Source organism: Pseudoalteromonas sp. Ps84H-4, from assembly GCF_024124645.1.
Classification (GTDB): Bacteria; Pseudomonadota; Gammaproteobacteria; order Enterobacterales; family Alteromonadaceae; genus Pseudoalteromonas; species Pseudoalteromonas lipolytica_C.
Genome location: NZ_JAMXSK010000001.1, coordinates 403,700 through 461,370, shown reverse-complemented (window position 1 = coordinate 461,370; position 57,671 = coordinate 403,700). Strand labels below are relative to the sequence as shown.

The following is a 57,671-nucleotide window of genomic DNA, read 5'->3' as shown; positions in this document are numbered from 1 at the left end:
ACCGATGCCTCTGGTCGTACTTTATCAGGACAAACCACCGAAGCATTTTATAACTCTATTCGCCATATTAAACCGCTCTCAATTGGCCTCAACTGCGCCCTTGGCCCAGACTTACTGCGCCAGTATGTTGAAGAGTTATCGCGTGTTTGTGAAACCTTTACCTCGGTGCATCCAAATGCAGGTTTACCGAACGAATTTGGTGAATATGATTTAGAAGCCCCTGAAATGGCTAAAGAAATTATCGATTGGGGCAAATCTGGCTTTATTAACATTGTAGGTGGTTGTTGTGGCACCACACCGGCTCATATTAAGGCGTTTGCGAAAGGCCTGAGTGGTGTTAAGCCTCGCCAACTGCCTAAGCTTGAAGTGCGTATGCGCTTATCGGGCCTTGAAGCGTGCAACTTAAACTAGGAAACCGACATGACTGACCAAATTGCTGTATTTACTAACGTCGGTGAGCGTACCAATGTAACTGGCTCGGCTAAGTTTAAGCGCTTGATCATGGAAGAAGATTACGAGACCGCTCTCGATGTTGCCCGTGAACAAGTAGAAAATGGCGCGCAAGTGATTGATATCAATATGGATGAAGCCATGTTGGACTCAAAAGCGGCGATGGTAAAGTTTTTAAACTTAATTGCCTCAGAGCCTGATATCTCAAAAGTACCTATCATGGTCGACTCATCGAAATGGGATGTGATTGAAGCTGGCTTAAAGTGTATTCAAGGCAAAGCCATTGTTAACTCAATTTCACTAAAAGAAGGTGAAGAGCCATTCATCCGCCAAGCTAAACTAATTAAGCGCTTTGGCGCTGCTGCGGTTGTAATGGCGTTTGATGAAAAAGGGCAAGCTGAAACTGCTGATCGTAAGTTCGAGATTTGTCAGCGAAGCTACAAAATACTCGTTGATGATATTGGCTTTCCACCAGAAGACATTATTTTTGACCCGAACATTTTTGCTGTTGCAACGGGCATTGAAGAGCACGATAACTACGCTGTTGAGTTTATCGAAGGTACACGTCGAATCAAGCAAGGCTTACCGCATTGTAAAGTGTCGGGTGGTGTATCGAATGTGTCGTTTTCGTTCCGCGGCAACAACCCAGTGCGTGAAGCTATTCACTCAGTGTTTTTATACCACGCGATTAAAGCGGGTATGGATATGGGCATTGTAAATGCTGGTCAATTAGCGGTTTACGACGATATCCCCGAAGAGCTGCGAAAAGCTGTAGAAGATGTGATCCTCAATACCGACCCAGGTGCTGGTGAGCGACTTGTTGAACTTGCACCAAAATACTCAGGTATGGCGCAAGCAGAGAAAGTAGAAGATTTAGAGTGGCGTACTTGGCCTGTTGAAAAGCGCCTTGAACATGCGTTAGTAAAAGGCATTACCGAGTATATAGACGAAGATACTGAAGAGTGCCGTAAGAGCAAAGCTAAGCCTATCGAAGTGATTGAAGGCCCGCTGATGGACGGCATGAACGTAGTAGGCGACTTATTCGGTGCAGGTAAAATGTTCTTACCTCAGGTTGTTAAATCTGCTCGTGTAATGAAACGCGCCGTTGCCTATCTTGATCCTTTCATTGAAGCAGAAAAAGAAGAGGGCGCAACCAACGGTAAAGTGGTTATGGCAACCGTTAAGGGCGACGTACACGACATTGGTAAGAATATCGTAGGCGTTGTACTGCAGTGTAATAACTACGAGGTTATCGACCTTGGTGTAATGGTGCCGGCAGAGAAAATCTTGCAAACAGCCATTGACGAAAAAGCCGACATTATTGGATTATCAGGGCTGATTACCCCATCGCTTGATGAAATGGTGCATGTTGCCAAAGAAATGACCCGTCGTGGTTTTGAATTACCGCTTTTGATTGGTGGTGCAACAACGTCAAAAGCGCATACCGCGGTTAAAATTGAACCTCAGTATGATAAAGGTGTGGTTTACGTAAATAACGCCAGCCGTGCTGTGGGTGTGGTTTCTAATTTACTGTCGAAAGAGTTAAAGCCAGCATTTTTAGAGAAAACCAAGACTGAGTATGAAAAAGTACGTGAACAACAAGCACGTAAAAAGCCGCGCTCAAAACCAGTTACTTTACAGCGTGCTCGTGACAACGCAGTAAAACTTGATTGGGACAACTACACACCACCTGTGCCGAAAAAGCTAGGTGTGACTGAATTTAAAGATGTTTCGATTGCGACGTTAAGACAGTACATCGACTGGACACCTTATTTCATGACGTGGTCAATCGCTGGTAAGTATCCACGTATTCTTGAAGATGAAATTGTGGGTGAACAGGCTAAAAGCTTATTCGCAGATGCTAATGCAATGCTTGATGAGCTTGAGCAATCAGGTGCGCTACAACCTCTTGGTGTAATTGGTTTATTCCCAGCAAACCGAGTAGGGGATGACATTGAGATTTACACCGATGAGTCGCGTACAACGCTTTTAACTACATCGTGTCATTTACGTCAGCAAACTGAAAAAACCGACTTTGCTAACTACTGCTTAGCCGATTATATCGCGCCAAAAGGCATCCCTGATTACTTTGGTGCTTTTGCGGTAACTGGTGGTCTTGAAGAGGATGACCTTGCCGATGCCTTCGATGCCAAGCAAGATGATTACAATAAGATCATGGTTAAAGCCGTTGCTGACCGTTTAGCAGAAGCGTTTGCTGAATATTTGCATGAACAAGTGCGTAAAGAATATTGGGGCTATGCGGTAGATGAAAATCTATCGAATGATGAACTTATTCGTGAAAACTACCAAGGTATTCGCCCAGCGCCAGGTTATCCTGCCTGTCCTGAGCATACCGAGAAGAAGAAAATCTGGCAGTTACTTGATACCGAACAGCGTATTGGCATGAAACTAACCAGTTCATACGCAATGTGGCCGGGTGCTGCAGTTTCTGGTTGGTATTTCTCTCACCCTGAAGCGAAATACTACGCAGTGGCGCAAATTCAAAAAGATCAGGTTGAAGATTACGCTAAGCGTACCAACATGACACTTGCTGAAGCTGAGCGTTGGTTGTCGCCTAATTTGGGCTATGAGCCAGAATAATAACCTTTAGTTTAAATTAAAAACGAGCCTCAAATGGCTCGTTTTTTTATGCCCATTTTGTTCATACTTTTTTCTTTTTAATTGCTTTAGTACTGGCAAATTCCTTCTAATTTAAATATTTGTGTTAAAGTTATTGAGGTTGAGCAAGGAATCTAAGGTGAAATTGTGATTGATACTGTGAATGCAAGCGAGAGAGATAAAGCGCGATTCTTACGCGTATTTGCATTTATTGGTGCAGTGACCTCTTTGTTGATGTCGGTCACAAGTTATCAAGATGGCTACATCGCATTAAGTTATTTATTAATTGTTGGCGTTGTTATTTTTGCTTTGCCTTTTTTAATAAAGGGGCGTGATCAATTTATTTCAGTACTCATGCTGTACGCACTTTATGCAATGATGTGCTTCTTAACTGTCTCGGGTGGCAGTAATGGCACAGGGCCGTTATGGCTATTTATTGTATCTCCCGTGACCTTTTTTATTCGTGGCTTAAAGCGCGGAGCGTTCGATCTTATCCTGCTTGCCATTATTATTTCAGTGCTTTTCTATTTTACCGATCAATTTGGTTATTACAGTTATTCGAGTCATTACTTTCCAACACGGGTCATGCTGTGCTTCTCTATTTTATGTATTTTGGGTGGCTTCTACGAATATTACCGCAACAAATACAGTTTAGAGTTAATGAAGCAACTTAAAATTAATCAAAAGCTTGCACGCTATGATGCAATGACTGAACTTGTAAATCGTCGTTTTGCAACTGAGTGCTTACAAGATAAACGCTTTGGCGAAGGGGCTGTGTTCTTGCTGATGGATGTTGATAACTTTAAACAAATCAACGACACCTATGGTCATCAAGTAGGCGATGAGGTGCTAATATTTTTCGCTGATGTATTTAATAAAGTGTGCACAGAAGAAGATGTCATTTCCCGTTGGGGCGGCGAAGAGTTTTTAATTGTTATTCCTGCGGGGAATGAACAACGGGCCTACCAAGTTGCAGACAACATTCATAAAAAGCTCGCTGAAAAGCCATTCACTAGTGGTCAGCATCGTTTTCATGTCACCTTAAGTATTGGCTTATACCAACGCGTGCCAGATGAGAGTGTTGATCACTGCTTAAACATTGCTGATAAGCGACTTTACCGTGCTAAATCGCAAGGTAAAAATCAAACGGTTGCTGAAGTTGATTTAGCAAAGCACGAGCCTGCTTGATAAATAAAGCCGCAATTAGCGGCTTTATTTATTGCTCAAATTAATGGCTTTTTTCAAAGTCGCTGACTTCACGCTCAGCTTCTTCTTTCGATTTACCGTATTTTTGCTGGATTTTACCAATAAGCTCTTTACGGCTACCCTCAATCACATCTAAATCACCATCAGTAAGTTCGCCCCATTTACGTTGCGCTTTACCTTTAAGTTCTTTCCAATTACCTTCTAAACGATCGCTGTTCATCATAATCTCCTTACTTTGTTAAACATTCGTGTTAGTAAGAGCAATCGTTATGCCACTCTAACAGTGTAAATAACTAATTGATATTATTGGTTTTTAATTTTTTGTGTTAGGTGGTGGAGTTATCTAATTGCAATTTGTACCTGTTTAAAGGTTGAAGCGTGTAATTATTTCATGCAATTTAAGGCTACTCATCCCTGCCTGTAATTTTTTGATACAATGCGCGAAAAGAAAGTAAGAGATACCTAACGTGCTGCCAGTTGAAGATATTTATCAATCCCTGTTAACAACATTACAGAGTAACCCTATGGCCTTATTGCAAGCGCCACCGGGAGCGGGTAAATCAACATGGCTACCTCTTACCTTAATGCGCGAAGGGCACTTTAAACGCATTGTTATGTTAGAGCCAAGACGACTCGCCGCACGCAATATTGCTCAGTACTTGGCAAGTCAGCAAAATGAAAAAGTTGGCGACAGTGTCGGCTTACGTATTCGTGGCGAATCAAAAGTTAGTTCTGCAACTAAGCTTGAAATTGTCACCGAAGGCATGCTGACGCGTATGTTGCAAAATGATCCAGAGCTTAGTGATGTTGATTTACTTATATTTGATGAATTTCATGAGCGCTCAATTGCTGCTGATACGGCTTTGGCATTTGCCCTTGAAACACAAGCAGCACTTCGCGATGATTTAAAAATCTTACTGATGTCGGCAACCTTAGACGGCGAGCGTTACAGTGAGTTTTTTAGCTGTCCTATCATCTCATCACAAGGGCGAAGCTACCCCATTGATGAAGTTTACATTCCACTTAAAGACGAAAGCCGCTGGCTCGATGACATACCTGCAGTTATAAAACAGGCGCTTAGTGAGCAAACGGGCAGTGCTTTAGTATTCTTACCAGGGCAGCGTGAAATCATACGGGTTCAGCAGTCTCTAAACGATTTAGGTGATAATGTTGAGATATTTAGCTTGTATGGTGAGCAAAATAAAAATGAGCAACAAGCTGCTATTGCGCCTGCTAAAAATGGCAAACGTAAAGTGGTATTAACCACCAATGTGGCTGAAACCAGTTTGACCATTGAAGGAATACGCATTGTGGTTGATAGCGGTAAACGTCGTGCTGCCAGTTTTAATTTAAAAACGGGTGTGACAGAGCTTGTTACGCAAAGTATCTCTCGTTCTTCAGCCATACAGCGCGCTGGTCGTGCTGGGCGCATTGAGCCGGGGGTTGTGTATCGGTTAGGCTCTAAGCAAACTTTTGAGCGCCGTAACAGCCATGATGCGCCAGAAATTTTGACCAGTGATATTAGTCAGTTGTTATTAGAGGCAAAGCAGTGGGGGGCATCACTTGCTGAGCTTAGCTTACTCGACCCACCTAGTAGCCAGCAGATTAAACAAGCAACGGCACTTTTAAAAATGCTCGAAGCCATTGATGAAAATGAAAAGCTTACTTCGCTTGGCAGCCAAATGCTGAGCTATGGAGCCGATATTCGCCTCTCGCATATGCTCATTAAGGCAAAGCAACTAGAGCAGCGCATGCCTGGTATTTATGTATTAGCGGGGTATTTAACGGCACTGCTTGAAAGCCGAATTAGTATGCCAGCTGATCTTAATTTGGCATTGCATAGCCAGCACAGCAAACCTCACCCAGTATTTAAGCAGCAATTAAATTATTGGCTATCACGCTTGCAACTCAAACCGGTTAATGAGCTTAAAACAGAGTACTTGTCGCTGCTGGTGGCGCTTGCTTTTCCTGACCGCCTAGCCAAAAAGCGCGGGAATGGTTATTTACTTGCCAACGGTGCGGGCGCCGACTTAAGCGAGGAGTTTTGGCATAACGATGATTATATTGCCATTGCGCATATGGGCGGCCACAAGGGAAACCGTGTTTTTGCTGCTGTTGCCTTTATGCCAAGTGAGCTTGAAGATGAGCTTTCGCATTTATTTACTGAGCAAACTCGCTGCGAATACGATGAAAAAGCAGGGCGATTTGTCCATCAAGATGAGCTTAAGCTCGGTGCTATCACCATAGCGAGTCAGCCAAGTAAACAGCCACTAGATAAGAGCGAGCGCACTAAAGCGTGGTTAAATTTATTTAGTAAGCAGGGCTTTTCGCTATTTAATGATCAGCCTGACAGTGAGCAGTTACTTATTCGAATGATCTTGGCAAGTAAGCTGTTACCAGAATCATTCCCACTTTTAAATCATGATGAATTAATTGCCGATAACCAATGGCTTGCACCTTATTTGGATGATATTAAAAACCTTGAGCAATTAAAAAAGTTCAATTACAACGAAGCAATTAAAAGCTGTTTTGATTGGCAGCAGCAAAGCCTATTGAATGAACACCTGCCCTTACGATTAACTGTGCCAAGTGGTTCAAATGTAAAAGTGACCTATCAGCTCGATGGCCCAGCAAAGCTCAGTGTGCGCATGCAAGAAGTGTATGGCATGACCAGCACGCCTTTGCTGGCTCAAGGTAAACTGCCATTATTAATGGAGCTATTATCACCAGCGCGGCGACCGCTGCAGCTAACCCAAGACTTAGCTAACTTTTGGCAAACGAGTTACCGCGATGTGCAAAAAGAAATGAAAGGGCGTTATCCAAAACATTTTTGGCCAGACGACCCCGCAACTAGTCAAGCGACTAATAAAGTAAAAAGTAAGATGTGATTTTAATGAAGTAAGTGATTAAGTTTGCAGTACTTTGGGTTGGTCTTAAGCGATTGCTTCCAACCCTTTTTGCTCTGCCAGAGTGAGCATTTTCAATGCTGCTCCTCTTGGTGAGCTATCACCTTGCTCCCATTTTTTAACTAACTTGTCACTGACATTTAAGTATTGAGCAAAGACCGGTTGAGAGAGATTGTACTTCAGTCTTAAATTACGAACTTGTTCGGGGGTAAATTCATGAACATTTGTAAGGCACAATGCGTCAAATTTACGCATCGTCGTTTTGTCTATAACTCCAGACTTTTTTAATCCACTCGCTGTTTTGTGAACTGACTTTAATATGTCACTCATGATCATCACCTACAATTAAAAGTTCGCCATCATCGACTAGTTGCTCAAGTTCACTTTGGGAAAAACGAATAAACTCTTTTGCTAACTCTTTTAATGCTAATTTTTCTTTAGCGTTTATGTTAGCTCTAGCGTTTTTAGCAAATGCATAGAGAAAGAAATATTTATCACCAATTACCGCCCCGACAATAGTTCTATAACCAGCTCTTTTTCCTTTACTGCCCATGGCTACGCGCTTTTTATAGACATTACCACCTAGGTCTGCATCGTAAAGGCCTGCTGACATCTCTCTGCAAGCGTTTATTAAATCAGCATCAGACAGGCTTTCTTTTTTCGTGCGCGAAACAAAATCCTTTGTTTTATAAATCATAGTATACTCCGTTAGGGTACACTTTCAATGTTTCACTCAGTAGCCAATCAATGATAATGAGGTTTTCATTGGTGTCCCTCTAATGTTGATAGCAGAAGTAATGGGTGATTACCAGCTATCTATCTGAGCAAAACCAATACGAATAAAATAAACCGTTACAATTTCAAGCCTTGTTTTGGTTTCTCTTTTGTTGGTTGTTTAGTAGTCTGAATTAGTAATTAGTAAAAAAGAGAAAGTCGGTGTCTGCAGCTATTACCCTTGCTCAATACGTTAAAAAACGCACAGGTGTGCCCCTTGGGCATAAAGATTCGTTGCGCAATATGCTGACACGTTCTCTAGGTGCTAGCTCGTTTTATCTGTTTTGGCGATATTGGAATCCGGTGTGGAGCTATTATTTATCTCGGTATGTAATGAAGCCTTGCAATGACATTATGCCGGTTTGGTGTGCGGTTGTTGTGACCTTTGCTGTAAGCGGTGCGCTGCACGATTTAGCAGTGAGTTTAGTGAAGTTAAAGCCAATATTCTTTTTTACTCCTTGGTTTACTGTGATGGGCGTGTTGGTTTTAGTAAGCAAGTACAGCCAACTCCAGTTTAGCTCTGCTCCATGGTTGTTAAGAGCGCTCGCCAACATCAGCTTTATTGTATTGAGCTATTGGTTGACGAGCCACCTTTTTTAGCGCGTTACTGCGTTGCTAAAGGGTAGTCAGTGTAGCCTTTAGCACCGCCTCCAAATAAGGTATCTGGATCATGCTTCGCAAGTTCAATGCCTTGTTCAATACGAGCTGGCAGATCTGGGTTTGCAACAAACGGGCGACCAAAACCTATCAAATCAGCCCAGCCTGCGGCTAGTGCTTGCTCTGCTTTATCGCCAGTGTATTTGCCTGCATAAATCATTAATCCAGCATAGTTTTCACGTAGCGCTTGCTTAAAACTTTGCTCCATTAAAGGCGCATCATCCCAATCAGCTTCAGCAATGTGCAGGTAAGCAACGTTGAGTTCATTGAGTACTTTTGCTGCGCCAATATAGGTTTCAAATGGGTTATCATCGACCGTACCATTGAGGGTTGTGAGTGGAGCAAGGCGAACGCCAACACGTTTAGCGCCAATTTCATCACAAACCGCTTGTGTCACTTGTTGTAAAAAGCGTAAGCGATTTTCTAAACTGCCGCCGTATTCATCAGTGCGTTGGTTCGACTCTGAATCAATAAATTGATTAATTAAGTAACCATTGGCAGCGTGAAGTTCAATACCATCAAACCCTGCATCAACTGCATTACGGGCAGCTTGGCGATATTCGTTTATAACGTGTTTGATATCGTCATGGCTCATTGCGCGTGGCTGTGCTGTGGCAACAAAGTCGGGTTTGTCATCTTCATCAATAAAAACTTTTACGTCTTTAGCTGCAATAGCAGATGGCGCGATTGGTTGCTCGCCACCTGTGCTACTTGGGTGAGACACTCGGCCAACATGCCAAAGCTGAGCGAACATAATGCCACCAGCTTGATGAACTTTGTCGGTTACTTTCTTCCAACCTGCAATTTGCTCGGCAGTATAAATACCCGGTGTCCAAGCATAACCCTTACCTAGGGCTGATATTTGTGTGCCTTCGCTGATAATTAAGCCGGCGCTGGCACGCTGGGCATAGTAGTCGGCCATTAACTCATTGGCGATATCACCCGGTTGTGATGAGCGAGAGCGGGTCATCGGTGGCATAACAATGCGGTTTTTTAATGTATGACCGGCAAGTTGTACGGTATCGAATAATTTGTTCATTACGGCTCCTTGAAAGCGAATATGCTTTCAGCATAACGAAAATCATTTATGAAATTAATGCCACTAATCACAAAATACTTTTGTTAAAAGTGCAAAAAACTAAAGCGTTAACCTGGGTGCTATAAAGTCTAAAAACGCTAATACTCGTGATGACACACCGCTGTTTTGGTAATACACCGCATGCACTTTTTCGCGGCGATTAGGGCTCAGTACCTCGCCTTCAAGCACTTTTACTAAACGGCCTGCTTTTAAATCTTCGTTGATCATAAATTCCGACAACAAGGTAATACCATGACCTTTAATACAAAGCTGGCGTACAGTTTCACCACTTGATGCACTGATTGAAAATTTAAGGTCTAAAGGCGTGGTTAGCGGCCAGTGATTTAAATGCGGCGCATCGGTAAAACCAATAAGCTGGTGCGAGGCTAAGTCGGTTAGCTCATTTAATGGTGGCGCCGCTTTTAAATAATCAGGGCTGGCAACGAGCTGTAGTTTGCTAACTCCTAAAGTGCGCGCATGCAAGTTTGAGTCAGCGAGTTCGCCAATACGAATAGCAATATCGGTTTTATGCTCAAGCAAATCGATAATGTTGTCGTGGCTGGTGATCTCGAGTTTTATATCAGGATAAGTTTGGTTAAAGGCTTTTAAATGTGGCGCTAATTGATGAAACACAAAGGGGCTTGCGGCATCGACTCTTAATTTTCCTGATGGCGCACAGTGCAGAAGCTTTAAGGCCTCTTCGCCTTGTGCGAGCTGACTCAGTGCTTCTCTAGCATAACCTAAAAATAACTGACCTTCTTCGGTTAGCTCAATGCGCCTTGTAGTGCGGTTGAATAAGGTAACGTTTAATGATTTTTCGAGCCGAGTTACTGCCCGTGATATTTTTGCTACTTGCTCATCTAATGCATTGGCTGCACTTGAGAACCCGCCGGTATCAACCACGCTAATAAATGCTTCTAAATCTTGGGTGTTGGAGATCACGCTCATGGTTTTACCTTTTCGTTTTTGACAAAAGTATTTTGTCACTACTGCTATTTTTTGCAAATTTAATTTTAGCCACAATAGCCGCACTTTCAAAATTAAACAGAGGATATGTGATGCCAATAGCATTACTTGCGTTAACTCTCAGTGCGTTTGCCATAGGCACCACTGAGTTTGTGATTGTCGGCTTAGTGCCAACCATCGCTGATGATTTAGCGGTTTCGTTACCGAGTGCCGGGCTACTTGTTAGCTTGTACGCATTAGGGGTTGCGGTGGGGGCGCCAGTATTAACCGCGCTTACCGGACGCTGGAATCGAAAACATGTATTACTTAGCTTAATGAGCCTATTTGTAATCGGTAATTTACTGGCTTGGCAAGCACCTAGTTATGGTAGCTTGATCACCGCAAGGATTCTAACAGGCCTTGCTCATGGGGTGTTTTTCTCAATTGGTTCAACGATCGCTACTGGGCTTGTCAGTAAAGATAAAGAAGCTAGTGCCATTGCGATTATGTTTACCGGTTTAACGGTTGCATTAGTAACCGGTGTGCCATTAGGGACTTGGATTGGTCAGCACTTTGGTTGGCGAGCGACCTTTTTAGTAGTGTCTTTACTGGGATTAATTGCACTTGTTGGTAGCGCGTTTTTAATTCCGAGCAACTTAAAGCAAAGTAAACCGGCTACTTTGGGTGAGCAGCTAAAAGTAATGGTGCAACCTAGGCTTTTACTGGTGTATTTGATGACCATACTTGGTTATGGCGGCACATTTACTGCTTTTACCTATTTAGCGCCCATTTTAGAGCAGCAAACTGGATTTGCATCAGCCACTATTAGCTTAATCATGCTGGTATATGGGGTATCGGTTGCTGTTGGTAACATCTACGGCGGTAAGTTAGCCGATAAAAAAGGCCCCATTAGTGCGCTGACTATTATCTTTAGTGCTTTGAGTATTGTGCTGTTGGTGCTGACCTTTACCATGCAATCTAAAGTCACTGCGGTACTGACCATACTTGTATGGGGGGCATTTGCGTTTGGTAATGTGCCTGGGCTGCAAGTTTATGTGGTTAAACTTGCCGAAAAGTTTACACCCAATGCCGTCGATGTGGCCTCTGGGTTAAACATTGCTGCGTTTAATATCGGTATTGCGCTGGGCTCAGTGTTAGGTGGCATTGTCGTGGAAAACTATTCACTGCAAGACACTGCTTGGATTGGCGCTATCATCAGTTTAGCTGCGTTAATTGCAACTCGTTACAGCGGTTATTTAGATAAACGCGAGATCATAAAGCCACAAACAGCTTAAAACTAAATTGTTGATAGTTCGGTGCTTTGTCGTTATTTTAGGTTTGTAGTTTGATTATTAGTCATTAACTAAAACCACAAGGAATAACGATGAAGCCCCTTTATTTTCTAGCTATTTGCTTGCTAAGCACATTTAGCAGCCAAGCAAAGCAAGCTAACCCAGAGCTCACAGCATTAGCACAGCAGTACTTTAATACCATGGTTGCAACACAAGCACCTAATGCGACTAAAAAAGAGTTAGAAGCTTTTTTAGCTTTATTAACTGACGATGTAGCAAATCAACACTTACCTTATCAAACCGATGATTCAAGAGAACCAGATGGTAAAGCCATGATGCGTAAAGGCATGACTTTTTACCTTGGTGCGCACACTGAATACCAAGCAAATTTACTCGATACCTTTATTTTTAATGATTCTGCCATTGCCTTACGTTATACCCATCATGCTAAAGGTATACACCCGCAAAACCAGCAAGAAATTGAATACACGCAAACCATTATGGATGTGCTCGAAATAGAAGATGGCAAAATAGCGGTTATTCGTAAATACCACGAATGAACTTTGCTTAACTTTTTGCCTAACATGAGCGCTTTTATAAGCGCTTTTTTATTAAAAATACCCCCGCAATAAATTTTCTATTTTTTCCGCATTTCAGCCTAAATTAATACTTTTTAGGCTTTATTTTGAATAAATTTAAAACTTTTTTATATATCGAATAATAAACGTAAGAACAGTGGGTTAGCTTAATTTACGAGTGTAGCTTTGCGGCTGTTTACAATTTGTCAACCTTGAATTGCCATGCTGATTACCTTAACCTTTATTTTAATTGAACGTTCAATCAATAAAAAATTATGCCGAAAGTTGGAATGGAACCTGTTCGTCGTCAGCAGTTAATTGACGCCACAATAGAGTCGGTTGCAGAGCTTGGTTTGCAAGGCACCACCATAAATAGCATTAGTAAAAAGGCTGGCTTATCGTCTGGCATTATCAGTCATTATTTTGGTGGCAAGCAGGGCTTAATTGAAGCCACTGTGCGTTATTTATTGACGAGTTTAAAGCAAGCACTTTTGAATCAAGTAACGCCGCACACTAGCCCAGAGCAACGATTAATGTTTATCGTTGAAGCAAACTTTTCGCGCATTCAGCAGCAAAGCAATAACACCAAAACTTGGTTGAGCTTTTGGGCGCATTCAATGCACGACGCCCAGTTGCATCGCTTACAAAACGTAAATAGTAAACGTTTATTTAGTAATTTATTAAGCTCATTCAAACAGTTAATGAGCGATAGCGATGCCAACTTAGCTGCTGAGTTAAGTGCAGCCATGATCGATGGTTTATGGCTAAGAGCCGTATTAAGTAAGTCAGACCATGATCAATTCGAACATTGTGAGCAATTAGTAAAAGACTACATTCGTTCACTGATAAAACAGTATGGAGCCTAAAATGACCACACCTGTTTACGAAAATTTTATAAATGGCCACTTTTTGAAAAATCAAACTGGCGATACTTTTGCAGTAAAGAACCCTGCAACAGATGAAGTAATTTATCACGTTGAAATCGCCGATGAGTTTATTCAAAACGCGGCAATCGAAAGCGCAAAACAAGGCTTTGCAGCGTGGTCTGCAATGACGCCAATTGAGCGTAGCCGCATTTTATTAAAAGCCGTGGCAATCTTACGCGAACGTAATGATGAACTGGCAAAAGTTGAAGTACTTGATACGGGTAAGCCATGGCAAGAAGCTGAGTGTGTTGATGTTGAAACTGGCGCCGATGTAATTGAGTATTTTGCTGGTCTTGCGCCTGCACAAGTGGGTCAGCAACAAATGGTTGGCAATGACTTTTACTACACACGTAAAGAGCCTCTTGGTATTTGTGCCGGTATTGGTGCATGGAACTACCCTCTGCAAATTGCTTGTTGGAAATCAGGCCCGGCACTGGCTGCGGGTAATGCGGTTATTTTCAAACCTTCAGAAGAAACACCACTTGGCGCAATTAAACTTGCAGAGATTTTCATCGAAGCGGGTGTACCTGCTGGCGTATTTAACGTTGTGCAAGGCGCTGCTGAAGTAGGGCAATGGTTAACAGCAAACCCAAATATTGAAAAAGTGTCGTTCACTGGTGAAGTGGGCACAGGCAAAAAAGTGATGGCAAGCGCTGCTGGTTCACTTAAAGATGTGACCATGGAGCTTGGCGGTAAGTCACCGTTATTAGTATTTGATGATGCCGATGTATCACAAGCTGTTAGTGCGGCAATGTTAGGTAATTTTTATACGCAAGGTGAAATCTGCACTAACTGTACGCGCATTTATGTGCACAAAAATGTTTATCAGCAGTTTATTGATGAGCTGAAAACACGCACTGAGCAAAATATTATTGCTGGCGACCCAATGGATCCTGAGGTGAATTTAGGGGCGCTTATCTCTAAAAAGCATCAAGAGCTTGTACTTGGCTATATCGATAAAGGTATTCAAGAAGGCGCAACCTTGCTAACCGGCGGTAAGGCATTGTCACCTGCATCTGCACCAAACGGTTACTTTGTGGAGCCGACCGTTTTTGTCGACTGTAAAGACGACATGACCATAGTTAAAGAAGAGATCTTTGGCCCAGTAATGAGTGTGTTGGTGTTTGATGATGAAGATGACGTTATTCAGCGTGCAAACGATACCCACCTAGGCTTAGCCGCAGGCGTGTTCACTAAAGATATTCAGCGCGCACACCGCGTGATCCATCAATTACAAGCCGGTATTTGTTGGATAAACAGCTATGGTAATTCACCTGCTGAAATGCCTGTAGGTGGTTACAAGCAATCAGGTATTGGCCGTGAAAACGGTATCGAAACTTTAGATCACTATACCCAAACTAAATCGATTTATGTGGGTATGAGCAATATAGAGAGTCCATTTTAATGAGTACACAGAACTATGATTACATCATAGTCGGTGCTGGCTCAGCAGGCTGCGTGTTGGCAAACCGACTATCAGCAGACCCTTCGAATAAGGTGTTATTACTTGAAACGGGTGGTAGCGATAAAAGCATTTTTATAAAGATGCCTACCGCGCTATCAATCCCAATGAATACTGACAAATATGCATGGCAATTTCATACCGAGCCAGAGCCATATTTAGATAACCGTCAAATGCACTGCCCACGAGGTAAGGTGTTAGGTGGCTCATCATCGATTAACGGCATGGTGTATGTACGTGGTCATGCCAAAGATTTTGATGAGTGGCAGCAACATGGTGCTAATGGCTGGGATTACCAAGCTTGTTTACCGTATTTTAAACGTGCTGAATCATTCTATTTAGGTGGTAACAACTACCGTGGCGATAACGGCCCATTAGGGGTTAATAACGGTAATGAAATGGCTAACCCGCTTTATAAAGCCTTTATCAAAGCGGGCCAACAAGCAGGTTATGCGCATACTGATGACTACAATGCAGCCCAGCAAGAAGGTTTTGGGCCAATGCATATGACAGTTAAAGACGGTGTAAGAAGCTCAGCCAGCCGTGAGTATTTAGACCCAGTTAAGTCACGTAAAAACCTAACGCTAGTCACCGGTGCCTTAGCTGAAAAAGTATTGCTAGAAGGCAAAAAAGCCGTTGGTGTTGAGTATTCAGTATCTGGCTCTAAGCAGCAAGCATTTGCAGCTAAAGACGTTATTTTAAGTGCGGGTCCAATTGGGTCACCGCATATTCTGCAACTATCAGGTATTGGTGATAAAGACATCCTGAGCGAAGCGGGTGTTGAGGTTAAACATCACTTACCAGGTGTTGGCCAAAACTTACAAGATCACTTGGAGTTTTATTTCCAATATAAGTGTAAGCAACCAATTACTTTAAACGGCAAGTTAGATCTTGTTTCAAAAGGACTAATTGGTGCTCGTTGGCTATTAAACCGCTCTGGTTTAGGGGCAACGAATCACTTTGAATCATGTGCATTTATTCGTTCAAAACCGGGCGTTGAATGGCCAGATATTCAGTATCACTTTTTACCAGCTGCAATTCGTTACGACGGTAAAAGTGCCTTTGATGGTCATGGTTTCCAAGTTCATGTTGGGCATAACAAACCAAAAAGCCGTGGTGCGGTGACAATTAAGTCGGCGGATCCACAGGTTGCGCCTAAGATCCAATTTAACTACTTACAGCATAAAGATGACATTGAAGGCTTTAGAGCTTGCGTACGTCTAACTCGTGAGATTATTGAACAGCGTGCGTTTGATGAGTACCGCGATGATGAAATTCAACCAGGTAAAGATGTTCAAAGCGATGAAGAAATCGATGCTTTTGTTCGTCAAGCGGTTGAGAGTGCTTACCATCCGTCATGTTCGTGCAAGATGGGTGAAGACGAGATGGCCGTGGTTAACTCGCAAACTCAAGTACACGGTATCGAAGGTTTACGGGTTGTGGATTCATCTATCTTCCCAACCGTTCCAAACGGTAATTTAAATGCGCCAACCATTATGGTGGCAGAAAAAGCGGCGGACCACATTTTAGGTAAGCCTTTGTTATCGGCATCAACTGCAGATGTTGCTATGGAAAAACAATGGCAATCAACGCAGCGTAGTTCGGAGATCTAATAAGGCCACCCGCAGTTTCGACTGTGGGGCTTGCAGTGGCGCGCATCACGAGTTGTTTGTGGTGCGTTAATGCGAGGAATAAAATGGGAGAAACAATGAAGTATTATTACTTATTTTGGGGGGGGAACTATGACCTTTTGGCTTAGTGCTGGCATCATTTTTACCCTGTTAGCAATTGCAGTTATTTTATTTAAATGGGGTACGGTAAGGTGTGTTGGCGTCACACCGGTTAGAACGTTTACGTTCATTGCAATTTTATTTACATCAGGCCTAGACGTTGGCTTGATTATGTTTCCACTGACAGAGTTTGCAGGTTATGCAGACATAAAAGCAAGCCCAGAGTATGCGTTTGCCAATCCACTAGCCATTGAGTTTGGTTTTTGGGGCTTCTTGATCTGGGGATTTTATTTCCTTACGTGCTTTTATTTCTGTGTAATAGAACCCAAAGTAAAGTTCTTTGAAATTGCTTTGGTAAAACTAATTAATAACGTTGTTATTATTGGGACATGCGCATTTACTGCATTTTTACTGCTGTCGAATTTGCCTTGGTATTTACCGTCGCTCGGTGATGGCGAGTCAATTATTCCGACATTCTACTTAATGGTGTTTGCAGCGATTTGTTTTGCTGTGTATTCAAGCACAGACATTAAGTATGTACGCTTTTTAAGTATTTCGACTACTTGGTTGTTTATCGCTTTAATCACATTTATGTGGTTCGGTGCCTTTGTTGGTTCTGATGCACAAACATCAGCATTTGTTGATAACCTTACGTTGATCGGTGGTTACTTTGGCAACATCAATGAGTTTGTATTACCACTAAATGATTACCATGCCTTCTACCTTTTTTGGTGGTTTGCTTGGAGTATTATGATTGGTCAATTTACCTCGCGCTTTGTGGGTGGTTTAAAAACTTACCAAGTGCTGGCGGCTATGTTGATTTTCCCGTCTATTCCAATCGCTATCTGGTTTAGTGTTTTGTATCAATACCATGAAGCGGGTATTGCAACAGCAGGCTTGAAAAACATCGCTATGGTGTTTGTTGGTGTGGTGTTTGTGATCAACTCACTTGATTCTTTGATCCGTTTATACACAGATAACCTAAACTTAACGGTGAAGCGTTTTGGTAAGGTTAATTATATTGTCTTAAATGTGGTGGCGCTTTCGTTATTAACCCTGCTGTTTAAGTTCGACTTTTTACAGATCCAATGGGTTGGCGCGCTAGTTATTGCGTTATTTTTCGGCTGTGCTGCGTTTATTGGCTACAGCAAGTTAAAAACAGTGAAAAATATCGAAGGTTCACCAAAAGACAATAAATTAGATTACACAAAAATAGAAACAGTTAGCTAAGGGAAACCAACATGACAACAAGACAAACAGTATTAGCAGCAGCGTTGCCATTGGCATTACTATCGACATCAGCCATGGCTGACTTATCTACTACGGTTACATTGGCATCAGATTACACCTTCAATGGTGTCAGCCAAACCATGAATGACCCAGCGATTCAAGGCAGCTTAGATTATGCCTTTGCTGATTCAGGTATGTATGTAGGTACGTGGGCTTCAAATGTAGATTTTGGCGATGGCACAGACATCGAGTGGGATGCGTATTTTGGTAACTATGCTGAGTTAACGGATGCCCTTAGTGTTGATTATGGTATTGCTTACTACTCTTACCACGGTGAAGATTACTCAAGCGATGGCAACTACCCAGAGGTGTATTCGAAATTTGGTTATGCCAGCAGCATTGGGCAAGTAGAGCTTAATTTTTGGTATACTTGGGATTATTTTGGTACTGGCGCAGGCCATTTAATTTACATGCTAGCGCACACATTTGAAGTAGCGCCAAACCATGCAATTCGTGCCAGCTTTGATGTATCTAATTCATTAGATGGCGATAAGTTTAGTTGGGATGGCAGCGATAAGTCATATAAGCATTATCGTCTAGCGTATCAAACGAGCTATGCAGGGTTTGATATTGAAATTGCAGGTGAGAATACCAGTATTGATTCTGAGTATGCAGACGAGCGAATTGTCGCGTCTATTTCGCGTAGCTTTGATTTGTAAGCACTGCTTTAATAAAAAAACGGCTAACCTTGGTTAGCCGTTTTTTTATGCCTAGAATCTGAAAGTTAAATCTCTTCGCCTTCGTGTTGCATCGCTAAATCATCAAGCTCTGCAAGAGTGTAATCAAAGCCACTGGTATCGACTTCGTAGCGTATTTTTACGCCATAACCCCCTTGGCAAAGACTCGCAGTAACTTTAGCCACTGACCAGTGCTTAAGCTTGTTTAAAAACCGATTGGCGGTTTGCTGTGAGTCAAAGCGATAACTGACTTGCGATTCCATCTTTTTTCTAGCCTAAAATTTTTTCGAGAGTGTATGAAATTGCTTTGTTTAAATCAATTGCTCATTGAAAAACGCCAATGTGCGCTGCCATGAAAGCTCTGCCTGTTTTTCATCATAACGAGAGGTAGAGTCGTTATGAAAGCCGTGATTTGCTTTTTCATACATGTGCATAGTGTAAGGCACTTGATGCGCTTTTAAGTCGCTTTCGTAGTCTGGCCAAGTTGCATTAACGCGGTTATCAAGCTCAGCTAAGTGCACAAGTAGTGGGGCTTTAATATTTTGTCTGAGCTCTTTAACGGCGGGAGTGCCGTAATAGGGCACGCCCGCATTAATTAATTTGCTATCAACTGCTGCAAGGTAGTTAACCATATAACCACCAAAGCAAAAGCCTACCGCACCGAGTTTGCCGTTACTATTTGGGTGTTTTTTTATGTATTCAGCTGCGGCAATAAAATCTTGTTGGATTTTTTCTTTATCCATAGAACGCTGCATTGCGCGGCCTTCATCGTCATTACCGGGGTAGCCACCAAGAGGGTGTAACGCATCTGGCGCAAAGGCAATAAATCCAGCTTTGGCAAGGCGGCGTGCAACATCTTTAATATAAGGGTTTAAGCCTCTGTTTTCGTGGATGACTAACACTATTGGGTGCTTACCCGTTAAATTAGCGGGTTCGACTAAATAACCTTTACCTTCGCCGTGACCTTTAAACGAATCAAAGGTTTTATAGCTGGCCTTAATATCAGGGTCATTAAAGGATACTTGCTCAGCTAATGCATAGTTTGGCAATAAAGCGCTACTTAGCATTGCCATTGAGTAGCCAAGGGCAGCTAACCCCCCCAGTTTTTTCATAAAGGTGCGACGGTCCATTAAGCCATGGGCGTATTCATCGTACCAATCAAAAGCTTCATGGGGAATGTGGTTATGGCGTTGCTCAGTCATACTTATATCCTTTAAAAACGAGTTAGGTTTATAACTTTAGCTGAAATATCAGCGATTAACAGCCAGTTGTTTTGTTTGCATTACTACGTCCATAAAGCGGCGCTGCCAAATGGCCTTAAAGGCTTTGTTGAATAAGTATAAAAATATTAACGGCATTATTAGCAGCTTTAAAATAAGCAGTGACAAGATATTCAAAAAGTCGATAAATAAGTCTTCGACGGCAGCTACCATGTTACTAATACCAGAGGTAACGGTATCAATAATCTTACTGACCTGCGATGATTGGTCTTGGTTGAGTGAAGCATTTAGGTTTTCTAGTTGTTCGTTTAAAGCGTCTTTGTTTTGGTTTAGCTGTTTTTGCTGGTTTAGCACCGCATTAAACTGCGCTGTTAATTGCTGCTTTTTATCAAGTAATGGCTTGGCTTGTTCAAGCTCAGTAAAGGTCAGTCGCTCAGACAAGCTGCGAGTTGCTTGAATCGCCTCTATTTGGCTATCAACCTCTGCCAGCTTAACTTTGAGTTCTGTCGCTTGCTGGTGGTTTTTTATCTGCTGCTCATTTAATAGTGAGAGCTTGTCGAGGATGGTTTGTTTTTCACTATCGACCTCGGCTTTTAGCTTGGCAGATAAGGCCGAGGTATTATTTGCACTGCTATTCACCGTCTCGACTTTTTCGCTCACCAGCTCACTTTGCTGGTCTATTTGCTCATCTAAGAATATTTGGCTCACGAGGCCTGTTGTAAGCACCACAGCAGGCACTAAAAAGCGAATTAAAATAAGGCTCGCCATAATTTTATGACGCAAGTTAGGTAAATAGTTACGCCATTCACATATAAAGTAAGCGACGACCGAGAGAGTAAAAACACCACTAAAAATAACCCCAGAAGAAATGGTGTATAAAATGCGCTGTAAAAATAACGAGCCTATTGCAAGGCGCATGGCATCTGACATGTATTCTGCTAAGTCATTCACCGGGTCGAGTAGTTGTGCAGGTTGAATACTGGCAATACCAATGCCCACTTCGGCTGATTGCAATAGCGATATAGCAGCGTTAACTGTACGTGATGAAGCGTACACTAGGGTTGATTGTACAAGGGCGCTGTCGATAAAGCGCATAATGAAATGGTTATAATGCTCTAGCCAACAAAGAAGTAGCAGTATTGTAAGAGATAAATACTTGATAATATGTTGTTTAGTTATCATAACGCCCCCGACAGTTAGTACGCTTCTTCACGCTACACTATTCATAGCCGTTGAAGCAATCTAATAGGATTGAATTATTTTGCCGATTAACTGTCTATGAATTGCTATTAATCGCTTTAGAGGAAATATGAAAGAACCTGCATCAATTGGCCAGTGCTGTATTGAAGATTTAGACCCAGTGCAAGACTTAGGTCGCTTAGTCTCTTATTTGCGTTCAAACCTGGTGGCTCATCTTGATGATGCTTTAGAGGATAAAGAGCTAACGTCGGCCCAATACATAGTGGTTGTGCTACTTGCGCGTGGCAAAGTAAATACCTTGGCCGAGCTTTGTGAGCACATGGTGTATGACCGTGGTGCCATGAGTCGATTACTTTCTCGTTTAGAAGACAAGGGCTTAGTTGCTAAAAAGCAGTCAGTTGAAGATCGCCGTTCAACTCTTTTATGCCTCACTGAAAAAGGCCAACAGCTTTACCCGGAAATTTTACCAACCGTGAATGATATCTATCGTAAAGCACTCACAGGCTTCTCTGATGATGAGCAAGAGCAACTCGCAAGCTTATTGTTTAGAGCAATTCATAATTTAAAAGCATAAATTTCTATAAGCGGTACGTTGTCGCTGTAGACGCATTTTGATAATATAGTTGCCTAGGCATTTAATTTTAACAAGTCCGGGTTGTTATGTTTGAATCATCTTTGCTTGCGCAGCTTCACGCTCAATTTCCAGCTCATCAATTTAGCCCAGAAGGTTTGTCGGTTGTTCACACAGGCCGCTTTGCCAATGCCATTGTTTATCGTTATAAAGACGCGAAATTTGATTTAATTATTAAAGATTTTCAGCACAGCCCATGGTGGGTGAGAAAAACCATCGCGCCGCTTTTTATCAATCAAGAGTACAAGGGGCTGGCACGCCTGCAAGACGTAGACGGAGTGGTCGATAACTTTTGTCGTTTGTCATCAATTGCCATTGCTTATGATTTTATTGAAGGCACGCCACTTCGCCAGCTTGCCTTGCAACAGCAGCATTTACCGAGTGATTTCTTTAAAGAGTTTGAGCGTTTGGTAGCAAAAATGCATCGCCGCGGGGTGGTGCATCTGGATTTACGTAATTTGGGAAATGTGATTTGTTCAAAAGATGGCAAGCCATACATTATTGATTTTCAGTCAGCGATTCGTTTTGCACGCTTTCCGCGCTGGTTACAGCGTTTTATGCGTGGTGCCGATATGAGTGGGGTTTATAAGGCGTGGCAGAAGTTAGCCAAAGACTCTTTACCGCAAGCAAAGGCGGATTATTTGCACGACTTTAATCATGTGCGTAAGCGTTGGATTTTTAAAGGTTATCCGATCCAACGTGCCTATTTGTGGTGTAGCGGGGCTGTAACTCAGATTCTTAATTCTGACTTTATTCGCAGTATTTTAGATAGATTGTAAAAAGCGCGTTTGCACGCGCTTAGTGGGGAGAACTAGTATTTAGGCCAGCCGTTCGCATCCCAATTCAGGTTGCTGATGAGCAATTTGGGGGTGCCATTATCACCTGCATCATAGGCATGACGAACAATCACATCGGTATTTAGAATATCTTGCCCACCCGGGCCTACCCATTGATTATTACCTGCATCAAGAATGCTACCGCCACCAGATAACATATTATTGCCATTTTTATCTAGGTAAGGGCCGCGAATATCGGTAGAGCGACCGTATGCAATGCGGTAGGTGCTGTTAGTGCCTTCACAACACTTACCCATTGATACAAATAAGTAGTAGTAACCTTGGCGATAGATAATCGTGGGCGCTTCAATACCACCTGAACGACTTGCCAGTGAGTAAATTTGACCAAATGGTTTCATCGTTATTGGGTTGATACGTGTTAGTTTAATACCCGAGTTCCATGAGCCAAATGTTAGCCAAGGTGCACCATCTTTTGCCACCACAAGATCGGGGTCAATAGCGTTGTAATTATTGCTATTGGTGGTGTTGATCACTAAACCATCATCACGCCAATCGCCTGCAGCAACACTGCTGGCTGATGCTAAACCGATAGCACTGACTCGGGAACCAAAGGTCGAAATGGCATAATAGAGCCAGCTACGATTATTATAGCGTTTTAATTCAGGCGCCCAGACATCAATTCCATCATGATCAGGCACATAGTTACTCCACCAGCTTAAACCATTTGAGAAAATTGGTTGCGCATCATTCCAATCTACACCGTTGCTTGAATATTTACCGTAAATACCAGGACCTGTTTGAAAAACCCACCAAGTGCCATTTTCATAGCCAAGGGTTGGATCATGAGTGACTAAATTACCAGTAAGTGGCCAGTGATCTGCAGCGCCATTGGTTGTGGATGGATCCCAAGGGGTTGATTCAACATTAGCAAGCTTGGTTAGCTGCCACTGCTGTGCATCGCTGCCGTTGTAGCTCCACTGGCTAATATTTGCGCCATCGTTGCCATTAAATTCATATAAGTCGAGCGCTTTACCACTGTGATCGTTAATAAAGCTGTAATAGCCGCTTCCTTCATCATTTATTTGCCAGTGTTGGCTGGCGAGATTTGCATATTCGTACTGTACAACATTGCCACCATCGGCTGTTGACCACTCATACACTTCAAGGGCCTTACCGCTGTTCAGGTTAATAACTGAATAATTATTACCACCAATATTGGTAATTAACCAGCGCTGGGTGTCGTGGTTAGTGTCAGCCCACTGACTAACATTTGCACCATCATTGGTTTGCGCGCTTTCTACTTCAACAAACTTAGCACTGTACTTTGATTTAATTGTATATACGCCATTATCAAGCGCATAAGCACTGGGAAGTATCAGTATTGTTGCAAAGCTAAACGCAGCGAGGGCTTTTTTTGAAAGTATCATAGTGTCTCCAAATCATTGTTATTGAGCTTTCCTTGTGTGTTCTGTTCCTTGGATTAGGTTTGATCTACAGCGAGTAACCCAATTAAGAGCATTGGTGTAAATGTAAATCATTTATAATACTTTATTATATTATTATCTTTGTAAAGTTTTCCGGCAATAAAATTAACAAAAATTTTACCTTTAACTATTTAGGAAGGGATTTGAGTGTTTAGCTGAGATACAAAAAAGCCACTTAGTCAGTGGCTTTTCGGATGTTATTGAGTAATAAACTGACTGGGAATATCCCATTTAAGGGTATGCAGTTGGCCTTGCCAAGTTTGGATGGTGATCCACAGTTTATCATCTGCTGAGATAGTTTTAGGGGCTATCGCGTGGGCATGCTGACCGTGATTGGTGCCATGCATTATGCCTTCTTCATCTTTTGCAAACTCTGCCAGTGGCAAAGGTGACTTACCAATATTTAAATACGCCTGACGAATATTGCTTATGTCACCTTGATTAAAAGCAATAAAGAAGTCTTTAACGTATTCGTTGTGGTGTGAGTAAGGAGCATCTTCATTTAGCGGCATTGGAGCGATTTTAAATTCGCCTGCTTGTTGCTCTTGCCAAAGTGCAGGAAACTGAGGGTTCAATGATTGATAAATAAACCAAACAGGTAAAGCCAGTACTACAGCATGCAAAATATACTTTTTACGTTGCCACCAAGTTGCTTGTAAACGAGCCATTAGTTTGCCTCCTGAACGTTATTTACTGGCGCTGATTGGCGCGCTTTTACAGGTTTGTTATTTACTAATTTTGCGGCGTACATCATAAAGCCAGTGATCGACATACCACTTAAAATTAAACCAAAGATAAACCAAATAACCTTTGTCCACAGACCGCCAATATTACCGTAATGCAGCGGATCGGCGATATGTGAAAGGGTGAGTAATCCCGACATGGTTTCTGGGCTTTTGCTTGCTGCAATTTCACCCGTCCAAGGATTGATTGAGGTTGAGTAAGCGTAGTTATCGTAGAAAATAGTATCGCCACTGCCCATGATATTAAACATGCCGCGGTTATGCTCTGGCAGCATCACATAACTAGGTTTGAAATCTGGGTATTTCTCTTTGGTAATTGCCAGTGCCGCTTTTAAGTCGGTTGGTGGTGTTTGTTTATCCGCAGGTAAAGTTGACACTGCCACTAGCGGTGCATGCTCTTCTATGTCTATTTCGTTATGCCACATGATGGCTTGCACTAGATAACACAGGCCTGTGAGTGCCATTACTGCCATAAACCAAATTGACCAAACGCCACTTAAGGTATGTAAATCTTTTAGAAAGGTTTTTCTACCTTGGTTAAAACGTAGTTTTGGCTGGCTAAATGCACGCCAAAAGTTTTTATAAATCACTAAACCAGTTACTAGTGCACCCAAAAGGACAAAAGCCATGGCGCTGACGAGGTAGTAACCTACGCTGTAACCTTCTTGCCAAGGAAAGAATAGCCAGCCGTGTAGGGTACGCATAAATTCAATGAATGAGATAGTGTCATTAACCGCTTGTACTTCGCCGGTGTATTGATTGACGTAAGCCACAGCATAAGGTTTGTCGGTATCAGTGAAAATAACCGCATTAACCAAGTAAGGCTCATAAGTAAGTACACTCATTACATCGGCAGTCGGATAGGCTTTTTCAACGCTATTAATAACTTGATCAACACCAAGTGCTGGTAAATCATTTGGGTTGTTTGCACGTGCTTCACTGTTGGTCAGCCAAGTAAGCTCATGGCTTATAACCGACACAGTACCTGTGACGCAGATAAAGCAAAATAGCACCCATACAGGGAGCGAAAACCAACCATGTAGTTGGAACCAAAGACGTTTACTCATGGTAAAAATAGCCCGACGTTAATTGATGATAGTAATTGTTATCATTTAAATTGTACTACAATCTTTTGAACAAACACAATCTCTGTCGACGAGCTGCAAAAAAGGCGCTTTAAGCGCCTTTATCATTAGTTTGATTGAGGGTAACAATTCGTTGTGGGAAAGGAATTTCGATATCTGCTCCTTGAATTGCTTTAAATACATTGCGGTTGACCGCTAATTTGGTCTCAATAATTTTGGTGGTTGGCACCCAAAAGCGATAGCTCAAGGTAACACCGCTCTCAGCAAAACGCTCAATACCGACTTGTGCATGAGGAGAGTCACTAACTAGTTCATGCTCGTCTAACACTTTTTCGATAAGCTCAATAGCGAGATCTGCATTGGCATCATAAGCGATGTCAATTTCACCTTTAACTAATGAATAGCTAAACGAGTTATGTAAAATCTCACCAACAATATGTTTGTTAGGAATGGTGATTTCGACTTTTTCTTCGTTTATTAGAATTGTGTGACCAAGCTCAATGGTTTTAACTTGCCCACTGACACCTTTTACTTCGATAGTATCACCCACAACAAAAGGCCTTGTTGCAATAATCGCAAGGCCTGCACCATAGTTTGACAGCATGCCTTGTAGCGCCAAACCAGCACCTAGTGATGCGGCACCAATCGCTGCGACAAAAGGGGTTACGCTAATGCCAATTTTGCCAAGGGCAATAACCAAGAACATGATGATCAGTAATACTTTGATGACATTACTGACAAAGTTAGTCAGCGTGATATCGATATTGTGACGTTGCATTAGACCTGCAACCATATTCGACACTTTTTGCGCTATCCATAAGCCAATGAAGAGGATTAATATGGCGCCTAAAATTTGCATGCTGTAGGTGACCAAATATTCCATGATCAGATTGTAGTATTTCTCGACTTGTTGTATTTCAGACTCAATCATATGTTTTCCTAACAAGGTTACTGCTAATGCTGACTATACCAGAACATATTGCATAACAGGATAGAGTAGCGGCACTATTATAGCGCTCAGTAGTGCACTCAATGCCATTGCCACTGAGGCAAATGCCCCCGCTTTAGGTTGCTCTACAATTAATGATGCAGTGCCTATTGCATGACAAGCTGTGCCGATTGCGACACCTTTTGCTTGCGCATTGCGGATATTTATCAGCGAGAAAATCAAATTACCAAATATGGCTCCCAGCACACCAATGAATATCACCATAGCTGCTGCCAAAGAGGGAATACCACCAAGAGCATCTGTGACAAGTAACGTTATTGGCGTAGTGACCGATAGACTAGCGAGTGAGGCGCTTAGCTGTGCAGGCGCATCGAATAAATAACAAATAAATGAAGCAACCACTGTTGCATTGATCACACCTAAGCTACAACTAATAAGAATCAATAACAGGTTTTTTTTGACATGTATAAATTGCTGATAAAGCGGTAATGCTAAAGCTACGATAGCAGGCTCTAAAAACCAACTTAAAACTTTACTGTGCTTGGCAAAAGGCTCATATGGGAGTTTTAGTGCCACTAACAGCGCAGAAACTAACACGATTGCCCAGCACACTGGGTTAGTTAAAGCTTTGCTGATTGCATGTTGCGTTTTAGCGTTTAAAAAACGTAAAACCAAGAAAAGGCAAACAGTTAAAGGAATGCTCAACCACCATAAACTAACTGTCATTTTCGCGCCCCTTAAAGTAGGCGAATAGTGAGCCAATGAGAATAATGCTCGTCAGGGGAACAATAATAAACACGGCAAGAAGGAGTAACCAGTGTTCGTTAATAACTCCTAAATGCTCAATAATACCGACGCCTGCAGGAATAAAAAACAGCGGCATAAAGTTCAGTAATGGGGTCGCTGAGGGTTTTAAATCTTGCTCTTTAACTAAGCCTGTTAAAAGAAGAATGAGTAATAAAACCATGCCAAGTAATGGTGCAGGGAATGTGCTTGCAAACAAAGCCGTTAAATATTTAGCAATGGCTAAACAAGCAAGGATGATGGCACTACTGATAAGGTATTTCATGATTGTGAATAATTGCGAATAAAGTACAACTACATCATACCCTTGTCAGTTGTACTATGCGACTTTAGCTTACCATGATTTGGCATTATTATACTGGATATCCTCTGCACCTTTTGCCTTCGCAATCGCCTTTTTGGTATTAGGATTCATCAGTAAGCGAATTTGACTCCAGGTTTCTTTAGCGAGGATTTTACGCTGCTGTGAGCGATAGCTTTGCTGGGTAATTCGCTTAATTGCAGCAAGCGTATCTGGCGAGCGGGCCATTAAGGTTTCAAGGACAGCATCGGTTTGTTTATCGACATTATCAGTCAGCTGCGTAACCAAGCCATATTCTTTAGCGTCTTCAGCTGATATAGGCTCTGCATGACTTGCTAACCAAAGTGCTTGGTCGCGCTTCATTAAGCCTGCAAGTACTACGTTTGCCCCCATATCAGGACACAGGCCCCAACGCGCTTCCATAATCGCTAATTTAGCGTTTTTATCGACGATGCGGTAATCAGCACCGAGTGCGATTTGCATACCGCCACCAAAGCAATGTCCGGTCACTTTTGCAATCACCGGAATACTTAAGTCTTGCCACCCTAACACCACTTTTTGCGCTAAGTTTTGGTTTCCTGGTAACCACTTGAATAACAGCTTGATGATATTACTCGGCTTTTTCATCACCGCAGCAACATCAAGACCAGAGCAAAAATGGTCGCCTTCGCCAGAGATAACTACAGCGCGTAAACTGCGATCGCGTTTAATTTTTTTGATTACGTTTGCAAGTTCGACAAACATGGCAAAACTGAGTGCATTTTGTTTCTCGGGACGAGCAAGGCTTACCCATGCGACCTGTTGTTTTATTTCTAGTTTTATCATGGTAACTCCTCTGACCTGTTTGTTAGAGCTTACGAGCTAATTACAACTAAGTAAAGAATTGCTGATGTGTCGCAAGGAATCATTATATTTTCCAAAAATGGGTAACCTTGTCATATATTTAGTTACAAATTGGTGTATATTTTTAAAACAAAGATGCTAGTTCATAGCTAGTTTGATTTTGTGATTAGTTAGATACTTTCGCAAAATCCCATGACACGACTAGACTTAGCTTTAAGTCGCGCTACAAGGAGTATATATATGCTGATGCGCAAAACAGCTCGCATAACTAAACAATCATCTCGTTCTTTGGCTTTTGCTGCAATTTCTGTAGCATTAACAACCACATTGGTTGGCTGTTCAGATGATAAAGCAAAACAACAAGCTACGCCGCCTCCGGCTGTTTCTGTGTTTAATGTCTCTACAAAAGAAATCGGCAACTATCGTGAATTTGTAGCACGAACCGAAGCGTTTCAAGAAGTAAAAATTAGAGCTCGTGTAGAAGGTGAGTTAATAGAACGTCACTTCGATGAAGGCTCTACTGTTGAAAAAGACCAGTTGCTGCTGCGTATTGACCCGTCTGAATACCGCTCGACAGTGGCTAAAGTAAAAGCCGATCTAAAAAGTAAAATTGCAGCAGCGAGTTCAGCTGAACGCGATTTAAAGCGTGGCCGAGAAGTCGCCTCTGAAGGATTTATCTCTCAGTCTGATCTAGATAAATTAACCACTAATTTCGAACAAGCAACAGCAGCTGTAAAGGCAACTGAAGCTGAACTTGAAAAAGCAGAATTAAATTTAAGCTACACCGAAATACATGCTCCATTTACAGGGCGCATTGGTAAAGTAAATTACGATGTAGGGAATATTGTTGGCCCATCATCAAATGAGCTTGCTGAATTGACAGATGTTGACCCTATCTATGTTAGTTTTCAGGTGGAAGAGGGAGACTACATTAGTTATCGTCAAGAGCATCAAACTAGTGAGAGCAACCCGCAAGATGTACCCATCGATTTAACTCTTAAACTTCCTAACAATTCAACATTCCCAAATAAAGGTGTGCTTGATTTTGCAGATACAAAAATTAATCAAAACACCGGCACTGTAGAGCTAAGAGCTGCGTTCGATAATCCTGAGGGGATCGTGATGCCAGGCTTATTTGTAACCTTAATTGTTGAAAGCATAAATAAAAAAGAATTAGCGCTGATCCCACAAGTCGCTGTGCAGGAAAATCAACAAGGGAAATTTGTACTTGTTGTTGATGATCAAAACAAAGTTGCTATGCGCATTGTTCAATTAGGTCGACGCATTAATGCTATGTGGGTTGTTGAGTCAGGCTTAGAGGCTGGTGAAAAAGTCATTATTGAAGGTTTACAAAAAGTGCGTCAAGGCGCTGAGGTTAAACCGGTAGAAAAGCAAGTCGATCCGACAACGGGCACCATCACTAGCAAAGCTAACTCTTAGGAGTGAGATATGATCAGTAAAACATTTATATCTCGTCCTAAGTTTGCCTTGGTAATATCGATTGTTATTACCATCGCGGGGTTGATTTCAATGTCATTATTGCCAGTGAATATGTACCCGCAAATAACACCACCACAAGTGCAGATATCTGCCAGCTACCCAGGCGCAAGTGCGCAGATCGTTGAAGAGTCTGTTGTGCGACCCATTGAAGAGCAAGTCAATGGGGTTGAAGATATGATGTACATAGAATCCACCTCATCGAACAATGGCACCGCGAATATTACGGTGTACTTTAAGGTCGGTACAGATACTGATATTGCTCAAGTTAATGTCCAAAACCGAGTTGCACTGGCGGAGTCAGGTTTACCTGAGGAAGTGAAGCGCCAAGGTGTATCGGTTAAGAAAAAGTCTAGTTCAATGTTGCTCGGTATTAATCTTTACTCTGATAAGGAAAATATTGACGCAATCTTCTTGAGCAATTACGCAACTAACTACTTAACTGAACCGTTAGGGCGTATTAACGGGGTTGCTTCTGCTGAAGTTATGGGGGAGCAAACCTATTCAATGCGCTTGTGGTTACGCCCAGATCGTATGGCTTCGCTTGGTTTAACTGTGGCTGAAGTGCGGGCTGCATTGCAAGAACAAAATACTATTGTAGCCGCAGGTAAATTAGGTGCTGCGCCATCGGCTCCTAGTCAGCAGTTTGAATACTCGATTCAAGCAAGAGGGCGCTTAAAAACCCCAGAAGAGTTTGGTCAAACCATAATTCGCTCAAATAAAGACGGTAACTTTGTGCGCTTGAACGATATTGCGCGCATTGAACTGGGGGCGGCAAGTTATAGCACCACCGCAAAATTAAACCAGCAAGACACCGCGTTTATTGTAATTTACCAATTGACTGAAGCGAATGCGACGCAAGTAGCTAACGATGTTAAAGCACGAATGGAAGAGCTTGCAAAACAATTGCCTGATGGTGTGAAGTATTCGATTCCTTATGACACCACAGAATTTATTAACCGTTCAATCGAAGAAGTGGTGGTTACTCTGGTTCAAGCCGTTGGCTTGGTTATTTTAGTGGTTTTTTTATTCTTACAAAACTGGCGCGCAACGCTTATTCCAACGGTCGCTATTCCAGTATCTTTAGTGGGTACTTTTGCTTTTATGATGATGATGGGTTATTCCATTAACCTGATCACTTTATTTGGCTTGGTACTCGCAATAGGAATTGTTGTTGATGATGCCATCATTGTTATAGAAAACGTTGAACGGATACTAAAAGAAGAAAAGCTACCAATAAAAGAAGCGGTCACAAAGGCGATGGAGCAAGTATCAGGGCCAATAGTGGCAACGACCTTAGTGCTGCTTGCGGTGTTTGTGCCTGTTGGTTTTATGCCAGGGATAACGGGTGAGCTTTATAAGCAATTTTCGGTCACGATTTCGTTTGCAGTGCTTATTTCCTCCGTTAATGCATTAACCCTGAGTCCTGCATTATGTGCATTACTGCTTAATGAAAAAGCCATGAAGCCTATTAAATGGTTAGCACCATTTGAAAACATCATTACGCGCTCAACCAATGGCTACAGTAAAGTTATTAACTTTATCCTAAAACGTACAGCAAGAATGGCACTGTTTGCCGTGGTTATTTTTGCAGCTGCTGGGTGGTTGGTGAAAACTGTTCCTACGGGCTTTGTACCAGCAGAAGATCAAGGCTTCTTGTTTGTAGATGTGCAACTTCCAGATGCTGCAGCAAGTGGCCGTACCCAAGATGTGATGCACAAGTTGGGCGATATTGTGAAAAATGAACCAGCTGCAACCGATTTTATTGCGGTGTCTGGTTTTTCATTACTTGGTGGTGCAGGTTCAAACAACGCTTTGGGTATCGTGGTACTCAAAGATTGGGAAGAGAGAACGAGTCCTGAGCTTGGCTTACGTTCGGTTTTAACCCGCTTGATGGGGCAGTTCTGGGCAATGCCAGATGCGCAAATTATGGCATTTAACCCTCCTTCAATACCCGGGCTTGGCACTAGTGCAGGCTTTGAGTTTAGATTACAAGACAGTGAAGGGCGTGAGCCAGCAGAGCTTGCTCAAGTGTTAAATGGCCTTGTTTATGAAGCAAACCAGCGACCAGAACTTTCTAATGTATACAGTACCTTTAGGGCTAATGTGCCACAGTACTTATTAGAGGTAGACCGTAATAAGGCGAAAGCACAAGGGGTCGCATTGAGTGATATTTTCTTGACGCTACAAGCGCAATTAGGCTCATTATATATTAATGACTTTAATCAATTTAGCCGTACTTACCGAGTGATCATGCAGGCAGAAAGCCAATTTAGACAGAACCCAACAGACTTGCAGTATTACTATGTACGAAATGATGAAGGTGCCATGGTGCCGCTCACAACACTCGCTAAACTTGAGCCAATTCTTGGCCCTACAAGTTTAACGCACTTTAACTTATATCGTAGTGCCAGCATTAGCGGACAACCAGCGGCGGGTTATGCAAGTGGTGATGCTATTAAAGTAATGCAAGAGTTGGCTGATCAATTGCCAACGGGCTATGTATACGAATGGGCAGGCCAATCGAAGCAAGAAATTGAAGCCGGTAACATGGCTCCGATTTTGTTCGGCTTAGCAGTGGTATTTGTTTACTTATTCTTAGTAGCGCAATACGAAAGTTGGACAATTCCTTTCTCGGTTATTGCTGCGGTACCGCTGGCGCTATTTGGTGCCATGCTTGCGCTGTACGTAATTGGTATGGAAAACAACATTTATGCACAGGTGGGGTTAGTGCTGCTAATTGGTCTTTCAACCAAAACGGCCATCTTGATTGTTGAATTTGCTATGGAAGAGCGGGCTGCAGGGAAAACTATATTTGAAGCGGCATTAAATGCAGCCAAGTTACGTTTTAGAGCAGTACTGATGACTGCATTATCGTTTGTGCTTGGTGTACTTCCGCTGGTATTTGCCAGTGGGGCAGGGGCAGGAAGCCGAATTTCACTTGGTATCACAGTGTTGTTTGGTATGCTAGCCGCCACAATTTTTGGTACTTTATTAGTGCCGCTATTTTACACTTTAGTGCAATCTATGCGCGAAAAAATCAAGGGTGAGTCAGCTCACGATTAATAATTGATAAAAAATAACAAAAAAGTCAGGGTAACCTGGCTTTTTTTTTGGCAAAAAAGAAAATAGGTTTGTTATCATATTCCGATTAACGCAATCCGAATGCGCAGAGGGTTTGAACAATGGCAGGTCCACGTTTATATAGTGAAGAAGAAGTAACGCATCAGGCATATGATATCTTTTTAGAGTTAGCACCTGATAATTTGAACGAGCAGGATATTGCTGACTTTAATGAACACAGAGAAGAGTTGGGTTTTATTGAAGAAGGTGAGCCTGATGAGCAGTGGCAAGAATTTGTTGCACTAGAAATTGAACCTGAGCTCTTTGTACAAGTCTTAGTTGGACTTGAATTTGAAAACCAAGATATTTTATTCGCCAAGATTTTAATTAGCCGAGATAAAGATGCTCCGTTTTGCCACATACTTTGGAAAGATAGCGAATAACGCGCCAGCTGATGTTTGACTCTACTTTTAATTGTTTTAATACCCTAAAACGAATTATCTTAGCCGCCATGCTCGTTAGTAGTTGGCAGGCTTTTGCTGTTGATCCGTTTGAAGACTTTCATGAATACGGGCAATTATCAGAAGAAGAGATCCATAAAATTCATAAAGGCGAGTTGCTTTATGGTGATATTGAGTTTGGCTTTATGGTAAGTCGTGGTAATACAGATTCAACCAGCTTCAAACTTAAAGGTAACCTTTATCAAGACTTTGAAAAGTGGCGTAATCAATTTAAGCTCGACACCCTGTATAAGCGCGATCGTAACGATGAAACAGGAACTGAAGAAGTGTCTGCGGATCGTATCTTTGTATCTGGGCAAGGCAACTACAAGCTGAATGTCAAAAACGAATCATTCTTTATTTATAGTGATTACGAACGAGACAAATTTAGTGGTCTAGAGTTTAAAAGCACCGTTGCGACAGGATACGGAAATCGTATTTATCAAGGTAGTAAAAATAAGGTGGATATTGACGTAGGACCCGGTTTGTATCGCTCAGTGGCAGATCAAGAGACAGCCACAGAAGAAGATGAAACAAAAACAGGTTACTTACTTCGAATGGCATTGCAGTGGGAGCGTACGGTCTCTGCTCGCACTCGCTTTAATCAAGACGTCAGTTATGAACAATCGTTGTCGGGATTAAACTCGCGTTTAAAATCAGAAACCTCATTGATCAGCAAAATTATGGGTGATGTATCACTCAAATTTACTTATATGTATCGCTATAACTCAAAACCGGAAGAAGAAAAGCTCAAGTACGATTCTGAGCTGAGTGCGACCTTTGTTTATAGCTTTTAAGAGAATATCTCAGTATGTATCAACATAAGCAGTACGCTATTTTTATTTTTGTTATTTTAGGCTGGATTGGCGGCTTTATTGCCTTAGCATGGAATTTAATTGGTGCAGATATTCCACTCATGGTGTTTAGTGCTATCTTAGTGCTGGTGGCCTTTTTATTTCATGGTTTAACCATTAAGGTGAGTGATAAAAACGTAAGCTGGGCATTCGGTCCGGGTGTATTTGGTAAAACAGTGACTTTTGATGAGATTGAATCTGTTCGGGCAGTAAGTAACTCATTTCGACATGGCATAGGCCTGCGTATTACACATGATGGATGGGTTTACAGTGTCTCTGGATTCAGTGCAGTAGAGCTTGCTATGAAAGACGGTACAAAGTATCGCTTAGGGACCAATGACCAAGAAGGTTTACTTGCTGCGCTTAGAGAGCATATTGCTGAACCAGAGCCAGCACTGGATGCACAGAAAACAGCTGAATAAGCACTGAGATATAAAAAAAGCGCCAATGGCGCTTTTTTTATAGTCATGGTTTAGTGGCTGTGACCACAACCGCCTTCACCGTGCACATGACCATGTGCCAACTCTTCTTCTGTTGCATCGCGTACTTCAAGTACTTCAACATCAAAATGTAGAGTGATGCCTGAAAGAGGGTGGTTACCATCTACAATCACATCTTCATCTTGGATTTCGATGATCATTACTGATTGATCACCGGCATCAGTTGTCGCACGAAACTGCATACCAACTTCGATTTCCATTCCTTCGAACATCGACTTAGGCACAGCTTGCATCAAGTCATCATGACGTTCACCATAGCCTTGCTCTGGTTCTACAGTTACGCTAAATGTGTCACCGGCTTCTTTACCTAGTAGCGCATCCTCTAGGCCTGGAATTAGGTAGCCAGTGCCCACGATAAACACCAGTGGTTCACCATCGAAAGAGTTGTCGATAGTGTTTTTGTTATTATCCAATACTGAATAATGCATTTTTACCACTTTGTTTGCTGCTACGATCATAGTCTTTCCTATTTATTCATCTTCGAGAGAGTAAGGCAGAGCTTGAATTGATAGCTCAACCTGAGGGAGGTGTTTAGCACGCAACACTTGGCCTGCTTCATTGTCGTTTGGCAGCACAACAAGGCCCATTAATGTTTGCGTATCTTGATTATAACTTTGGCTAATTAGCTTGCCTGCACGACGCCAATTCTCGCCCATCTTGGTTTCGAGCTCAAGCTCATCAAGTTGACCTTCGGCTGTGCCTGCAACGATATACATAGCGCGTTTATTTTTGCCCAGATATTTCATGCGAGCGACAGTTTCTTGGCCTGTATAACAACCTTTTCTAAAGCTGATACCACCTAGTGCTTGTAGGTTCACCATTTGTGGTACGTACTCGCCAATGGCGTCGCTATTTAAAGATGGCTCACCAGCTGCAATTGCAGCTTGTTGCCAACGTGCATCATCATCAAGGGCCGTGACTTCGTCTGGTAAACAAAAGTCGTTATTGACCATCAGTAGAACACGGTTATCAGCAAGTTTTAATGCTTTACCGCCAGCAAAGTCAACGGCACTGTGTTCCTCATCAAACTCAATGTTGAGTGATTTAAGTGTATTATTAAGGTCATCACCAATTAGGCCAATAAGCGGTTTTTCACTTTGCTGAATGTCTACTTGGGAAAATACCGCATATTTTTTTAACTCTACCAGTGACTGCTCAACTTCAGGTTTTGTGCCCACAAGGTAGTAGCTATCTTGATGCTCAAAAAGTCTAAACACACCCCAAAGTTTGCCTTTGGCATTACAGTGTCCAGCCCATAAAAAGTTATCTTTGTTGAGCTTATTGATATCTTGTGTAATTTGTCCGTGAAGGTAAGACAGCTTATCTTTGCCAGTTAGGCTGATAAGCGAATAAGATAAAGGACATGCGTAAACAGTCGACATAAAAACCTTCTTTACGATATGAATGAGAGGTAATGATAACTTAGTTAGGGTAGCAATTTAAATAGCTGTTTATTCGATGGCAATTTGTTAAACTGCAGACAAATAAGTACGAGGTTTAAAATGACTGAAATTCACAGTAAAGAACGTATTCGTTGGGCATGCCGTCGCGGTATGTTGGAACTTGATGTTTTATTCATGCCATTCGTTGAAGAAGCGTTTGACTCACTTAGCAAAGAGCAGCAAGCTGTATTTCAACGCTTACTTGAGAGCGATGATCCTGATTTGTTCGCATGGTTCATGGGGCATGAAGAGTGTAAAGATCCAGAACTAAACACTATGGTCTCGTTAATTTTAGACCGAGTTCGTGTATAGGTTTGTCGTTAAAAATAATAAACTAGACCACAAACCATTTGTGGTCTTTTTTTGTTTTCTTGCTATAGCGTTCTTTCTTACCGCCCACTCCTTGATAACACAAATATTTGCTATTTCATCTAGCCTGATTGCAGGCATTATTAGTTTTAAAAAAGCAAAACAAGCACATCCTGAAAACGGCACAGTTATTTTAGAATACTCACAGTTAAGATTTGTGAGTGACAACATTCAATTGCAAGGCGAGATAAGTCCGAAAAGTTATATCTTTGCAAACTACGTAGTGCTCAGGCTTGAGGGGTTTTATCAGTCACACTGGCTGATTATTTCAGCAGCCAGTGTAGAAGACGTTTATTTTTCGCGTTTGAAACGTGCTGTTATTGCAGTGCAGCAACCGACTTAGGGGTCAGTATTGTTGGTGTTGGATTGTCGTTTTGTTCTGGGTAATCAATAGTGTAGTGTAAACCACGGCTTTCTTTACGCTCAAGGGCACTGCGAATTATCAGCTCAGCTACTTGCACGAGATTTCTAAGCTCTAATAAGTTATTAGACACTCTGAAGTTAGCGTAGTAATCGTGAATTTCTTGTTGTAGTAACTCCACACGGTGAAGGGCACGCTCTAAGCGTTTAGTTGAGCGTACAATCCCCACGTAATCCCACATAAATAATCTTAGTTCATGCCAGTTATGAGTGATGACGATTTCTTCATCTGAATTAGTGACGCGGCTTTCATCCCATAGTGGGAGGGCTTCAAGGGCAGGGCTTGCATCGATTTTACTTAAGATGTCTTTCGCTGCGGCATGGGCAAACACAATACACTCAAGTAACGAGTTACTCGCCATGCGATTAGCACCATGTAAGCCTGTGTAAGCGACTTCGCCAACAGCATAAAGGTTGTCTAAATCTGTGCGGCCATTAAAGTCAGTCATCACCCCACCACATGTATAGTGTGCAGCCGGAACCACTGGAATGGCTTCTTTAGTAATATCTAAGCCCACACTTAAACATTTTGCATAGATGGTAGGGAAGTGCTCAATGATAAAGTCTTTGTCTTTGTGGCTAATATCAAGATAGACACAGTTCGCACCAAGGCGTTTCATTTCAAAATCGATAGCACGAGCCACGATATCACGAGGAGCAAGCTCTTCACGCTCATCAAAATCTTTCATAAAACGGGTGCCATCGGGGCGTTTTAAATATGCACCTTCACCACGCATTGCTTCGGTAATCAAAAAGTTTTGTAGCTCTGGGTGATATAAACTAGTTGGGTGGAATTGGTTAAATTCCATATTGGCAACCCGACACCCCGCACGCCATGCCATGGCAATACCATCGCCACTTGATACATCAGGGTTAGAAGTATATAGATAAACTTTGCTGGCTCCACCAGTGGCAAGTGCAACGAATTTGGCTGAAATTGTTTCGACTTTTTTCTCTTCACAGTTCCATACATATAAACCATGAATATGTTTGCCCTTTTTACCTAGACTCTTATCACTGATTAAATCAATCGCATTATAGTTTTCTAGCAAGGTAATGTTTTGATGGGCTTGTACTTGGCTAATTAAAGTTGTTTGCACTGCGCGACCAGTGGCATCTGCAGCGTGTAAAATACGGCGATGACTGTGGCCACCCTCACGAGTTAAATGAAAGCGCTCTTTACCTTTTGAGTCAAACTCCATATCAAAAGGCACACCTTGTTCGATTAGCCATTTCAAACACGTCTTAGCATTGCTTGCAGTGTAATGCACCGCATCTCGGTCACATAAACCACCACCCGCATCGAGTGTATCTTCAACATGAGATTCAATGCTGTCATTCTTTTTATCAAATACCGCGGCAATGCCACCTTGTGCATATAAGGTTGACCCTTCAGTCAGTGCACCTTTACTTAGTACAGTGACCTTGCAATGGTTAGCAAGAGATAAAGCAAGAGAAAGGCCAGCGGCGCCGCTGCCAATGATAGCGACATCAGTAATGTGATGTTTATTTTGGTTCATGTCTGTGGTCTTTGCGGTTACAATGCTCGGCTAGTAGTGCCAAAAGTTTGAGCAAATATTTTTTTATGTGGTATACGTATATGTACCATATTTGCAGTAACACTATTAGTCATTTTAATATGTTATACCAATCTTATTAGGTTTTAGGTCATATAAACAGTCTACTTTAGGCTGTTTGTTTAAATTTATTTAATTCACAGTGAACTTATGTACCCGTTGATTTAACAGCAGTATTTGAACTTATTGTGTAATAAGATCGGTATGACTCAATTTATTTGCATGCTATTTTATAAAAAAATCATTTTAAACTGAACTTTTATATTCATGCTGCAGTCAGAGTTTGTGTAAACAATGGCGAGTATATGAATAGCAAGCAAGAATCAAACAGAGGAGTACCGGCTCGAATGAGCGAGCAGGATTTGGATTTAGCGTTAGTTAAAAGGGTCCAGCAAGGAGATAAAAACGCCTTCAACCTATTAGTTAGAAAATATCAGAACAAAATTGCAGGTTTGATTTCACGTTATGTGTCGAACCAAGGTGATGTCGCTGATGTCGCGCAAGAGGCGTTTATTAAAGCGTATCGAGCTCTACCTAACTTTAGAGGTGATAGCGCCTTTTATACTTGGTTATACCGTATCGCCGTAAATTGTGCTAAAAATTACTTGGTTGCGCAGGGCCGAAAGCCCCCCGCAAACGATGTTGATGCTGAAGAAGCCGAATTTTATGACAGTGCAGATGCTATGCGTTCTAACGCATCACCTGAAAACCTGTTATTAAGTGACGAAGTACGTGCTGTAATTTTTAATACGATTGATAGTTTGCCTGAAGATCTGAAGACCGCGATAACCCTTCGTGAAATTGAAGGGATGAGCTATGAAGAAATAGCCGTGGTTATGGATTGCCCTGTGGGAACGGTACGCTCGCGTATATTTCGTGCCCGTGAGGCGATTGATAATAAATTGAATCCATTAATAGGTGAGTCTTAGTATGACAAAAGCAGACGTTAACAAGTTGGATAATGAGCAGTTGTCCGCGTTACTTGACGGCGAGCAGCAGTTAACTGATCAAGCGATCACTAACGACGATGTAGCAACATTTGGTCGTTACGCGATGATCGGTGACGTAATGCGTGCTGAGGCAAATAATAACGCTTTTAATTTCGACATTGCAGACGCAGTGGCAGAATCACTTGAGCAAGAACCTGTTTACTCTGATTTCGCGAATAAAACAACAGCACCAAAAAGCGAAGAAATCGTGGCGGCAACAGGCACAGATAACGTTGTAGCATTTAATTGGCGTCGTCCATTTGCCCAAGTGGCAATTGCTGCAAGTGTTGCTATGTTTGCGATTGTGGGCGTACAAACATTGCCGCAGAACACCGAATCACCAGAAAGTGACATTCCACTTTTACAAACAACACCTTTAACGGGGGTTGCGTCACCTGTTAGCTATTCATCAGAACAACCTGCACTTGAAAACGCAGAGCAAGGTTTACGTGAATTACAACAGCAGCGTATAGGGGCATTAGTTCTTGAGCATCAGCGTCAAGCACGTGTTGCCTATTCTCTGGAAAGTTCACAAACTGCAGAAAACGCAGAAGAGGAAAAAAACTAATTAAATGAAAGTGTTTACTTTTATTTTGTCACTGGCATTAATGGCTCCGGCTTTTGCCAGTGATGAAAACCCCGCCAAAGCATTATTACTTAATATGGCTGATGCCGTTCATACCCGCAACTTTGATGCATCTTTTGTCGTCGTTAAAGGCCAAACCATGGAACCTTATCGTTGGTTGCATGCTAAACAAGGTGATATCGAGCTTGAACATTTGAGCTTGCTTAATGGTGCAGGGCTTGAGATGGCAAGAGTTAACGGACAAGTTACTTATTTTGAGCCTCACTCACAGCCTTATACAATCAAAACCGACACTATTGCCGGGCCTATTCCTGAAGTACTTTTTAAAGATATTGAACGCGTAAGTGCACATTATGATTTTGTGCTAGGTGGTAAAGGACGTATTGCAGGTCGCTCAGCGCAGTTAGTGCGTATTGAATCAAAAGATGAGCATAAATTTAACTACTGGATTTGGATTGATACCGAATCATCGCTTCTACTTAAGTCTGCTTATGTTGATCATAAAGGCGAAATGTTGGAGCAATTACAGTTAACTCACATAAGTGTGACCGAGCAGCCAGCGCCAATGCTACTTGAAATGCAAAACCGTAGTTTTCCTGCTGCTATGCCAACCACTGAGATTGAAAATGCATCTGAAGGTGCTGGCAATAATTGGAATATTGGCTGGTTGCCAGATGGATTCAAATTGTTAAAGTCAGATCGCCACAAATTAGACTTAAATAATGAACTAACAGACTATTACTTATACTCTGATGGTTTTGTGGAAGTATCTGTGTTTATTCAAAGACCTTTACCAGGCAAACGAGCCAGTGGTGCACTATCATCGGGTGCAACGACGGTTTATGTTCACAATGGCGGTGGCTTTGATGTATCGGTTGTTGGTAATATTCCCGCTATGACAGCCAAAGCTATAGCTGAGTCGGTAGCGCGACCTCTTTAAATTATGATTGAACAAACACTCACTGTCGTGTCGGTTAAAGGCACGACAGCGAACTTAGAAGCAGAGCAAAAACAGGCCTGTGCCGGCTGTAATGGCCGATGTGGCTCGCAAGTATTCGCTAAACTGTTTGGAACAGCCAAAAAAACTTTCCCCTATACCTTTGATTCCGAGTTAAAAGTCGGTCAAAAAGTGACCTTAGCACTTGATGATAGTCATCTAGTTAAACATGCGATGGCTGTGTATATGTTGCCACTTTTACTCAGTTTGGGATTTGCTTTAATCGCTTTTGCCGCTTTTTCATTACCTGAGGGCTGGCAAATTTTAGCAGCCGTGATTGGTGGCTTAACGGGCTATGCAATAGCAAAATCAAGGGTTAAGAGCCTCAAGCACGATATAAAAGTAATAAAAATTCACCCAATTACTATTCCTTTCACTCAAATAGATGGTGATTAAAGCCAATTAAATGTAAAATTGTCGCTTTATACACTTAGTCCATTTATATAGAAGTTTAGAATCCAGTTTATGAAGCATATCCGTAATTTTTCGATCATCGCCCATATTGACCATGGTAAATCGACTCTCTCAGACCGTCTTATCCAAGTTTGTGGTGGTTTAACAGACCGTGAAATGCAGCAGCAGGTGTTAGACTCAATGGACATTGAGCGTGAGCGTGGTATTACCATCAAAGCGCAAAGTGTAACACTAAATTATAAAGCTAAAGACGGCGAAACATACCAGTTAAACTTCATCGATACCCCAGGACACGTTGACTTTACATACGAAGTATCGCGTTCACTTGCAGCCTGTGAAGGTGCATTATTGGTTGTAGATGCGGGCCAAGGTGTTGAAGCACAAACATTGGCAAACTGCTACACAGCAATCGAAATGGACTTAGAAGTTATTCCAGTTCTAAATAAAATCGACTTACCGCAAGCCGACCCTCTTCGTGTAGCTGAAGAAATTGAAGATATTATCGGTATCGATGCTCTAGATGCAGTGCAATGTAGTGCTAAAACAGGTATTGGTATTGAAGAAGTATTAGAAGTTATTGTTAAAGATATTCCGCCACCGGTAGGTGACAAAGATAAGCCACTACAAGCGCTTATCATTGACTCATGGTTTGACCCATATCAAGGCGTTGTATCATTAGTACGTATCAAACACGGTGAATTACGCTCTGGCGATAAAATTAAGATCATGTCGAATGAGCAAGTTCATATCGCAGATAAAGTGGGTATTTTCACTCCAAAACAAACCAACACGGGTATCTTAAAAACCGGTGAAGTAGGTTTTGTTATTGCGGGTATTAAAGAAATCCACGGTGCACCAGTTGGTGATACTATCACGCTTCAACGTAATTCTGCCCCTGAGCGTTTACCTGGCTTCCAACGCATTAAACCGCAGGTTTATGCTGGTATGTTCCCAATCTCATCAGATGATTATGAATCATTCCGTGATGCGCTTGATAAACTAAGCTTGAACGATGCGTCGTTATTCTTCGAACCAGAAAACTCAACAGCACTTGGTTTTGGTTTCCGTTGTGGTTTCTTAGGTATGCTACACATGGAAATCATTCAAGAACGTCTTGAGCGAGAGTACGACATTGATCTTATTACTACTGCGCCAACAGTAATCTACGAAGTAGAAACAAAAGACGGAACTAAACAAATAGATAACCCGTCTGACCTACCACCGGTAAACAATATTATTGAAATCCGTGAGCCAATTGTTGAAGCTAACATCTTAGTTCCGCAAGAGTTTTTGGGTAACGTAATTACACTTTGTGTTGAAAAGCGTGGTATGCAAACTAAAATGAGCTACCATGGTAAGCAAGTTGCGGTGACGTACGAATTACCCATGGCTGAAGTAGTAATGGACTTCTTTGATAAGTTAAAATCAACAAGTCGTGGTTTTGCATCACTTGATTATAACTTTAAGCATTTCCAAGCTTCAGACATGGTGCGTGTTGATGTACTAATTAATGGTGAGCGTGTTGATGCACTTGCTATTATTGTGCACCGTGATATTGCGCAGTCACGTGGTCGCCAGTTAGCGGAAGCGCTAAAAGATCTGATCCCACGTCAGCAGTTTGATATTGCGATTCAAGCAGCGATTGGTCAGCATGTGATTGCACGTACAACAGTTAAGCAATTACGCAAAAACGTAATCGCAAAATGTTACGGTGGTGACGTGAGCCGTAAGAAAAAGCTACTACAGAAGCAAAAAGAAGGTAAAAAGCGAATGAAGCAATTAGGTAACGTTGAAGTTCCTCAAGATGCATTCTTAGCTATCCTTAAAGTTGGTAAATAATAAGAAGTAGATATAGGAATTAATGCATGGCGGGTTATTTTTCAATTTTCTTAGTGTTGTTAACACTTGGCTCAGGTTTAATTTGGTTAATTGACCACTTTATGTTTGCGCCGAAGCGTCAACAGCGAATTGCCCTTGCTCAAAATGCCGCAGGTGGTGATTTAGATGAAGAAACCGCTGCATTAATTGCGCCTGAGCCAAGTATTACTGAAACGGCTAAATCAATTTTTCCGATGATTGCGGCAATCACCATCTTCCGCTCATTTATTTTTGAACCGTTTCAAATTCCATCTGGTTCGATGATGCCAACTTTACTTGTGGGTGACTTTATTCTTGTTCAAAAGTACTCATATGGCATTAAAGACCCAGTTTGGCGCAGTCAGCTAGTTGATGTAAACGAGCCAGAGCGTGGTGATATTGTTGTATTTAAATACCCACTTGATGAGCGTGTTGATTACATTAAACGAGCAATAGGTCTACCTGGCGATAAGATTGTTTATCGCAACAAGCACCTTTATATTCAGCCAAAATGTGAAGAAGGTGCTACGCAACAGGGTGAGTTGCTGTGTAATGAATACAATAAAATTGATATGGAAATCCTCAATAGCGATGAGTTCAAACAAGGTTCAATGAATTTGGTGCGTTTAGAAGAAGGTCTAAGCACAGTCAATCATAATATCTTGATTAACCCGCAAGCGCCTGAAATGAAAGGCCGCTATTATCAGCAGCCGGGTACTCGCTCAGATGAGTGGGTGGTTCCTGCCGATCATTATTTTATGATGGGTGATAACCGTGATAATAGCCAAGACAGTCGCTTTTGGGGCTTTGTACCAAAAGAAAACTTGGTTGGTAAAGCCGTCTTTATATGGATGAGTTTTGAATTTGAAAATGGCCCAGATGACTTTTTACCAAGCTGGGTTCCAACTGGTGTTCGTTTTGAACGCCTAGGTAATATTCAGTAACGATGAAAAAAAACGTAACAGAGTTATACAATAAAATAGGTTATACATTTACTGATCAAGCGTTGCTTGAGCAGGCAATGACGCATCGCAGTCATAAAGGTCAACATAATGAACGCTTAGAGTTTTTGGGCGATTCAATTTTGAGTTTTGTGATTGCTAATGCGCTTTATAATAAATTTCCAAAAGCACGTGAAGGTGATTTAAGCCGTATGCGCTCGACCTTAGTGCGTGGACAAACCTTGGCTGAATTTGGCCTAGAATTTGGCTTGGGCGATTACTTACGCTTAGGCCCAGGTGAATTGAAAAGTGGCGGTTTTCGCCGCGAATCAACCCTTGCCGATGCTGTTGAAGCGATTATTGGCGCGGTGTTCTTAGACTCAAACATTGAACAATGTGGAGAGCTTATTTTAAGCTGGTATGAGTCTCGCCTTGATGCAATTTCGCCAGGTTTGAACCAAAAAGACCCGAAAACATTACTTCAAGAATACTTACAAGCGCGCAAACTATCGTTACCAGGCTACACTGTTATTGATACAAAGGGCCAAGCGCACAATCAAACATTCACGGTTGAATGTATTGTTGAAGGGATGGATAGCATTATCTCAGTGGGTAGCTCGCGTCGTAAAGCAGAGCAAAAAGCCGCTGAAAAAGCCTTAAAGATACTTAAAAATGAATCTTGATGATTTAATCTCTAAATCACCTGCAGAGCTAGATACACACTGCGGGATGATTGCCATTGTAGGCCGTCCAAATGTGGGCAAATCGACCTTACTTAACTACATTGTTGAGCAAAAGGTGTCGATTACTTCGCGTAAACCGCAAACTACACGTCACCGTATTATGGGTATTCATACCGAAGGTAAATACCAAGCAGTGTACGTCGACACTCCGGGTTTACACGTAGAAGAAAAGCGTGCCATTAACCGTTTAATGAACAGAGCAGCATCAAGTTCAATTGGTGATGTAGAACTGATCATTTTTGTGGTTGAAGGAACACACTGGAACGAAGACGATGAGATGGTACTTAACAAAGTACGCCAAAGTGGTCGTCCGGTGTTATTGGTAATGAATAAAATCGACCAAGTAAAAGATCGCGATCTTGTGCTGCCACACATGCAGTTCTTGGGCGAAAAGTTTGACTTTGTTGGTATTATTCCTGTTTCTGCTAAGCAGGGTAAAAATATTGAACTAATCAAAGCTGAAGTAACCAAGCGTCTTCCTCTTTGCGAGTTTTATTTCCCTGAGGACTACGTGACAGATCGCTCTATGCGATTCATGTCGGCAGAAGTTATCCGTGAAAAGCTGATGCGTTTTATGGGTGATGAGTTACCTTATTCTGTCACGGTAGAAATAGAACAGTTTAAATGGCTCGATAATGGTGTTTGGCAAATCAATGGCCTTATCTTGGTTGAGCGCGAAACACAAAAACGTATGGTGATCGGTAACAAGGGCGAAAAGCTAAAAGTTATCGGTCGTGAAGCGCGTAAAGACCTTGAAGAAATGCTTGATAACAAAGTGTTTTTAGAACTGTGGGTAAAAGTCAAATCTGGTTGGGCTGACGATGAACGTGCGCTACGTAGCCTTGGCTATGGTGAAGACTAAGTAAAGCTTACACGCCATGGATAGCGAATTCTACACAGCATACTTGCTGCATCGACGTCCTTTTAGTGACTCGCAAGTTATGCTTGATATGCTGGTAGAAGGCGTTGGTCAACTGAGAATGTTGGCTCGTATTAGTGGTCGCCAGGCCACTAAACATAAAGCTCAACTGCAACCTTTCCAATCTCTGCTTGTACAATACAGCGGTAAGTCTGATTTAAAATACATCACTCGTTTTGAGCCCCATGGCGGGCAAAGTATGTTAACTGGCACCCAGTTATATTGTGGTTTTTATTTGAACGAATTAACCAATCGTATCGTACCAATCAACGAGCCGATGGAAAGTGTTTATCATCTTTATAAACAGCATTTACACGAGTTGTCGACCACTAAAAGCCTGCAAGCGGTGCTGCGCTCATATGAGTTTCAACTGCTAGAGATGCTAGGTTACGGTGTTGATTTTAGCGTTGATGCGCAAGGGGATGAAATAAACGATGCAGCAAATTATCAGTACTTTGCTGAATACGGTTTTTTGTTGCATGACGACCCCCATAGTGGCTTTTCAGGAAAGCAATTAAATGCCATAGCGGCTCATGACTTTAGCGCCCCTGATGTGTTATATATGGCTAAGCAATTAAGTCGATACCTACTCAAGCCTTTACTTGGTAAAAAGCCATTAAAAAGCCGTGAGTTATTTATTAAGTAGGCTGATACTCAGCCTTGAATCGTTGTTTTAAACAGGTAAAAAAATGAAAGATATTCTTCTTGGTGTAAACGTTGATCACATTGCCACTTTACGCCAAGCGCGTGGCACGAGTTACCCAGATCCTGCGCATGCCGCTGCTGTTGCAGAGCATGCTGGTGCAGATGGTATCACCATTCATTTGCGTGAAGACCGTCGTCATATTCAAGATCGTGACGTATATGTGATGGCAAAAACGATTCAAACACGTATGAATCTTGAGATTGCAGTCACCGATGAAATGATCGACATCGCCCTTGAAGTGAAACCTGCTTATGTGTGTTTAGTGCCTGAAAAACGTGAAGAACTCACCACAGAAGGTGGCCTTGATGTTGTGGGTAACTTTGAAAAAGTAAAAGCTGCAACAGAAAAGCTGACAGCAGCAGGAATTAAGGTTTCGTTATTTATTGATGCCGACAACGCGCAGCTTGACGCTGCAAAAGCGTGTAATGCTCCTTACGTTGAAATTCACACAGGTGCTTATGCCGATGCAGAGAATGACGAAGAGCTTCACACTGAGCTTGAACGTATTCGTAGCGGCGTACAATATGCTGATAGCCTAGGTTTAATCGTTAATGCCGGCCATGGTCTTCATTATCACAATGTAAAACCCATTGCGGCAATGCCAGAAATCTATGAGTTAAACATTGGTCATGCAATTATTGCCCGTGCAGCGATCGATGGTTTAGAAAAAGCAGTAAGCGATATGAAACGTTTAATGATTGAAGCAAGACTTTAGCTGACGCTTTTAATAAGAGCCAGCAAATTTGAATACTGAACGCGGTGGAGATAATATCCGCCGCGTTTTTTATTTACTCAGGTAAACAATAAATTCTGAGAGGTAGGATGATAACAGTGGCGATAGGCAGAGTAGGGCCACTAAATATTGATGTTTTTTCTTAAAGCTTTTTAAAACATCATCATCTACGGCCGACAATTCACCTTTTTTAACTGAATGAAAAACCATCGAGTTAGGTTTTGCCTTCATCAAACGGGCTTGGCTTTCGTATGTTTGCCACTGCTCTGTGTAATTGGTTTTTACGTAATTATTAGCTTCTATACTTAGTTTTTTATAGCGGAAGAAAAACCAAGTGAGTGAAACAGCACTAAAGACGATAAGTAAGATAAAATACAAAGCAAGTTCCCTTTAATACTTCACTATGCGTGTACCCGTGGAATAAATAATATCTGAACTAGGGCATGAATAGTTAGGTTTTAGCTCTTTGCAAGATTGCTCAGGTGTGTCAAAACAAAAGTCAAAGCGAGTTTGGGTTTTCACCGCTTTATCAGTAATATTTTTCGCCAGCTCATTCCAGTGCCAATTAGTGATTACATCTTTTGCTGCGTCGGCAAATACAGAGTTAGTTGAGGTAACTACCTGAATATCTCTAATCTCATTTTGTGGCGTAATGACATACTCAATAGTTGCGCAACCTTCTTTTGCTTGGATAACTGCTTTTTTTGGGTATCTGGCAGGAAAGCGTTCAAGCTGTTGCCATTTTGCTGACTCCATTTCATTATAGCTAACAGCTAAATCCGCATACTCTAATTTTACTGGTTTTTCTTCGGTTGATGCGCAACCAAATACAAACAAACTGCTAGCTAGCATTAAATAGTTTTTCATTAATATATTCCTTTATATAATTTATTGAGTTTTTTTATCGTTATTGCTCAACCATACCTGCATCGCTTAACAAGTTATTAAGCTCATCAATTAACTCAAACAGTTCAGGCTCGATGTAATTTAAATCGCAATCGCCTTTTAATGCTGTTTCGAGAGTTTCGGCAAGTGATTTTAGTTTTGGTACGCCGGTATAACAACATGCGCCATGGAACTTGTGCACAATGCTAAGTACATGTTCGCAATCTTCTTTTTCTATAGCTTCATTGAGCAGGCGCAAGGTCTCCGGCACGCTCAGTAATAGCATGTTAAGCATTTCAAGTGCTAGTTCTTCTTTACCGCCTGCGCGTTGTAGTGCTAATTGCCAATCAAGACGAGCGCTTTCAAATGGTGGCTCCGAATGAACGGCAGCTGCTTTACTTCGCTCACGATTAATAGGTGATTGAGGGCTATGATCGCTGATGATTTGTTTTAGCATATCTTCATCGATAGGCTTGGTTAAGTAACCTTTAAAGCCATCTTTAAGCAGTTGCTCTTTTTCACCCGCCAAAGCGTGCGCTGTAACTGCAATGATAGGTGTATCTTCATTGAGTGATGATTCGCGAATAAGTTTACAAGCGGTAATACCATCCATGATTGGCATTTGAATATCCATAAATATTAAATCGTATTTATGGCTTTTGCTTAAGCTGTAGGCTTGAGAACCATTATGGGCGGTATCAATTAACTCAATTTGTTCTTCCAGAAGAGTACAAATAAGCTTTAAGTTAGCGTCATTGTCGTCAACGACCAACACTTTAAGTGGTAAAAGCTTTTCGTCACCCTGTTCAATATTATGTACTGGGTGGTCAAGGCGATAAGGTGCAGCCAATATTTCACACAGTTTACGGTGATTAAGCGGCTTGCTAAGGCATGCATCAGCACCACTACCGATAAATGCCTCACGCATATTATGCGACACTGTATTGAGCATAATATATAAATAATCAGTCGCAGGGCGAACTGCTTTCACGTAGCTTTTCAGTTGCTGCATATCATCTATTGTGGCGGTATGGCCAATAATACAGATGTCATAGCTGAAATCTTTATTGATCTCGTTTAAGAAACTTTCTTCATCTGTGCACGCAGTCACTCGCATTTGCCATTCATTCAATAACGACAATGTTGCTTGATGAGAGTGTTCATGCGGCTCTAAATAAAGCACGCGTTTATTAATTAAGGATTGAGTAGGTAAGTCGCTGGTAATTATATTGCTTGGTGTCCTAAATACCGCATTAAATGTAAAGCAGGTGCCATTGCCAGGAGCTGAGTTAAGCGTTATGCGACCGTTCATCGCTTCAACAATATGTTTAGTGATGATTAAACCAAGCCCAGTACCACCAAATTTACGAGTAATACTTGAGTCTGCTTGGCCAAATGGTGTGAATAACGCATCTTGTTTATCCATAGGAATACCTACACCTGTATCAGTCACTGAGACCAAAATTGAGGCGCGCTCTTCATCGAGCAAGCGGTAGCCAACATCTACTTTAATCGACCCTTTTTCAGTGAATTTAATCGCGTTACTCAACAAGTTTATTAAGATTTGTTTAAAGCGAGTCGGGTCACCGGTCAGGTTATCAGGCACTTGTGGATGAATAAAAATTGATAGCTCAAGTTGCTTTTCATGAGCGCTCGGTGCCAATAAAGTTAAAACTTCATTGATATTGTCACGCAGCTGGAATTGCATTGATTCTAGCTCCATGGCACCGGCTTCTAATTTAGAAAAGTCCAAAATATCACTAATAATGGTCAATAAACTGTTGGCCGACAGCTCAATGGTATCAAGATAATCTTTTTGATGCTTATTTAGCGGGGTTTTATAAAGCTGGCGTGTAAAACCAATTACACCATTTAAAGGCGTACGTAATTCATGACTCATCTTGGCTAAGAAGTCTGATTTTACTCGGTTAGCATCTTGCGCGTCTTTTTTGGCGATACTTAACTGGATATTTTGGGTTTCGTACTGTTCGAGTGTTTCGCGGTAATCAGAGGTTGCTTGGTCAATGTGTTTTTGCATTTCGTCACGTTGCATGACCATGGTTTGCGAAATCGTATTAAGGCCTTCTCTGAGTAACTCAAACTCTCCAAACATTTTTTTATCAAGACCGGTATCTACTTTACCTTCTATTAACCTGTCGGTAGCAAGTACTAACTTATTCAGTGGTTGAACAAACATACGGGTAAGTCTAAATGCCAAAATAGTCGCCAGTACTAAGGCTAAAATAATGACAATGCCACTTATAAGCAGTGCGCGTTGCTGACCAATGATAGCCTGTTGTTTGTTGAGCATGATAACCACAGTTCCCAATGAAGCTTGGTAACTATGGTGGTTCCAAATCGAATCTTGGCGACTATGATTAACAATGGCAGTTTTAAACGTTAAGTAGTGCTCTGAATTTTTGACAATAATACCGTCTAGTGACGCTGAGTTATCGGTTATAAACTCTTTGAACTCACTTTGATATTTACTAAAAATGACAAGCTCATTGTTCTCATCAAAAATAGCAATTGATTGAATAGCAGGGGAGTGCTTGTTATGGGTATGACTAACTAGGCGTGTTAATAGCGGTTTATCACGCTTGAGCAAGGGTTGTTCAACCGCTATAGCCAGCGGCTCAATTATTGTCACACCTTGTTGATATAAAATTTCATCGAGCTCAATGTAACGATTTATTGTAAAATAACCGCCCAGCAACAAGCCTATGATCACAGTCGGTATTAAAGTGAGAGTTAAGACTGAGTCACGTAAGCCAAATTTAGTCATAAAGAATGTTGTTATCATTATTATCGTTGTTTAAGAGTATATACTTACTTCTGCTTTATCAATAATTAAGGTGTTGCCCAATGGCACAGATTTTCAAAGCCAAAAAGAAATCCGTTTCACAAAAAATGCTAACCCTGTCTGTCACCGCTATGGATCATCAAGGTCGAGGCGTTGCTAAACAAGGGAGTAAAGTTTGTTTTGTTAATGGTGCTTTGCCGGGCGAAGAAGTAAAAGCACTGTTGATAGAAGATAAGGCACGTTTTGCCTGTGCTGATTGTAAAAAAGTGCTATCAGCCTCAGAGCATAGGGTTACTCCTTTTTGCCAACATTATCAGGTATGCGGTGGTTGTCAGTTACAACACCTCGATGCAAAACAACAGCTCGTAGAAAAGCAAGCAGCGGTAAGTCAGTTGTTTAGTAAATTTGCCAAAGCTGATAACTTAAACTGGCAAGCGCCTTTACTGAGTGATGAGCATCATTATCGTCGCTCTGCGCGTATTGCAGTAATGCACGACAAATCCGCCAAAAAAATGCGTGTAGGTTATCGAGCTCAAGGCTCTAAGCAATTGGTGAGTATTGAAAACTGCGATGTGCTTACAAGCACTTTCAAAGAAGTATTTGCTGTGTTTGATGTTCTTATCAACAGTCATTCAGGTCTAGGTAGTATTAGCCACTTACAATTATGCGAAGCTGATAACGCGGCTTTTGTGGTTGTTAGGCATACTAAGGCAATTAATAACGAGTTAAAAACAATCGTAGAATCAGCGTGTAATGAATACAGCTGGTGCGTGGTATGGCAATCACAAAGTGGTGAAATTAATCACAGTGATTTCCCTATGCCGTACTACCAGATACCAGCTTATGATTTACGCTTTGAGTTTGGTCTTGAAAACTTTATTCAAGTTAACCCGCAAGTGAACCAAGCGATGCTGCATCAAGCAAAAGAGTGGTTAGAACTTCAAGGTAGTGAACAAGTGTTGGATTTATTTTGCGGCATTGGTAACTTTTCACTATTAATGGCAAAGTATGCTAAATATGTTATTGGTGTTGAAGGTGTTGATTCTGCGGTTGCATTAGCCAAACAAAATGCGCAAACTAACTCTTTGTCGAATACCGATTTTTACTGTTTTGATTTAACACAGCCAATGAAATCAGCAGCTTGGTTTAGTGATGATTTTGATGTGTTAGTCCTTGACCCGTCACGCACTGGGGCGATGGCCATTTTAGAGCAGTTACCACTAACCCAGTTTAAAACGATTTTATACGTCTCTTGTGATCCTGTTACTTTAGCCCGTGACAGTGCGATTATTTTACAAGCAGGCTTTAGCATTAAGAAAATAGGGCTAATGAATATGTTCCCGCATACCGGGCATATTGAAACGATGGCGTTATTTCACAGGAGGTAAAGCGCACTATGGTAGCCACTAGACAGTCACATCAGCTTACAAAGCCGAGTGATTTTGCCAGCCGTATCGAGCTGTTAGCGCTAACAGAAGATAAACAAATCCTATTAAAGCAGGCTCATGATTTGTGCCAGCATTGTGACGATGCAAAACGTGAAAATACCGCAATCGAAATGGTGGAAATTTTAGCCGAGCTGAACTTAGACGCTGATTCGCTGGCAACCGCATTTTTGACCCCTTACTTTTTAGCCGAAAAAATCTCAATTGAGACAGTCACCGAAAAGTTAGGTAATCACGTTGCGTTATTACTGACCGGCGTAAGCCAAATGGCCACCATTAGTACCTTAGCCCATCAAGGTAAAGGTACAGTACAAATCGATAATATCCGCCGTATGCTATTAGCCATGGTTGAAGATGTGCGCGCCGTGGTGATTAAACTCGCAGAACAAGTATGTCACTTGCGTGATGTTAAAGACGCCAGTGAAGAAGAGCGCGTTATTGCCGCCAAAGAAACACGTGATATTTTTGCTCCGCTGGCTAACCGTTTAGGGATTGGTCAACTTAAGTGGGAGCTTGAAGACTTATCGTTCCGTTATTTGCACCCAGATACCTATAAAAACATTGCAAAACAGCTTGATGATAAGCGCCTTGCTCGTGAAGCTTACATGGAAAATATGGTTGCTTTAGTAAAGTCAAAACTAGCTGAAGCAGGCATTGAAGGTGAAGTGTATGGCCGTCCTAAGCATATCTACAGCATTTATAAAAAAATGGCGCAGAAAAACTACGAGTTTGATCAGCTTTTTGATATTCGTGCTATGCGTATTGTGGTGGAACGCTTGCAAGACTGTTACGCCGCATTAGGTATTGTGCATACCAATTGGCGTCATTTGAATAAAGAATTTGATGATTACATCGCAACACCTAAGCAAAACGGCTATCAGTCAATCCATACCGTGGTTTTTGGCCCTGAAGGTAAAACCGTCGAAATTCAAATTCGTACTAGCGAAATGCATCAAGATGCAGAGTTAGGTGTAGCTGCGCACTGGATGTATAAAGAGGGAGCGCTACCTGGGCGAGGTTCGGGCTATGAACAAAAAATTAGCTGGTTGCGCAAACTACTGCAATGGCAAGAAGAAGTTGTTGATGGCAGTGACTTAGCCGAAGAGCTTAAAAACCAAGTAGTAGAAGACCGCGTTTATGTGTTCACACCCAAAGGAGATATTTATGATTTACCACTGGGTGCGACACCGCTTGATTTTGCCTATTACATTCACTCAAATGTAGGTCACCGCTGTATTGGTGCAAAAGTGTTTGGCAAGATTGTGCCTTTCACTTACCAGTTAAGTACCGGGGATCAGGTTGAAATTTTAACTCAAAAGCAGGCCAACCCAAGTCGTGATTGGTTAAATCCATCACTAGGTTATATCAAGTCGTCACGAGCACGCTCTAAAATACATCATTGGTTTAAGCAACTAGACCGAGATAAAAATTTAAGCGCGGGTAAAGAAATTTTAGAGACTGAGCTACAAAAGTTAGATCTAACAACTAAAGATCTGGCGCCAGCAATCGAGCGCTTTAATTTGCGTGGCCTTGAAGATTTAATGGTAGCTGTTGGTGCTGGGGATGTTCGTTTAAATCAGTTATTAAACTTTATTAGTGACCGTGATGATGACGAGCCACAAATTAAGTTTAAAAAGCCGAAAAGTGTCACCGGCGATAAAAACGGTATCGTTGTTGATGGGGTAGGTAGTTTAATGAGCCACGTAGCAAAATGCTGCCGACCTGTGCCAGGCGATGAAATTATTGGTTATATCACCCAAGGTCGAGGGATTGCGGTTCACCGTGAAGATTGTGATTCGTTCGAAAAACTACGTGATAAACACCCAGAGCGAGTGATATCAGTAAGCTGGTCAGACGATGTAAATGGCTCGTACTCATTAACTATTAAAGTTGAAGCCACCGATCGTTCTGGGCTAATTCGAGATATCAGCTCAGTACTTGCAAACGAAAAAGTAAATGTGCTGAACATGAACGTTAACACGGTTGAAGATAAGCAACTTGCACTGTTTTCAATGCAGGTTGAAGTTCATGACTTATCAAGCACCAACCGCTTATTGTCGAAGTTACACCAAATTGAAGGTGTCCATGAAGCAAAGCGTGGTCATTCGTAATGAGTGATAAACATGCCATTGAGCAGTCGCTAGCGATTATGGCCAAACTACGGGACCCAGAATCTGGGTGCCCGTGGGATTTAAAACAAGATTTTAAATCGATTGTGCCGCACACCCTTGAAGAAGCTTACGAAGTAGCAGACTGCATTGAAAAAGGTGAGCTTACTGAGCTTAAAAGTGAGCTTGGCGATTTACTGTTTCAAGTTATTTTTTATGCTCAGCTTGCTAAAGAGCAGGGGTTATTTGATTTTGCCGATGTGGCTAATACGCTTAATGATAAATTAGTGCGTCGTCATCCCCATGTCTTTGCAGAGCAAAGTGCTCTCTCGGATGCTGAACTTTCAGCTCAGTGGCAGGCTATAAAAGCACAAGAGCGAGCAGAAAAATCAGCCTCACCACAAATGAGCCTTTGGCAAGATATACCTGATGCGATGCCGGGACTGTCAAAAGCGAAGAAAATTCAACAGCGTGTGGCAAGCCTAGGGTTTGATTGGCCAAGCTATCATGGGGCACTTGATAAAGTTGCAGAAGAAGTAGACGAAGTAAAAGAAGCGCTGGCTCATGATCCACATTCTGAGCACAGCGCCGAAGAAATTGGCGATTTACTGTTTGCTACGGTCAATGTAGCGCGTCATATCAAGCGCGATCCAGAGCAATTATTACGAAGTGCCAATGCTAAGTTCGCGTCACGCTTTGAAAAAGTAGCCGCTTATTTACAGGAGCGTGGCCAAAGTTTAGAAACGGCTAGTCTTGAAGAAATGGACAACGCATGGGAAGCCATTAAAAAGCAGTTAAAATGAGTGTGTTGTAGAACAGGTTGGGTACAGTATGGTTAAGCTCGTTTTTTGTGCACTTATTTGCTAATTTTATCTGGATTGATAGCAGTGCCTTTGCTACAATATCGCCCCGTCTTGATTCTATATTATTCCTTTTAATTCCTGATATTCTAGGGTTCGCATGAGTACAAAATTTATCTTCGTAACTGGCGGGGTTGTTTCTTCGTTGGGTAAGGGTATTGCAGCAGCGTCATTAGCCGCTATTTTAGAAGCACGTGGTCTTAACGTGACTATTTTAAAGCTGGATCCTTACATTAACGTTGACCCAGGCACTATGAGCCCAATTCAGCACGGTGAAGTATTTGTAACTGAAGACGGTGCAGAGACTGACCTTGACTTAGGTCACTATGAGCGTTTCATCCGTACCAAGATGACTAGCCGCAACAACTTCACACAAGGTCGTGTTTATGAAGATGTATTACGACGTGAGCGTCGTGGTGAGTACCTTGGTGCAACAATTCAGGTTATTCCACACATCACAAACGACATTAAGCAACGTGTATACGACGGTGCTGAAGGTCGCGATGTAGCAATCGTTGAAATTGGCGGTACAGTTGGTGACATCGAGTCACAACCATTCTTAGAAGCAATTCGTCAGCTTGGCACTGAAATTGGCCGTGAGCGCGCATTGTTTATCCATCTAACGCTTGTGCCATTCTTAGGCCCTGCAGGTGAAGTTAAAACTAAGCCAACACAACATTCTGTAAAAGAATTACGTTCGATTGGTATCCAACCAGATATCTTAATCTGTCGTTCTGATCGTAAACTACCAAATAACGAGCGCGCGAAAATCGCACTTTTCACTAACGTTGAAGAGAAAGCTGTTATTTCATTACCAGACGTAGAAAGCATCTATAAGATCCCAGCGTTACTTAAGTCACAAGAATTAGATAACTTCGTATGTCGTCGTTTCTATCTTGAGTGCCCAGAAGCAGATTTATCTGAGTGGGAACAAGTGTTATATCAAGAGTCTAACCCAACAGGTGAAGTGACAATTGGTATGGTTGGTAAATACATCGAACTACCAGATGCGTATAAATCAGTAAACGAAGCATTAAAGCATGCAGGTCTGAAAAACCGTTTAACCGTGAACATCGAATACGTTGATTCACAAGACTTAGAAAGCAAAGGTACTGAGTTACTTTCTCACCTTGACGCTATCTTAGTACCAGGTGGCTTCGGCGGTCGTGGTGTTGAAGGTAAGATCTTAGCGGCTAAATATGCACGTGAAAACAAAGTTCCTTACTTAGGCATTTGTTTAGGTATGCAAGTAGCGCTTATTGAATATGCGCGTAACGTTGCAGGCCTTGAAGATGCAAACTCAACCGAGTTTAACGCTAAATCTGCACATCCTGTGGTTGGTCTAATCACAGAGTGGCAAGATGCTGACGGTAACGTTGAAGTGCGTGATGAGCAATCTGACTTAGGTGGTACTATGCGTTTAGGCGCACAGAAGTGTCATTTAACACCAGGCTCTAAAGTAAGCGAAGTGTACGGTAGCGACGAGATTGTTGAACGTCACCGTCACCGTTACGAAGTGAATAATCACTACGTAGAGCAGCTTGAAAAAGCAGGCTTAAGTTTCACTGGTTTATCTGAAGATAAGAAATTAGTCGAAATTATCGAGAATAAAGATCACCCTTGGTTTATTGCCGCGCAATTCCACCCGGAATTCACGTCAACACCACGTGATGGTCACCCGCTATTTGAAGGGTTTGTCGCAGCTGCACACACTCACCAAAAAGCGTCATCGTAATTTTAATAGGCCGTGCTTTATGCACGGCTTATTTGTTTTAATAAGCCAATGGCATTAAGGATAATTAATAAAATTGGCACT

56 protein-coding genes (1 of these 56 cut by a window edge) are annotated in these 57,671 nt (G+C 41.9%); 35 read left to right on the top strand and 21 right to left on the bottom strand.

From position 1 onward, the window contains the following. The 3 genes from NH454_RS02170 to NH454_RS22410 all read left to right on the top strand — a co-directional run. Positions 1-411: the 3' portion of a homocysteine S-methyltransferase family protein gene (locus NH454_RS02170; protein WP_235382511.1), read on the top strand. The gene continues 657 nt to the left of window position 1, outside the view; 411 of the gene's 1,068 nt are visible here — the last part of the coding sequence; its start codon lies beyond the left edge, outside the window; its stop codon occupies positions 409-411. A 9-nt stretch (positions 412-420) separates the two neighbouring features. Next, the gene (gene metH, locus NH454_RS02165) at positions 421-3,051 is read left to right on the top strand and encodes a methionine synthase (protein ID WP_235382512.1); all 2,631 of its coding nucleotides are present in this window, start codon (positions 421-423) and stop codon (positions 3,049-3,051) included. 165 nt (positions 3,052-3,216) lie between these two features. Continuing rightward, positions 3,217-4,257, top strand: coding sequence for a GGDEF domain-containing protein (locus NH454_RS22410; RefSeq protein ID WP_138557292.1), 1,041 nt, complete (start codon positions 3,217-3,219; stop codon positions 4,255-4,257). Positions 4,258-4,297: 40 nt separating this feature from the next. Here NH454_RS22410 and NH454_RS02155 read toward each other — a convergent pair whose 3' ends face one another. Beyond that, entirely contained in the window at positions 4,298-4,495 is a 198-nt protein-coding gene (locus tag NH454_RS02155; RefSeq protein WP_138557322.1) for a CsbD family protein, read from the bottom strand. Positions 4,496-4,742: 247 nt separating this feature from the next. Between NH454_RS02155 and hrpB the strand changes: the two genes are divergently transcribed. Then, the gene (gene hrpB / locus NH454_RS02150) at positions 4,743-7,163 is read left to right on the top strand and encodes an ATP-dependent helicase HrpB (protein ID WP_235382513.1); all 2,421 of its coding nucleotides are present in this window, start codon (positions 4,743-4,745) and stop codon (positions 7,161-7,163) included. Positions 7,164-7,208: 45 nt separating this feature from the next. Here the strand turns inward: hrpB and NH454_RS02145 are convergent, their stop codons facing one another. Both NH454_RS02145 and NH454_RS02140 read right to left on the bottom strand, forming a co-directional pair. Then, on the bottom strand, positions 7,209-7,511 hold the full coding sequence (locus NH454_RS02145) for a DNA-binding transcriptional regulator (RefSeq protein ID WP_135923757.1): 303 nt from the start codon (positions 7,509-7,511) through the stop codon (positions 7,209-7,211). After that, entirely contained in the window at positions 7,504-7,878 is a 375-nt protein-coding gene (locus tag NH454_RS02140) for a type II toxin-antitoxin system RelE/ParE family toxin (protein WP_199527258.1), read from the bottom strand. The genes NH454_RS02145 and NH454_RS02140 overlap by 8 nt, the downstream gene beginning before the upstream one ends. A gap of 239 nt (positions 7,879-8,117) precedes the next feature. On the opposite strand from NH454_RS02140, the gene NH454_RS02135 reads away from it, so the two are divergent. Further along, positions 8,118-8,555, top strand: coding sequence for an MBOAT family O-acyltransferase (locus tag NH454_RS02135; RefSeq protein WP_235382514.1), 438 nt, complete (start codon positions 8,118-8,120; stop codon positions 8,553-8,555). Between the two features lie 4 nt (positions 8,556-8,559). Here NH454_RS02135 and NH454_RS02130 read toward each other — a convergent pair whose 3' ends face one another. Both NH454_RS02130 and NH454_RS02125 read right to left on the bottom strand, forming a co-directional pair. After that, positions 8,560-9,651 carry an alkene reductase gene (locus NH454_RS02130; RefSeq protein ID WP_253038112.1) on the bottom strand — a complete coding sequence of 364 codons (1,092 nt, stop codon included), beginning with the start codon at positions 9,649-9,651 and terminating at the stop codon, positions 8,560-8,562. Between the two features lie 99 nt (positions 9,652-9,750). Next, on the bottom strand, positions 9,751-10,638 hold the full coding sequence (locus NH454_RS02125) for a LysR substrate-binding domain-containing protein (protein ID WP_235382516.1): 888 nt from the start codon (positions 10,636-10,638) through the stop codon (positions 9,751-9,753). 110 nt (positions 10,639-10,748) lie between these two features. Between NH454_RS02125 and NH454_RS02120 the strand changes: the two genes are divergently transcribed. From NH454_RS02120 to NH454_RS02090, 7 genes are all read left to right on the top strand, one after another. Further along, complete coding sequence (locus tag NH454_RS02120) at positions 10,749-11,930, top strand: MFS transporter (protein WP_235382517.1); 1,182 nt, start codon at positions 10,749-10,751, stop codon at positions 11,928-11,930. An 89-nt stretch (positions 11,931-12,019) separates the two neighbouring features. Continuing rightward, positions 12,020-12,487 carry a nuclear transport factor 2 family protein gene (locus NH454_RS02115; protein ID WP_105181405.1) on the top strand — a complete coding sequence of 156 codons (468 nt, stop codon included), beginning with the start codon at positions 12,020-12,022 and terminating at the stop codon, positions 12,485-12,487. 293 nt (positions 12,488-12,780) lie between these two features. Next, complete coding sequence (gene betI, locus NH454_RS02110; RefSeq protein WP_138557299.1) at positions 12,781-13,371, top strand: transcriptional regulator BetI; 591 nt, start codon at positions 12,781-12,783, stop codon at positions 13,369-13,371. Position 13,372: 1 nt separating this feature from the next. Beyond that, entirely contained in the window at positions 13,373-14,836 is a 1,464-nt protein-coding gene (betB, locus tag NH454_RS02105; protein WP_054554308.1) for a betaine-aldehyde dehydrogenase, read from the top strand. Continuing rightward, complete coding sequence (betA, locus tag NH454_RS02100; RefSeq protein ID WP_235382518.1) at positions 14,836-16,506, top strand: choline dehydrogenase; 1,671 nt, start codon at positions 14,836-14,838, stop codon at positions 16,504-16,506. Before betB ends, betA begins: the two co-directional genes overlap by 1 nt. Positions 16,507-16,635: 129 nt before the next feature. After that, complete coding sequence (locus tag NH454_RS02095) at positions 16,636-17,853, top strand: BCCT family transporter (RefSeq protein ID WP_135923765.1); 1,218 nt, start codon at positions 16,636-16,638, stop codon at positions 17,851-17,853. Between the two features lie 11 nt (positions 17,854-17,864). Further along, a complete protein-coding gene (locus NH454_RS02090) occupies positions 17,865-18,572 on the top strand; it encodes a TorF family putative porin (protein ID WP_135923766.1) in 708 nt (235 codons plus the stop codon). 65 nt (positions 18,573-18,637) lie between these two features. Here NH454_RS02090 and NH454_RS02085 read toward each other — a convergent pair whose 3' ends face one another. From NH454_RS02085 to NH454_RS02075, 3 genes are read right to left on the bottom strand one after another with little or no spacing between them, the layout of a single operon-like run. Continuing rightward, positions 18,638-18,853: a hypothetical protein gene (locus tag NH454_RS02085; RefSeq protein WP_054562273.1), complete on the bottom strand. Its 216-nt coding sequence runs from the start codon at positions 18,851-18,853 to the stop codon at positions 18,638-18,640. A 48-nt stretch (positions 18,854-18,901) separates the two neighbouring features. Then, the gene (locus tag NH454_RS02080) at positions 18,902-19,792 is read right to left on the bottom strand and encodes a dienelactone hydrolase family protein (RefSeq protein ID WP_235382519.1); all 891 of its coding nucleotides are present in this window, start codon (positions 19,790-19,792) and stop codon (positions 18,902-18,904) included. 48 nt (positions 19,793-19,840) lie between these two features. Continuing rightward, positions 19,841-20,992 carry a hypothetical protein gene (locus NH454_RS02075; RefSeq protein WP_235382520.1) on the bottom strand — a complete coding sequence of 384 codons (1,152 nt, stop codon included), beginning with the start codon at positions 20,990-20,992 and terminating at the stop codon, positions 19,841-19,843. 127 nt (positions 20,993-21,119) lie between these two features. Here NH454_RS02075 and NH454_RS02070 point away from each other — a divergent pair, with 127 nt between their 5' ends. Together NH454_RS02070 and NH454_RS02065 are read left to right on the top strand one after the other, a co-directional pair. Next, a complete protein-coding gene (locus tag NH454_RS02070; RefSeq protein WP_235382521.1) occupies positions 21,120-21,584 on the top strand; it encodes a MarR family transcriptional regulator in 465 nt (154 codons plus the stop codon). An 86-nt stretch (positions 21,585-21,670) separates the two neighbouring features. Next, positions 21,671-22,420: an RIO1 family regulatory kinase/ATPase gene (locus tag NH454_RS02065; RefSeq protein ID WP_235382522.1), complete on the top strand. Its 750-nt coding sequence runs from the start codon at positions 21,671-21,673 to the stop codon at positions 22,418-22,420. 32 nt (positions 22,421-22,452) lie between these two features. Here the strand turns inward: NH454_RS02065 and NH454_RS02060 are convergent, their stop codons facing one another. The 7 genes from NH454_RS02060 to NH454_RS02030 all read right to left on the bottom strand — a co-directional run bounded on the left by NH454_RS02060 (position 22,453) and on the right by NH454_RS02030 (position 28,629). Continuing rightward, complete coding sequence (locus NH454_RS02060; RefSeq protein ID WP_235382523.1) at positions 22,453-23,865, bottom strand: family 43 glycosylhydrolase; 1,413 nt, start codon at positions 23,863-23,865, stop codon at positions 22,453-22,455. 254 nt (positions 23,866-24,119) lie between these two features. Continuing rightward, complete coding sequence (locus NH454_RS02055; RefSeq protein WP_235382524.1) at positions 24,120-24,590, bottom strand: hypothetical protein; 471 nt, start codon at positions 24,588-24,590, stop codon at positions 24,120-24,122. After that, positions 24,590-25,741, bottom strand: a complete 1,152-nt coding sequence (locus tag NH454_RS02050; protein ID WP_253038138.1) for a PepSY-associated TM helix domain-containing protein — start codon at positions 25,739-25,741, stop codon at positions 24,590-24,592. Before NH454_RS02050 ends, NH454_RS02055 begins: the two co-directional genes overlap by 1 nt. Positions 25,742-25,841: 100 nt before the next feature. Then, a complete protein-coding gene (locus NH454_RS02045; protein ID WP_235382525.1) occupies positions 25,842-26,681 on the bottom strand; it encodes a mechanosensitive ion channel family protein in 840 nt (279 codons plus the stop codon). Between the two features lie 33 nt (positions 26,682-26,714). Beyond that, the gene (locus NH454_RS02040; RefSeq protein ID WP_135923775.1) at positions 26,715-27,425 is read right to left on the bottom strand and encodes an LrgB family protein; all 711 of its coding nucleotides are present in this window, start codon (positions 27,423-27,425) and stop codon (positions 26,715-26,717) included. Next, positions 27,415-27,768: a CidA/LrgA family protein gene (locus tag NH454_RS02035; RefSeq protein ID WP_235382526.1), complete on the bottom strand. Its 354-nt coding sequence runs from the start codon at positions 27,766-27,768 to the stop codon at positions 27,415-27,417. Before NH454_RS02035 ends, NH454_RS02040 begins: the two co-directional genes overlap by 11 nt. A gap of 69 nt (positions 27,769-27,837) precedes the next feature. Next, complete coding sequence (locus tag NH454_RS02030; protein WP_199527244.1) at positions 27,838-28,629, bottom strand: crotonase/enoyl-CoA hydratase family protein; 792 nt, start codon at positions 28,627-28,629, stop codon at positions 27,838-27,840. Positions 28,630-28,887: 258 nt separating this feature from the next. Here NH454_RS02030 and NH454_RS02025 point away from each other — a divergent pair, with 258 nt between their 5' ends. The 5 genes from NH454_RS02025 to NH454_RS02005 all read left to right on the top strand — a co-directional run bounded on the left by NH454_RS02025 (position 28,888) and on the right by NH454_RS02005 (position 34,983). After that, positions 28,888-30,087 carry an efflux RND transporter periplasmic adaptor subunit gene (locus tag NH454_RS02025; protein WP_235382527.1) on the top strand — a complete coding sequence of 400 codons (1,200 nt, stop codon included), beginning with the start codon at positions 28,888-28,890 and terminating at the stop codon, positions 30,085-30,087. A 9-nt stretch (positions 30,088-30,096) separates the two neighbouring features. Beyond that, positions 30,097-33,210 (top strand): multidrug efflux RND transporter permease subunit, encoded by a 3,114-nt coding sequence (locus tag NH454_RS02020; RefSeq protein ID WP_253038111.1) that lies wholly within the window; start codon positions 30,097-30,099, stop codon positions 33,208-33,210. 119 nt (positions 33,211-33,329) lie between these two features. Continuing rightward, complete coding sequence (locus NH454_RS02015; protein WP_135923779.1) at positions 33,330-33,650, top strand: HI1450 family dsDNA-mimic protein; 321 nt, start codon at positions 33,330-33,332, stop codon at positions 33,648-33,650. 68 nt (positions 33,651-33,718) lie between these two features. Next, positions 33,719-34,504 carry a DUF481 domain-containing protein gene (locus NH454_RS02010; protein WP_135926247.1) on the top strand — a complete coding sequence of 262 codons (786 nt, stop codon included), beginning with the start codon at positions 33,719-33,721 and terminating at the stop codon, positions 34,502-34,504. 14 nt (positions 34,505-34,518) lie between these two features. Next, positions 34,519-34,983 carry a hypothetical protein gene (locus NH454_RS02005; protein WP_235382529.1) on the top strand — a complete coding sequence of 155 codons (465 nt, stop codon included), beginning with the start codon at positions 34,519-34,521 and terminating at the stop codon, positions 34,981-34,983. Between the two features lie 50 nt (positions 34,984-35,033). Here the strand turns inward: NH454_RS02005 and NH454_RS02000 are convergent, their stop codons facing one another. Next, the gene (locus tag NH454_RS02000; protein WP_135923781.1) at positions 35,034-35,519 is read right to left on the bottom strand and encodes a peptidylprolyl isomerase; all 486 of its coding nucleotides are present in this window, start codon (positions 35,517-35,519) and stop codon (positions 35,034-35,036) included. A 12-nt stretch (positions 35,520-35,531) separates the two neighbouring features. Beyond that, the gene (gene ygfZ, locus NH454_RS01995) at positions 35,532-36,443 is read right to left on the bottom strand and encodes a tRNA-modifying protein YgfZ (protein ID WP_138557310.1); all 912 of its coding nucleotides are present in this window, start codon (positions 36,441-36,443) and stop codon (positions 35,532-35,534) included. Positions 36,444-36,563: 120 nt separating this feature from the next. Here ygfZ and NH454_RS01990 point away from each other — a divergent pair, with 120 nt between their 5' ends. Beyond that, a complete protein-coding gene (locus NH454_RS01990; RefSeq protein WP_135923783.1) occupies positions 36,564-36,815 on the top strand; it encodes a succinate dehydrogenase assembly factor 2 in 252 nt (83 codons plus the stop codon). 91 nt (positions 36,816-36,906) lie between these two features. Continuing rightward, a complete protein-coding gene (locus tag NH454_RS01985; protein WP_135923784.1) occupies positions 36,907-37,215 on the top strand; it encodes a hypothetical protein in 309 nt (102 codons plus the stop codon). Here the strand turns inward: NH454_RS01985 and nadB are convergent. Beyond that, complete coding sequence (nadB, locus tag NH454_RS01980) at positions 37,190-38,812, bottom strand: L-aspartate oxidase (protein WP_135923785.1); 1,623 nt, start codon at positions 38,810-38,812, stop codon at positions 37,190-37,192. The genes NH454_RS01985 and nadB overlap by 26 nt on opposite strands. A 404-nt stretch (positions 38,813-39,216) precedes the next feature. On the opposite strand from nadB, the gene rpoE reads away from it, so the two are divergent. The 10 genes from rpoE (at position 39,217) to pdxJ (ending at position 47,736) form a co-directional block, all read left to right on the top strand. Continuing rightward, positions 39,217-39,798, top strand: a complete 582-nt coding sequence (gene rpoE, locus NH454_RS01975) for an RNA polymerase sigma factor RpoE (RefSeq protein WP_036969086.1) — start codon at positions 39,217-39,219, stop codon at positions 39,796-39,798. 1 nt (position 39,799) lies between these two features. Next, positions 39,800-40,426: an RseA family anti-sigma factor gene (locus tag NH454_RS01970; protein WP_235382530.1), complete on the top strand. Its 627-nt coding sequence runs from the start codon at positions 39,800-39,802 to the stop codon at positions 40,424-40,426. 4 nt (positions 40,427-40,430) lie between these two features. Then, positions 40,431-41,384, top strand: a complete 954-nt coding sequence (locus tag NH454_RS01965; protein ID WP_135923787.1) for a MucB/RseB C-terminal domain-containing protein — start codon at positions 40,431-40,433, stop codon at positions 41,382-41,384. Between the two features lie 3 nt (positions 41,385-41,387). Continuing rightward, entirely contained in the window at positions 41,388-41,837 is a 450-nt protein-coding gene (locus tag NH454_RS01960) for a SoxR reducing system RseC family protein (protein WP_135923788.1), read from the top strand. Positions 41,838-41,906: 69 nt separating this feature from the next. Beyond that, the gene (gene lepA / locus NH454_RS01955) at positions 41,907-43,694 is read left to right on the top strand and encodes a translation elongation factor 4 (RefSeq protein WP_135923789.1); all 1,788 of its coding nucleotides are present in this window, start codon (positions 41,907-41,909) and stop codon (positions 43,692-43,694) included. 26 nt (positions 43,695-43,720) lie between these two features. After that, complete coding sequence (gene lepB / locus NH454_RS01950; RefSeq protein WP_135923790.1) at positions 43,721-44,656, top strand: signal peptidase I; 936 nt, start codon at positions 43,721-43,723, stop codon at positions 44,654-44,656. Between the two features lie 2 nt (positions 44,657-44,658). Beyond that, complete coding sequence (rnc, locus tag NH454_RS01945; RefSeq protein ID WP_135923791.1) at positions 44,659-45,336, top strand: ribonuclease III; 678 nt, start codon at positions 44,659-44,661, stop codon at positions 45,334-45,336. Then, a complete protein-coding gene (gene era, locus NH454_RS01940; protein ID WP_135923792.1) occupies positions 45,326-46,258 on the top strand; it encodes a GTPase Era in 933 nt (310 codons plus the stop codon). Before rnc ends, era begins: the two co-directional genes overlap by 11 nt. 16 nt (positions 46,259-46,274) lie before the next feature. Then, positions 46,275-46,961 carry a DNA repair protein RecO gene (gene recO, locus NH454_RS01935; protein ID WP_135923793.1) on the top strand — a complete coding sequence of 229 codons (687 nt, stop codon included), beginning with the start codon at positions 46,275-46,277 and terminating at the stop codon, positions 46,959-46,961. Between the two features lie 43 nt (positions 46,962-47,004). After that, complete coding sequence (pdxJ, locus tag NH454_RS01930) at positions 47,005-47,736, top strand: pyridoxine 5'-phosphate synthase (RefSeq protein WP_054554340.1); 732 nt, start codon at positions 47,005-47,007, stop codon at positions 47,734-47,736. A 69-nt stretch (positions 47,737-47,805) separates the two neighbouring features. Here the strand turns inward: pdxJ and NH454_RS01925 are convergent, their stop codons facing one another. The 3 genes from NH454_RS01925 to barA are packed head-to-tail and all read right to left on the bottom strand — an operon-like array spanning position 47,806 to position 51,424. Next, the gene (locus NH454_RS01925) at positions 47,806-48,132 is read right to left on the bottom strand and encodes a hypothetical protein (RefSeq protein WP_235382532.1); all 327 of its coding nucleotides are present in this window, start codon (positions 48,130-48,132) and stop codon (positions 47,806-47,808) included. A 12-nt stretch (positions 48,133-48,144) separates the two neighbouring features. Then, the gene (locus NH454_RS01920) at positions 48,145-48,621 is read right to left on the bottom strand and encodes an energy transducer TonB (protein ID WP_235382533.1); all 477 of its coding nucleotides are present in this window, start codon (positions 48,619-48,621) and stop codon (positions 48,145-48,147) included. A 40-nt stretch (positions 48,622-48,661) separates the two neighbouring features. Beyond that, entirely contained in the window at positions 48,662-51,424 is a 2,763-nt protein-coding gene (barA, locus tag NH454_RS01915; protein WP_235382560.1) for a two-component sensor histidine kinase BarA, read from the bottom strand. A gap of 80 nt (positions 51,425-51,504) precedes the next feature. Between barA and rlmD the strand changes: the two genes are divergently transcribed. From rlmD to NH454_RS01895, 4 genes are all read left to right on the top strand, one after another. Beyond that, positions 51,505-52,830, top strand: a complete 1,326-nt coding sequence (gene rlmD, locus NH454_RS01910) for a 23S rRNA (uracil(1939)-C(5))-methyltransferase RlmD (RefSeq protein WP_235382534.1) — start codon at positions 51,505-51,507, stop codon at positions 52,828-52,830. A gap of 8 nt (positions 52,831-52,838) precedes the next feature. Then, complete coding sequence (gene relA, locus NH454_RS01905) at positions 52,839-54,998, top strand: GTP diphosphokinase (protein ID WP_135923796.1); 2,160 nt, start codon at positions 52,839-52,841, stop codon at positions 54,996-54,998. Continuing rightward, complete coding sequence (mazG, locus tag NH454_RS01900) at positions 54,998-55,798, top strand: nucleoside triphosphate pyrophosphohydrolase (protein WP_235382535.1); 801 nt, start codon at positions 54,998-55,000, stop codon at positions 55,796-55,798. The genes relA and mazG overlap by 1 nt, the downstream gene beginning before the upstream one ends. Positions 55,799-55,955: 157 nt before the next feature. Continuing rightward, the gene (locus NH454_RS01895) at positions 55,956-57,590 is read left to right on the top strand and encodes a CTP synthase (protein ID WP_063529466.1); all 1,635 of its coding nucleotides are present in this window, start codon (positions 55,956-55,958) and stop codon (positions 57,588-57,590) included. Positions 57,591-57,671 lie beyond the last annotated feature (81 nt).

Bases quoted from the DNA above. Each gene is read 5' to 3' on its own strand.
- lepA (WP_135923789.1), top strand. From the start codon at position 41,907: ATGAAGCATATCCGTAATTTTTCGATCATCGCCCATATTGACCATGGT.
- NH454_RS02130 (WP_253038112.1), bottom strand. From the start codon at position 9,651: ATGAACAAATTATTCGATACCGTACAACTTGCCGGTCATACATTAAAA.
- barA (WP_235382560.1), bottom strand. From the start codon at position 51,424: ATGACTAAATTTGGCTTACGTGACTCAGTCTTAACTCTCACTTTAATA.
- NH454_RS02025 (WP_235382527.1), top strand. From the start codon at position 28,888: ATGCTGATGCGCAAAACAGCTCGCATAACTAAACAATCATCTCGTTCT.
- NH454_RS02015 (WP_135923779.1), top strand. From the start codon at position 33,330: ATGGCAGGTCCACGTTTATATAGTGAAGAAGAAGTAACGCATCAGGCA.
- pdxJ (WP_054554340.1), top strand. From the start codon at position 47,005: ATGAAAGATATTCTTCTTGGTGTAAACGTTGATCACATTGCCACTTTA.
- NH454_RS02030 (WP_199527244.1), bottom strand. From the start codon at position 28,629: ATGATAAAACTAGAAATAAAACAACAGGTCGCATGGGTAAGCCTTGCT.
- era (WP_135923792.1), top strand. From the start codon at position 45,326: ATGAATCTTGATGATTTAATCTCTAAATCACCTGCAGAGCTAGATACA.
- rlmD (WP_235382534.1), top strand. From the start codon at position 51,505: ATGGCACAGATTTTCAAAGCCAAAAAGAAATCCGTTTCACAAAAAATG.
- NH454_RS01960 (WP_135923788.1), top strand. From the start codon at position 41,388: ATGATTGAACAAACACTCACTGTCGTGTCGGTTAAAGGCACGACAGCG.
- NH454_RS02145 (WP_135923757.1), bottom strand. From the start codon at position 7,511: ATGAGTGACATATTAAAGTCAGTTCACAAAACAGCGAGTGGATTAAAA.
- NH454_RS02095 (WP_135923765.1), top strand. From the start codon at position 16,636: ATGACCTTTTGGCTTAGTGCTGGCATCATTTTTACCCTGTTAGCAATT.
- betI (WP_138557299.1), top strand. From the start codon at position 12,781: ATGCCGAAAGTTGGAATGGAACCTGTTCGTCGTCAGCAGTTAATTGAC.
- NH454_RS02085 (WP_054562273.1), bottom strand. From the start codon at position 18,853: ATGGAATCGCAAGTCAGTTATCGCTTTGACTCACAGCAAACCGCCAAT.
- nadB (WP_135923785.1), bottom strand. From the start codon at position 38,812: ATGAACCAAAATAAACATCACATTACTGATGTCGCTATCATTGGCAGC.
- NH454_RS01965 (WP_135923787.1), top strand. From the start codon at position 40,431: ATGAAAGTGTTTACTTTTATTTTGTCACTGGCATTAATGGCTCCGGCT.
- rnc (WP_135923791.1), top strand. From the start codon at position 44,659: ATGAAAAAAAACGTAACAGAGTTATACAATAAAATAGGTTATACATTT.
- metH (WP_235382512.1), top strand. From the start codon at position 421: ATGACTGACCAAATTGCTGTATTTACTAACGTCGGTGAGCGTACCAAT.
- ygfZ (WP_138557310.1), bottom strand. From the start codon at position 36,443: ATGTCGACTGTTTACGCATGTCCTTTATCTTATTCGCTTATCAGCCTA.
- lepB (WP_135923790.1), top strand. From the start codon at position 43,721: ATGGCGGGTTATTTTTCAATTTTCTTAGTGTTGTTAACACTTGGCTCA.
- NH454_RS02120 (WP_235382517.1), top strand. From the start codon at position 10,749: ATGCCAATAGCATTACTTGCGTTAACTCTCAGTGCGTTTGCCATAGGC.
- NH454_RS02035 (WP_235382526.1), bottom strand. From the start codon at position 27,768: ATGAAATACCTTATCAGTAGTGCCATCATCCTTGCTTGTTTAGCCATT.
- NH454_RS02040 (WP_135923775.1), bottom strand. From the start codon at position 27,425: ATGACAGTTAGTTTATGGTGGTTGAGCATTCCTTTAACTGTTTGCCTT.
- NH454_RS02070 (WP_235382521.1), top strand. From the start codon at position 21,120: ATGAAAGAACCTGCATCAATTGGCCAGTGCTGTATTGAAGATTTAGAC.
- NH454_RS02125 (WP_235382516.1), bottom strand. From the start codon at position 10,638: ATGAGCGTGATCTCCAACACCCAAGATTTAGAAGCATTTATTAGCGTG.
- betB (WP_054554308.1), top strand. From the start codon at position 13,373: ATGACCACACCTGTTTACGAAAATTTTATAAATGGCCACTTTTTGAAA.
- NH454_RS01920 (WP_235382533.1), bottom strand. From the start codon at position 48,621: ATGAAAAACTATTTAATGCTAGCTAGCAGTTTGTTTGTATTTGGTTGC.
- NH454_RS02155 (WP_138557322.1), bottom strand. From the start codon at position 4,495: ATGAACAGCGATCGTTTAGAAGGTAATTGGAAAGAACTTAAAGGTAAA.
- NH454_RS01895 (WP_063529466.1), top strand. From the start codon at position 55,956: ATGAGTACAAAATTTATCTTCGTAACTGGCGGGGTTGTTTCTTCGTTG.
- recO (WP_135923793.1), top strand. From the start codon at position 46,275: ATGGATAGCGAATTCTACACAGCATACTTGCTGCATCGACGTCCTTTT.
- NH454_RS02090 (WP_135923766.1), top strand. From the start codon at position 17,865: ATGACAACAAGACAAACAGTATTAGCAGCAGCGTTGCCATTGGCATTA.
- NH454_RS02055 (WP_235382524.1), bottom strand. From the start codon at position 24,590: ATGGCTCGTTTACAAGCAACTTGGTGGCAACGTAAAAAGTATATTTTG.
- NH454_RS02000 (WP_135923781.1), bottom strand. From the start codon at position 35,519: ATGATCGTAGCAGCAAACAAAGTGGTAAAAATGCATTATTCAGTATTG.
- NH454_RS02060 (WP_235382523.1), bottom strand. From the start codon at position 23,865: ATGATACTTTCAAAAAAAGCCCTCGCTGCGTTTAGCTTTGCAACAATA.
- relA (WP_135923796.1), top strand. From the start codon at position 52,839: ATGGTAGCCACTAGACAGTCACATCAGCTTACAAAGCCGAGTGATTTT.
- betA (WP_235382518.1), top strand. From the start codon at position 14,836: ATGAGTACACAGAACTATGATTACATCATAGTCGGTGCTGGCTCAGCA.
- NH454_RS02115 (WP_105181405.1), top strand. From the start codon at position 12,020: ATGAAGCCCCTTTATTTTCTAGCTATTTGCTTGCTAAGCACATTTAGC.
- NH454_RS02065 (WP_235382522.1), top strand. From the start codon at position 21,671: ATGTTTGAATCATCTTTGCTTGCGCAGCTTCACGCTCAATTTCCAGCT.
- NH454_RS02080 (WP_235382519.1), bottom strand. From the start codon at position 19,792: ATGACTGAGCAACGCCATAACCACATTCCCCATGAAGCTTTTGATTGG.
- NH454_RS01970 (WP_235382530.1), top strand. From the start codon at position 39,800: ATGACAAAAGCAGACGTTAACAAGTTGGATAATGAGCAGTTGTCCGCG.
- NH454_RS02075 (WP_235382520.1), bottom strand. From the start codon at position 20,992: ATGATAACTAAACAACATATTATCAAGTATTTATCTCTTACAATACTG.
- mazG (WP_235382535.1), top strand. From the start codon at position 54,998: ATGAGTGATAAACATGCCATTGAGCAGTCGCTAGCGATTATGGCCAAA.
- NH454_RS02045 (WP_235382525.1), bottom strand. From the start codon at position 26,681: ATGATTGAGTCTGAAATACAACAAGTCGAGAAATACTACAATCTGATC.
- NH454_RS02020 (WP_253038111.1), top strand. From the start codon at position 30,097: ATGATCAGTAAAACATTTATATCTCGTCCTAAGTTTGCCTTGGTAATA.
- NH454_RS01990 (WP_135923783.1), top strand. From the start codon at position 36,564: ATGACTGAAATTCACAGTAAAGAACGTATTCGTTGGGCATGCCGTCGC.
- NH454_RS02010 (WP_135926247.1), top strand. From the start codon at position 33,719: ATGCTCGTTAGTAGTTGGCAGGCTTTTGCTGTTGATCCGTTTGAAGAC.
- rpoE (WP_036969086.1), top strand. From the start codon at position 39,217: ATGAGCGAGCAGGATTTGGATTTAGCGTTAGTTAAAAGGGTCCAGCAA.
- NH454_RS02005 (WP_235382529.1), top strand. From the start codon at position 34,519: ATGTATCAACATAAGCAGTACGCTATTTTTATTTTTGTTATTTTAGGC.
- NH454_RS02140 (WP_199527258.1), bottom strand. From the start codon at position 7,878: ATGATTTATAAAACAAAGGATTTTGTTTCGCGCACGAAAAAAGAAAGC.